Source organism: Oceanisphaera litoralis (assembly GCF_016907015.1).
GTDB classification, from domain to species: Bacteria; Pseudomonadota; Gammaproteobacteria; order Enterobacterales; family Aeromonadaceae; genus Oceanimonas; species Oceanimonas litoralis.
This window is the reverse complement of sequence record NZ_JAFBBE010000026.1, coordinates 1-43,693: the sequence shown is the minus strand read 5'-3', so window position 1 is coordinate 43,693 and position 43,693 is coordinate 1. Positions and strand designations below refer to the sequence as shown.

The window sequence follows — 43,693 nt, the reverse complement described above, 5'->3', positions numbered from 1 at the left end:
CGAACTCAGAAGTGAAACGCAGCCGCGCCGATGATAGTGTGGCAGCTGCCATGTGAAAGTAGGTCACTGCCAGGCACCCAATTAAAAAGCCCGATTCGAAAGAGTCGGGCTTTTTGCTTTTCTGCGTTTCCATTTTTGCTGGGATTCGCTGCGCTCATCGCCAACCTACCGCTCCTCGGAAACGGCATTCTGTAGGCCCCGATTTATCGGGGCAGGGACGTTGTAACCATGCCGGTTTTCCCGGCTGAAGCCGGGACTACAAACTCACACCTCTCGATCCAGCGCCAGCTTGAGCTCGACGATACCATCTTCCAGCTTTACCTTGACCTTGAACCCCAGCTTGCGCGCCAGGTTTATCATGCCCCGGTTCGAGGGCATGGTCATGCCGCTTAGGCTATTCAGGCCCCGAATGCGGGCATAACGGATGATCTTCTCCATTAGCAGCCGGCCCAGGCCGACGCCCTTGAGATCGGATCGCACCAGCACGGCGAACTCGGCATCCTCGTTATCCGGATCCGATATGGCCCGCACTACCCCCAGAATATTGCCGTTCTCTGCCACCGCCACGAAGGCCATTTCCCGGTCGTAATCGATCTGCGTCATGTGAGCCAGCTCTTTATGCCCGATCACCACATCGGCGAAGAAGCGTTTATAGCGGTCTTCATCGGAGACATGACCGACAAAGTCTTTATGGGTCGGCTCATCTTCCGGCAATATCGGGCGGAGCAAGATACTGCTGCCATCCTTGAGCTGTGCTCTTTCTTCCCACTCCTTGGGGTAAGGGCGGATGGCCAGTCGCGCCTGGCCATCGCCTTCGAAGGGCTCGAGTTTCATGCTTACATCCAGGGCGATCAGCTCCTTGCCGGTGGCCAGCAGCGGGTGAATATCGAGCCGGGTGATCTCGGGATGATTGATGATCAGGTGAGACACCTTGGTCAGTACCCGGCAGAGGGCTTCCATATCCAGCGATTGTTGCGAGCGATTGGCCCTGACCTTGCCGCTTTTAAGCGCATGGATCACCAGATAGCGGGCCAATGTCATGTTCAGCGGCAGCAGGGCAACGGCGGCCTGCTCTTCTCCTTCCCAGTCGATGCCGCCATCGCCGAGCAGGATCACCGGGCCAAACACCGGATCCGATCGTACGCCTATGTGCAGCTCCTGAGAGCCGGCCCGGCGGGCCATGCGCTGTACCATGAGGCCGTGAATGCGGGCACCGGGATAAACCTGTCGTACCCGGTCCAGAATGGCATCGGCAGCCTGGGCCGCCTCTGCGGCCGAGCGCAGGTTGAGCACCACACCGGACACCTCGGATTTATGTACTATATCCGGAGATCGCAGCTTGATCGCCACCGGATAGCCGATTTGCTCGGCAATATGGGCCGCTTCGGTGCTGTCCGATGCAATCCAGGTGGGCAGGGTCTGAATACCGTAGGCCGCCATCAGGCGGCTGACTTCATGGGTATCCAGTTGTGTCAGGCCCTGATCAAAGGCCTCTCTGATCAGCAACTTCACCGTCTCGCTGTCGCTGGGCATATCGGAGATGGACTCGGGGGTTTCCATCAGTTGTTTCTGGTTGCGACGGTACTCCACCAGATGCATGAAGGCGCCGGCGGCACTTTCCGGGGTGCGATAGGTGGGAATACCGGCGTCGGTAAAGCAGCGACGCGCCTCGAAAACACTGGTTTCCCCCGACCAGTTGGTAAGGATGTTGAAACGCCGGGCGCGAGGGTGCTCCTTGATGAGCTGGATGATTTCCCTGGCCACCAGGGTACTGTTTACGGCGGCGGAGGGCGCATGCATGATCAGGATGACATCGCAGTCATCGCTGTCGAGCAGCACCTTCAGGCTGTCGATGTAGCGCGCTACCGGCGCATCGCCGATGATATCGATGGGGTTGGTCCGGGACCAGGCCGGCGGCAGCACCTTGTGCAGCGCCGCCCTGGTGTTCTCGCTCAGGCTGGCCAGCTTGCCGCCCCGGGCCAGCAGGGTGTCGATGGCCATGATGGCGGGGCCGCCGCCGTTGGTGAGAATGACCAGCCGCTCGCCGCGCAGGCTCTGGGCATGGTTGAGGGTTTCTACCGCCGCAAACAAATCGTGGGTGTCTCTTACCCTCAGCATACCGGCCCGGCGAATGGCGGCGTCGTAGGCCGCATCCATGCCGACGTTGCCGCCGGTGTGCAGATGACCCAGCTGGGCACCGATGCGGGTCTTGCCGCTTTTGACCACCAGCACCGCCTTGTTGCGGGAGGCCGTTCGTGCCGCCGACATAAAGGCGCGGGCATCCTGCACCGCATCCATATACAGCAGAATGGCACTGGTGTGCCGATCCCGTGCCAGGTAGTCGAGCAGCTGGGCGAAGTCGATATCGCAGGCATCACCCAGCGAAATGAAATGCGAGAAACCGATGTCGTTGTGGCGGGCCCAGTCCAGAATGGTGGAGCACACCGCCGCCGACTGGGAAACAAAGGCAATTCGACCCGGTTTTGCCGGAAAAGGCGCAAAACTCACGTTTAATCCCAGGTGCGGCAGTATCACCCCCATGCTGTTGGGGCCGAGCAGACGCATTTTATGCTCGCGTGCGCCGGTTTTCATCTGCTCCAGTTGGGCAGGAGAGGTACCGGCGGCGAGAATAATGGCAGCTTTACAGCCTTTTCGGCCGAGTTGGTCGATAATGCCCGGATTCTTGTCGGCTGGTGTGCAGATAATGGCCAGATCGGGCACCCGTGGCAGGCTCTGGATATCGGAATAGGCCATGACCCCGGCCACGGCTTCGTATTTGGGATTAACGGGCATGACAGGGCCGCTGAAGTTACCGGCCAGCAGGTTTTTCATCACCCGATTGCCGGCGCCATCATCCCGATGAGAGGCGCCAATCACGGCGATGCTGGCGGGCCGGAACAGAGCATCAAGTCCTTTCAGCGGCATAGGTTCTCCTTTAATACGAGGGTATGGCAGGAATACGAGGGTATGGCAGGATTCGACTGCTTGTAGCATATTATCAGCCTGCGCGCTTTTTTGTGTTGACCACCGCCAACTCCGACTGAGGTATGTGATGGAACTCTGGTTGCTGTTTATTCCCGCCTGTCTGGCCCTGAATCTAACACCGGGGCCGGATATCTTCTTTGTGCTGTCGCAAGCTCTGGGCGAGCGCCGTTTTGCCGGGCTCTGGGCCGCGCTGGGGCTGGGTGTCGCTTATCTTGGGCATACCCTGCTGGCGGTGGTGGGGCTGTCGGCGCTGGTGATGCAGTCGGCCACCGCCTTCATGGTGATCAAATACCTGGGCGCCGCCTATCTGCTGTATCTGGGCTGGAGCAGCCTGCGCAGCGCCGCCGCCATGCCGCTGCCCCGGGCGCAAAACAGCGGCAGTGTTGGCCGTATTTTCTATCGTGGCCTCATGGTGGGCTTGCTCAACCCCAAGGTAGCGCTATTCTTTCTCGCCTTTCTGCCCCAGTTTATCAGCCAGGAGCGGGGCTCGGTGCCGCTGCAGTTGCTGCAGCTGGGGCTGGTGTTCACCCTGACCGCTACCCTCTGCAACGGCGGCTACGGTCTGCTCGGCCAGCGGCTGAAGCGGGGCCTGCAGGGCCGGGAGCGAGTGTCGGTTTATCTTAATCGCCTCTCGGGTGGGCTCATGATGGCACTGGGCGCCCGTTTGGCGCTGGTGCAGCAATAAGCTATCGAGACCATTGGTGGTATCGGGTAAAATGAGCCTAATGCACGACTTTCAGGATTAATGATGGAATTTCCGACCATAGAGGACTTTGTTGGCAACACCCCCCTGGTGCGGCTGCAGCGCCTGGCCAGCCACACCAACAGCCAGGTGCTGGTGAAGCTGGAGGGGAACAACCCGGCCGGATCGGTAAAAGACAGACCGGCGCTGAACATGATCCGTCAGGCCGAGGCCCGGGGGGACATCAAGCCCGGCGACACCCTGATCGAAGCCACCAGCGGTAATACCGGCATCGCCCTGGCGATGGCGGCGGCGATCAAGGGCTATCGCATGGTGCTGATCATGCCCGATAACGCCACCGAAGAGCGCAAGGCCTCCATGCTGGCCTATGGCGCCGAGCTGATTTTGGTGGGCAAGGAAGAAGGGATGGAAGGTGCCCGGGATCTGGCCGACAGAATGGCCGCCGAAGGCCAGGGCGTCATCCTCGATCAGTTCAACAACCCGGACAATCCCGAGGCACATTTTCTGACCACCGGGCCCGAGATCTGGCAGCAGACCCAAGGCCGGGTCACCCATTTCGTGTCCAGCATGGGCACTACCGGCACCATAATGGGGGTATCCCAGTACCTCAAGCAGCAGAATGAAGCGGTGCAAATCGTCGGCCTGCAGCCCTGCGAAGACAGCCATATTCCGGGTATTCGCCGCTGGCCCGAGGCCTATCTGCCGGGCATTTTCGAAAAGAGCCGGGTGGATCAGGTGCTGGATATCAGCGAAGAGGAAGCGGTAGCCACCATGCTGAAGCTGGCGAAAGAAGAAGGCATTTTCTGCGGTGTCAGCTCCGGCGGCGCCGTGGCCGGTGCACTCAGGCTGGCCGAGCAGCTCGACAACGGCATTATCGTCGCCATCATCTGCGACCGGGGCGATCGCTACCTGTCGTCCGGGGTGTTCAACGATCGTGAGGAGTAAAGAGTGAGGCGTGAGGAGAATATATCCCCTCACTTTCTACTCCTCACTCCTCACCTCTCACGTCATTTCAGGCTGTTAACGCCAGGCCTGCGTCGGTGATCTGTTGATCCCCGACGTAGAGGCGGCCGCCCTGGCTGCCGAGGTAAAGCGTCTGTCCACGGCGGGCCTGCTCCAGCTGGAGGCGGGGCAGTTCGGCTTCCAGCAGGGGGCCGGGCCAGTCCTGGGGCTCCAGCTCCAGCCGAACCAGAGCGCTGCGCGGATTGAGATCGGTGACCCGTACCGGCAGCGGGTGTTGGGCATCGGCCTGAGCGCTCAAACTGATTTCGTGCGGGCGCAGATACCAGCTGGCCTTGCCCTGCTTATGGCTAGCCACCGGCAGTTGCAGCGGGTAAGGACCCACCTTGAAGCGGCTACCGCTGATGTCGCCCTCTATCCGGTTGACCTCACCGAGAAACTCCAGCACGAAGCGGCTGGCCGGCTGCTGCCAGATGTCGTCCGGACTGCCTGTCTGTTCGACCTTGCCCTGACTCATTACCACCACCTGATCCGACACATCCAGCGCCTCTTCCTGATCGTGGGTGACGAAGATGCTGGTGAAGTGCAGCTCGTCGTGCAGCCGGCGCAGCCAGCGGCGCAGCTCCTTGCGCACCTGGGCATCGAGGGCGCCGAAGGGTTCGTCCAGCAGCAGCACGCGCGGCTCTACCGCCAGCGCCCGGGCCAGAGCGACGCGCTGACGCTGGCCACCGGACAGCTGGGCCGGAAAACGGTCGGCCAGATGCGAAAGCTGAATCATCTCCAGCAGGCTACCGACCCGTTGCTTGATGTCGGCGGCGGACGGACGCTCCCGCTTCGGCTTGATGGTCAGGCCGAAGGCGATGTTGTCGAACACCGTCATGTGGCGGAACAGGGCATAGTGCTGGAACACGAAGCCGACCTTGCGATCCCGTGCGTGCAGTTCGGTCACATCGGTATCGTTGAAGTGGATGCGGCCGCCGTTGGCGTGCTCCAGACCGGCGATAATGCGCAGCAGCGTGGTCTTGCCCGAGCCGGAAGGGCCCAGCAGCCCCACCAGCTGGCCGCTGGGCAGGTCGAGGTTGATGTCTTGCAGCACCCGGGTTTTGCCGAAGGACTTTTGAATACCCTCAATCTGAATACTCATGCGGTCTTACTCCTGTGCTTCGGCGCTATGCAGACGCCACTCGAGATAGGATTTGAACAATAAGGTAATAACGGCCATCAGGGTGAGCAGGGCGGCGGCGGTAAAGGCACCGACTGCGTTATAGTCCTGATGCAGCAGTTCGACGTGCAGCGACAGGGTGTTGGTTTCGCCACGAATACCGCCGGACACCACGGAAACCGCGCCGAATTCACCCACAGCCCGGGCGTTGGTGAGGATGACGCCGTACAGCAGCGCCCAGCGAATATTGGGCAGGGTGATTTTGCGAAACAGTTGCCAGCCGCTGGCACCCAGCAGCACGGCTGCCTCTTCCGAATCGGTGCCCTGGCTGCTCATCAGCGGCACCAGCTCACGCACCATGAAGGGGCAGGTGACGAATACCGTGACCATGACGATGCCCGGCCAGGAAAACATCAGCTGCATGTCATAACCGTCGAGCCAGCCGCCGACCGGGCCATTGACCCCGTACATCAGCAGATAGAGCAAACCGGCCACCACCGGCGAGACCGCAAAGGGCACATCCATCAGGGTCAGCAGCAGCTGGCGACCGCGAAACTGAAAGCGGGTGACCAGCCAGGCCAGCAGGGTGCCGAACACCAGGTTGATGGGCACGGTCAGCGCCGCCACCAGCAGGGTCAGGCCGATGGCATGCAGCATGTCCGGCTCGTTCAGGTTGTCCAGCACGCCGCCCACACCGGCGGCGAAGGCGCCGGCGATAATGGCCAGTAACGGCACCACCAGCAACAGCAGGGTCAGCACCACGCCGGTGCCAATCAGCAACCAGCGACCCCAGGGGCGGGATGCCTTCAGTGCAAGCGTCTGTTCCATCAGCTGTTTCCTCGTACGCGGCGCATGAAGCGGCTTTGAATGCCGTTGATCAGGAACAAGAGCACGAAGGAGGCGAGCAGTACCACGCTGGCGATGGCGCTGGCGGCGGCATAGTCGAACTCCTGCAGCTTGATGAAGATCATCAGCGAGGTAATTTCGGTCTGCCAGGGCATGTTGCCGGCGATGAAGATAACGGCGCCAAATTCACCCAGGCTGCGGGTGAACGCCAGCGAAGTGCCGGTGATCAGCGCCGGTTTCAGCTCGGGTAACACCACCCGGCTGAAGGCCTGCCAGGGGCTGGCGCCCAGGGTGGCGGCCGCTTCTTCATATTCCGGGCCCAGGTCTTCCAGCACCGGTTGTACGGTGCGCACCACGAAGGGCACGCTGGTAAACACCATGGCCACCACTATGCCCATCCAGGTGTAAGACACCTTGATGCCCAGATCTGCCAGCCATTCACCGTACCAGCCGTTGGTGGCGAACAGCGAGGCCAGGGTCAGGCCGGCCACCGCAGTGGGCAGGGCGAAGGGCAGATCCATCAGGCCGTCGAGCAGGGCCCGGCCGGGAAAGCGATAGCGGGTGAGAATCCAGGCCATCAGCAGGCCAAAGACCATATTGAACAGGCTGGCGGCGGCGGCAGCGCTGACGGTGACCTTGTAGGTGGCCACCACGCGCGGGTCGCTGACCACCTGCCAGTACTGCGCCCAGCCCATCTGACTGGTGTTGATCACCAGGCCGGTGAGCGGTAGCAGTATGATCAGGCTGACAAACAGCAGGCTGGTGCCCAGGCTCAGGGTAAAGCCCGGCAATACCCGTTTGGTCCCTAACAGCGCCGCCATGACTTAGCGTCCTTGTGCCTGCAGCTGATCCAGGCTGCCATCATTGGCGAAGTGGGCGGCCATGGCCTCTTCCCAGCTGCCGAAGATGTCTTCCACCTTGAACAGTTCGGTTTCGGGGAATTTATCTGCCACTTCGGCGGCAACCGTGTCGTTATGCACCCGGTAGTAGTAGCTGGCCAGAATGCGCTGGGCTTCCGGGGTATAGAGAAATTCCAGATAGGCCCTGGCCTGCTCGGCAGTACCGTTGCGCTCCACATTGCGGTCAATCCAGGTCACTGGGAATTCGGCCAGCACGTCTACCGGCGGCACCACCACCTGATAGCCGGCCTCCGGGTTCAGGGCGCTGATGTTGTTTACTTCCGACTCGAAGGTGATCAGCACATCGCCGATGCCCCGCTCAACAAAGGTGGTGGTGGCGCCGCGGCCGCCGGTGTCGAACACAGCTACCTGCCTGATCAGCTTGCCCATGTGCTCACGGATCTTGTCTTCGTCGCCGTTGAACTCTTTATGGGCGGCGCCCCAGGCAGCCAGATAGGTGTAGCGGCCGTTACCGGAGGTCTTGGGGTTGGGGAATACCAGCTGCACATCGTCCCGGGTCAGATCGTTCCAGCCTTGAATATTCTTGGGGTTACCTTCACGCACCAGAAACGCCATGGTAGAGAAATAAGGCGAGCTGTCGTTGGGCAGGCGGGCCTTCCAGTCGGCGGGGATCAGCTTGCCCTTCTGGTGCAGCAGATCCACATCGGTCACCTGGTTGTAGGTCACCACATCGGCACGCAGGCCCTGAAGAATGGCCTGAGCCTGGCGGGAAGAACCGGCGTGAGACTGTTTGATTTCCAGGGTTTCACCGGTTTCCTTTTCCCAGTGTTCGATAAAGACCGGGTTGATCTCGGCAAACAGTTCACGGGCGATGTCGTAGCTGCTGTTGAGCAGTTCCTTGGCCTGAAGGGGGAGTGCGGTGCTTAAGCCCGCAGTTAACAGCAGGGTAGCCAGAAGAGATGTGCGCATGAGGAACTCCAGGACAGGAAATGGATCGATTCTGGCCATGAGTCTAATATGCAATTGGAGTATTTAAACTAAATTTGATAGTCGTTTAAGTAATATGAAAGCAAGAGTGGATCTATCGCGGCGGGCCGATAAAAAGGGCCTGCATGTGCAGGCCCTTTTATTTCGTTTTTTACTTCACCGAGCCGCTTATTGCGGGGCAGCCGGTGAAATCGGCTGTGCCGGCTTGGCGATCAGCGAACGGGTGTCTTCAATCGCTTCGGTGATGATCACCTGTACCGCCTGGCCCAGTTCGTACAGCGGGGCCTTGTCCAGGTAAACCCGGCCGTCGTCCCAGCTGCATTCCAGTCGATCCCGGTTGGCCAGGATAAGGGAGGAAGGCATGAACACCACGGCGCCGTTTTCCTGCAGGCGCAGCTTGACGCCACCGCGACCGATATCGATCACTTCGGCATCGAATACCCTGGCTTCGGCCACGGCCGGCTGCAGATAACGCACGTACAGCCAGTCGGCGATGTCGCGCTCGGCCCGGCGGTGCATGCGGCGCTGCTCGGACAGGTGCACTGCCAGTTCATCGCTGGGCGCATGCACGCCATGTTCCTGCTCGGCGAGAATGGCCTTGATCAGGCGATGGTTGACGATGTCGCCGTATTTGCGAATCGGCGAGGTCCAGGTGGCGTAGGCGGTCAGGCCCAGGCCAAAGTGCTCGCCCGGGGTGGCGCTCATGGCGGCAAACGACTGGTAGCGACGGGTGCGACTGTCCAGATAGGTGGTGTCGCGGGCGTCCAGCCAGCGGCGCAGGGCACAGAAACCCTCCAGGCTCGACAGGGTATCCGGCTCGAAGGGGGCTTCGTGAGTCTGCAGCAGCTCGACCAGGCCTTCCATCTTTTCGCTGTCAAAACCGGCGTGTACGTTGAAAATACCGGTGCCGGCATGTTCGGTCAGCCAGTTGCCGCAAGACAGGTTGGCGGCGATCATCGCCTCTTCCACCATCTGGTTGGCGATGCGACGGTGATCGACCAGAATGGCGGTGACGTTGCTGTCTTCGTCGAGCGCAAAGCGGTAATCGGGTCTGTCCTTGAACACGATGGCGTGCTCGCTGCGCCAGGCGCTGCGGGCATGGGTCAGGGCGGTCAGTTCACGCAGCTGCTCGGCAATGACCTCGCTGGCGGGCTGCCAGTCGCCGATTTGCTCGACCCAGTCGGAGACCTTGTCGTAGCTAAGCTTGGCCTGGGAGCGAATGCGGGCGGCGAAGAATTCGGCCTTGTCGGATACCTTGCCGTCAAAATCGATCAGCAGGCGGGCACACAGGGCCGGACGTTCTACCCCTTCCTGCAGCGAACAGAGTTCGTCGGCCAGGGTACGGGGCAGCATGGGAATGTTGCGGCCGGGCAGATAAACGGTAAAGGCGCGCTCGGCGGCGACGCGGTCCATTTCGCTGTCGTGGGCCACATAAGCGGTGGGATCGGCGATGGCCACGGTCAGTTCCCAGGCGTTATCCAGCTTCTTCACGCTCAGGGCATCATCCATATCCAGGGTGGATTCGCCATCTATGGTGAAGAAGGGCACCTCGGTAAGATCCTGGCGCGGCAGGGTTTCTTCCAGCGTCTGCCATTCGGCCCTGTCTTCCGGTGCCTGATTGGCCAGCTTGTTGCGGGCCAGCACCACCCACCAGGGGGCGATGGGGTCTTCAACGCCGGCAATCACTTCCACTACGTTGGCGAAGAAGCCGTTGTCCTTCAGGGCGTGGCGGGTCAGTTCGCCCAGCACCCAGTCGCCTTCTTTCAGGCTTTTTTCGTCCAACCCCTTGATGGCACGCGCCTTGATGGCATCTTTCATCAACGGATGATCGGGCACTATATTGAGCCGATCACGAAACCACTTCACCCGGGCGACAAAGCGGGTTACACCGGCTTCGATCAGGGTCTCTGGCTCAACCAGATCGCGCTCGTTTTCGGTACGCACCACGGCGGTAATGTGATCGCCATGCATCACTTTTTTCATTTGTGGCGGCGGAATAAAGAAGCTTTCTTTTTCGCTTACTTCAAGAAAACCAAAACCTTTGGAGGTGCCTTTCACGATGCCTTCTTTAATGGGAAGGGTTTCGCGGATCTGTTGCTTGAGCTGGGCCAGCAGGGGGTTGTTTTGAAACATAAGTAAAGACCTGTCGAAATATGCGCCTGACTATACGGATTTACCCCCCCGATGCCAAGGAAACCTTGGTGCTGACCGTGGCCTTGGAGCGGCGTGAGTCTGGACATATCGGGCCGGGCCCACTCGTCTACGGCCCGGTCTCAGGGTTGCGTCTTGCCGCGAAGTGCCGGTATTCGCACTCGGTTAACCCCAGGCCGAAATGCTTCACCGCGGTTCATTTTTTAGCGAGCAGATGTCGAGTAATGGCTTTGCTTTCGTGAGGGGGGTCTGTTTATACTGGCCGCTATCTTGTCGGAGTGCTCTATATGAGCTGAGACCGCGAAAGCGGGATCCGTTGAACCTGATCAGGCTAATACCTGCGTAAGGGAATCAAGTGAGAATTTGGCGCACACCTCTTCTGCCGGATTCTTTCTTAAGACTCCTGACAAGCATTTCACCCACAATGGATTCAAAGTGAGATTGCTATGTCAAAAAATACCACGTCAAAAATAAACCGTCGTGAAGTGCGCAGCCAGGCCCAGGCATTTATCGATAACCTCAAGGGCGAACATTTCCCCAATTCACGCCGACTCTATATCGAAGGCTCGCGCCCGGACATCCAGGTCGGCATGCGCGAAATTCACCTGGCCGACAGCTTCAAGGGCGGCACCGAAGACAACCCCATTCTCGAGCCCAATGCCCCGGTTCCCGTCTACGACACCGCAGGCCTCTACGGTGACCCCCAGGCCGAACTGGATGTACGCCGGGGCCTGCCCCAGCTGCGTCGCCAATGGATTCTGGAGCGGAACGATACCGAGGAGCTGGACGGCGTTACTTCCGAGTTTACCCAGCAGCGCATGGCTGACGACGGCCTGGATCACCTGCGTTTCGAGCACCTGCCCAAGCCGCGCAAGGCCAGGGCGGGCGCCTGTGTCACCCAGCTGCACTATGCCCGTAAAGGCATCATCACCCCCGAGATGGAATATATCGCCATCCGTGAAAACATGGGCCGCGAGCGGGTGCGGGACGAGATGCTGCTGCAGCAGCATCCGGGCCAGAACTTCGGTGCCAACCTGCCGGAGCGCATCACCCCCGAGTTCGTGCGCAAGGAAGTGGCCGAAGGCCGTGCCATTATCCCCGCCAACATCAACCATGCCGAATCCGAGCCGATGATCATCGGCCGCAACTTCCTGGTGAAGATTAACGCCAACATCGGCAACTCGGCGGTGACCTCCAGCATAGAGGAAGAAGTGGAGAAGCTGGTATGGGCCACCCGCTGGGGTGCCGACAACGTGATGGATCTGTCCACCGGTCGTTATATTCACGAAACCCGCGAGTGGATACTGCGCAACAGCCCGGTGCCCATCGGCACAGTGCCCATCTATCAGGCGCTGGAAAAGGTCAACGGCGTGGCCGAAGATCTGAGCTGGGAAGTGTTCCGCGACACCCTGATCGAACAGGCCGAGCAGGGCGTGGACTATTTCACCATTCATGCCGGCGTGCTGCTGCGCTATGTGCCCATGACCGCCAAGCGGGTCACTGGCATCGTGTCGCGTGGGGGCTCCATCATGGCCAAATGGTGCCTGTCGCATCACAAGGAAAGCTTCCTCTACGAGCACTTCCGTGAAATCTGCGAAATCTGTGCTGCCTACGATGTGTCCCTGTCCCTGGGTGACGGTATGCGCCCCGGCTCCATCGCCGACGCCAACGACGAGGCCCAGTTTGCCGAGCTGCACACCCTGGGCGAGCTGACCAGGGTGGCCTGGGAATACGACGTGCAGGTGATGATCGAAGGCCCCGGCCACGTGCCGATGCACATGATCAAGCGCAACATGGAAGAGCAGCTCGAGCATTGCCACGAGGCGCCCTTTTATACCCTGGGCCCGCTGACCACCGATATCGCCCCCGGCTACGACCACTTCACCTCCGGCATCGGCGCCGCCATGATCGGCTGGTTCGGTTGCGCCATGCTGTGCTATGTGACCCCGAAAGAGCACCTGGGGCTGCCCAACAAGGAAGACGTCAAGCAGGGCCTGATCACCTACAAGATTGCCGCCCATGCCGCCGACCTGGCCAAGGGCCATCCGGGCGCGCAAATTCGCGATAACGCCATGTCCAAGGCGCGCTTCGAGTTCCGCTGGGAAGATCAGTTCAACCTGGCGCTGGATCCGCAGACCGCTCGGGCCTACCACGACGAGACCCTGCCCCAGGAGTCCGGCAAGGTGGCGCACTTCTGCTCCATGTGCGGACCCAAATTCTGCTCGATGAAGATCACCCAAGAAGTGCGCGACTATGCCGCCGCCCAGGAAGCCATAGCAGTGCAACTGGTCGACATGGACGGCAACAGCGAAACCGTGGTCGCCGGCATGGCGCAGATGTCACAGGAATTCAAGAAACGCGGCGGTGAGCTCTATCACCAGGCCGACAAGCTGGAGAAAAAATCTACATGACAAGACCCATCGTCTGGACCATCGCCGGCTCCGATTCGGGCGGCGGCGCCGGTATTCAGGCCGATTTGCACACCATTCAGGGACTGGGCGGCCACGGCTGCTCGGTTATTTCCGCCATTACCGCCCAGAACTCGGTGGCGGTATCCATGGTAGAGCCGGTATCGATGCAGGCCTTTGCCAGCCAGCTGGTATCACTGGCCACCGACATGCAGGCCAACGCCATCAAGATTGGCCTGCTGCCCGGCGGCCTGCGGGCCGAGGTGCTGGCGCGTTACCTGCGTGAATACCGTCGCCAGTGGCAGCCCTTCGTGGTGCTGGACCCGGTGGCCATTGCCAGCACCGGCCGGGCCATGGCCGAAGCCAGCCTGTTACCGGCGCTGAAGCAGCATTTGCTGCCCGAGGTCGATTTGATCACCCCTAACGCGCTGGAGCTGGAAGCCCTGACGGGCATAGCGCCCGACTCACCCGCCCGGCTGCGGACCGGCGCCGCCGCCCTGCTGGAAATGGGTGTGCGCGCCGTGCTGGTGAAGGGCGGTCACCTGGACTGGACCGGCGAGCAGGCCATCGACTTCTACACCGACGGCCAGCGTGAAATCTGGCTGGCCAGCCCCAGGGTGCAAACCCCTCATGGCCACGGCACCGGCTGCACCCTGTCGTCCGCCATCGCCACCGCGGTGGCGCAGGACTATCCGATTGAAGATGCCCTGGTGCTGGCCAAGGCCTACGTCAATCAGGGCCTGAAAGGCGCCGGGGCCGTCGGTGCCGGTGCCGGGCCGGTGGCCCATCTGGGCTGGCCGACCAATCTGGATGACTTTCCTGCCGTGGTGATGCCGGGGTCGGCGTTGGCCGCACAGCTGGGCATCACCGGTAGCAGCATCAAGGGTGAGTTCGCCGCCATGGATACCTTCAGGCTGGGGCTGTATCCGGTGGTGACCTCGGTGGCCTGGCTGGAGCGTCTGCTGGAGCAGGGGGTACGCACCCTGCAACTGCGCATCAAGGACAAGGCCGACGCCGAGGTGGAAGAAGACATCAAGGCGGCGGTCGAGCTGGGTCAACGTTACAAGGCCCGCCTGTTCATCAACGACTACTGGCGGCTGGCCATCCGGCACGGCGCCTATGGCGTGCACCTGGGCCAGGAAGACATCGAGGTGGCGGATCTGGAGGCCATTCGTGCCGCCGGCCTCAAGCTGGGCCTGTCTACCCACGGTTATTACGAGATGCTGCGCGCCCGCGAGCTCAAGCCCTCCTACCTGGCGCTGGGCCATATCTTCCCCACCAAAACCAAGGAGATGCCGTCTCGGCCGCAGGGGCTGGAGCGGCTGCACCGCTATGTGGCGCTGATGCAAGGCGAGTTCCCCTTGGTGGCCATTGGTGGCATCAGCCGCGAGCGGGTACCGCTGGTGGCCGAAACCGGGGTGGGCAGCATCGCCCTGGTGACTGCCATTACCGAAGCGGCCGATCCGGATGCGGCCATCCGCGATCTGCTGCACCTGGTGGAGGGATAAGATGCTCAGCGACGGCGAATTCATGCGCTATAGCCGGCACCTGTTGCTGGAAGAAGTGGGCGAAGAAGGCCAGTTGAAGCTGAAACAGGCCTCCGTGCTGGTGGTGGGGCTGGGCGGCCTGGGCTCGCCCGCCGTGCAGTATCTGGCGGCGGCCGGGGTGGGCACCCTGTGGCTGGCCGACTTCGATCATATCGAGGTCAGCAACCTGCAGCGCCAGACCCTGTATGACATGGACAGCCTGCAACACAGCAAGGCGGAAACGGCGCGTGAGAAGTTATTGGCGCTGAACCCCGAGATTGAAGTCATCGCCATCAACCAGAAACTGGACGAGCGGAGTCTGGGCGACTTTGTCGCCGAGGTGGATCTGGTGCTGGACTGCACCGACAACATTACGATCCGTCAGAACATCAACGCCGCCTGCTATGCCGGGGGCACGCCGTTGCTGGTGGGCGCCGCCATTCGGTTTGAAGGCCAGTTGCTGGCATTGGATCCGGCTCGCGACCATGGCTGCTATCGTTGTCTTTATGGTCCGGACATCGGCGAGCGCCTCAACTGCAGCAACTCCGGGGTAATAGGCCCCGTGGTCGGCACCATAGGCCTGCTGCAGGCGCTGGAAGCCATCAAGTTTTTTACCGATACCGGCAGTGTGCCCTGGGGCGAGCTCAAGCTGTTCGATGCCAAGGCGCATCGCTGGCACGGCCTCAAGGTGCCGAAAGATCCGGCCTGTCCGGTATGTGGAACCAAAGGGGAAGAACAACAATGCGAGTAGTACTGAACGACGAAGCCCTGGATCTGGCCGAGGGCACTACCCTTGGCCAGCTGCTGGTGACGCTTGAGCAAGACAAGCCCGGTGTTGCGGTGGCCCTTAATCAACAGGTGGTGGCCCGCAGCCAGTGGGGCGAGCAACAGCTGACCCCCAACGACAACATTACCCTGTTCCACGCCATAGCCGGAGGCTGACATGAGCCTGATCATCGCCGATAAAACCTTTAGTTCCCGCCTGTTTACCGGCACCGGCAAGTTTGCCAGCGGCCGCCAGATGAAGGACGCCTTCGTCGCCAGCGGCACCGATCTGGTGACCATGGCGCTGAAGCGGCTGGATCTGAAAAACCACAGCGACGACATACTGCCGCCGCTGCTGGAACTGGGCGTCAACCTGCTGCCCAATACTTCGGGTGCCAGAAACGCCGAAGAGGCGCTGTTCGCCGCCCGGCTGGCGCGCGAGGCCCTGGGCACCCACTGGCTGAAGCTGGAAATTCACCCGGATCCCAAGTATCTGCTGCCCGATCCCATCGAGACTCTCAAGGCCGCCGAGCTGCTGGTAAAAGACGGTTTTATCGTGTTGCCCTACTGCGGCGCAGATCCCGTGCTGTGCAAGCGGCTGGAAGAAGCGGGCTGTGCCGCCGTGATGCCGCTGGGTGCGCCCATCGGCTCCAACAAGGGCCTGGTGACTCACGACTTTCTCGAGATCATCATAGAGCAGGCCACTGTGCCGGTGGTGGTGGATGCGGGCATCGGTGCCCCCAGCCACGCCGCCTACGCCATGGAGCTGGGTGCCGATGCGGTACTGGTGAACACCGCCATCGCGGTGGCCGGTGATCCTGTGGCCATGGCCGAGGCCTTCAAACTGGCGGTGATATCCGGCCGCATGGCCTATGAAGCCGGGCTGGCCGGCCAGAGCCGGCAGGCCCAGGCATCCAGCCCGCTGACCGCCTTCCTGGAGACCCTATGAGCTTCTTCGACGTCTGGTCGTCCATGGACTGGGATGACATCAAGATGAGCATCTACGGCAAGCAGGCGCGAGACGTGGAGCGCGCCCTGTCCAGGCCGAAACGGGATCTGCAAGACTTCATGGCGCTGATCTCGCCCGCCGCCGAGCCCTACCTGGAGCAGATGGCCCAGCAGTCCTATCAGCTGACCCGCCAGCGCTTCGGCAACACGGTCGGCTTTTACATTCCCCTGTATCTGTCCAACCTCTGTGCCAACGACTGCACCTATTGCGGCTTTTCCATGAGCAATCGCATCAAGCGCAAGACCCTGAGTGCCGAGGAAATCGAGCAGGAATGTCTGGCCATCAAGGCGATGGGCTTCGATAACGTGCTGCTGGTGACCGGCGAGCACGAAGGCAAGGTAGGGCTGGACTACTTCAAGCAGATGCTGCCCATCATCAAGCGTCACTTCAGCTATGTGATGATGGAAGTGCAGCCGCTGTCGGAAGAAGAATACGCCGAGTTGCGCGAATACGGGCTCGACAGCGTCATGGTGTATCAGGAAACCTATCAACACCTGACCTACGACCAGCATCATATTCGCGGCAAGAAGAAGGACTTTCGCTGGCGGCTGGAAACCCCGGATCGGCTGGGCAAGGCCGGCATCGACAAGATTGGCCTGGGCGCCCTGTTCGGGCTGGAAGACTGGCGGGCCGACAGCTTCTATGTGGCGGCGCATCTGCGCTATCTGCAGAAACAGTACTGGCAGACCCGTTATTCGGTGTCCTTCCCGCGGTTGCGCCCCTGCGAAGGCGGTCTGGTGCCCAAGTCGGTGATGACGGATCGCCAGCTGGTGCAATTGATCTGTGCCTATCGGATGTTTGATGGCGAACTGGAACTGAGCCTGTCGACCCGCGAAGCCCGGGAATTTCGCGACAAGGTGATACCGCTCGGTGTCACCAGCATCAGCGCCGGCTCCAAGACCCAGCCCGGCGGCTATGTGGCCGACGACAAGGAAGAACTGGAGCAGTTCGAGATCGACGACGACCGCAGCCCCGCCGAGGTGGCCAGGGCCATCACCGCCACCGGCCTGCAACCGGTCTGGAAAGACTGGGACAACAGCTATTCCGCCAGCCGGTGAAGCTGTCCGGCAGCGCAAATCTTGCCGTAGGTTGGCGATGAGCGCAGCGAATCCCAACAACGGAGCCGACGGCTGAAGTATTGGGATTCGTAAAACTCATCCCAACCTACCGCTTCGTGTGGTAAAGCTCCCGCAGGGTCACGACGGCCCGGGTCACCGTTCTGCCCACAGGCATGGCAGTTGCACACTGCAACGACTAGAATGGTCGTTTTTAACACACACCCGAGGCAGCATGAACAACACACACAGCAAGGTGATCGGCTATATTCTGTGGATCTTCGGGTTCATGGGCGCCCACCGCTTTTACTACGGTCGCCCCGTCAGCGGCGTTCTCTACTTCTTCACCCTGGGCCTGTTTTTCATCGGCTGGATAGTGGACCTGTTCCTCATTCCCTCCATGGATCGGGACGCCGACGAGCGTTACGCCAGCGGCCCCAAGGATTACAGCCTGACCTGGATTCTGATGACCTTTCTCGGCATCTTCGGCATTCATCGCCTGTACATGGGCAAGTGGATCACCGCCATCATCTGGTTCTTCACCGGCGGCCTGTTCCTGATAGGTTTTCTCTACGACTTCTGCACCCTCAACACGCAAATCGACGAAGTTAACCGCCGCTCACGCCGCTTCGGCTGATATTTTTCACCGCTGATTCGTTTGAGACAAAAGGCCCCTTGTTACGGGCCTTTTGTTTGGTCAGGTATCGGTATTGTGTGTCTATGTCTGGTGCTCACGCTGTGAGCTATTTAATCCTGACCTGCGCAACGAAGTAACCTTGTCGGTGCCCATTTATGTGGCGTAAACCCGCAAGCCATCAAAGATCTATAGTCCCAGCACCTATATCTCAAAAACAACAAATATTGAGACAAGACTCTTCCTCTGTAGTACCTTTGTCTCAATTAAGACATTATTTGAGATAAAGAGAGAGGCGACGCATGATAAAGCTACCCCCGAAAAACGCAGCCCTGCTGACTGGCGTTTTTGAAGAAATCAGTCAAAAGCACCCCGACAAGCTGGCCGACTATCTGACCTGCTACAAGCCGGTAGACGACAAGGGCAGGTATCTACCTTATGACGAGTTTCGCCATCGTGTCGCGGCGGGGCTCGACGTTAACCTGGCCTGGGCCATCACCAAACTGTCTCGTTCGGCGCAGTATATGCGCCTGCTTCCCCTCGGGGATAACGGAGAATCTTGTCGTTTCCTGTTGACCCCCACCATGCAAAAGGCCATCTCTCATGCGGATCGCCATGCCTCAACCGGCGCCCTGGAATGGATGAGCAGCAAGATCGGTGAAGAGAACCATTTCGAGTATCTGATCAACGACTTGATCGAAGATGAGGCCATCAGCAGCAGCCAGCTGGAAGGGGCGGCGACCACCACGCTGGTCGCCAAAGACATGCTGAAGCGAAAGAGAAAACCCAGAACGCCGGACGAGAAAATGATCCTGGGTAACTTCAAGATGATGAAGTTTGCCTGGGATCATCGGCACAAGCCGCTCAGCATCGATCTGATGCTGGATATGCATAAAGAGGGCACCGACGATATCGACAACAGCCAGTATACGCCTGGGGCTTTCAGAAAAACCGATGATGTGGCGGTGGTGGATGCGGATGGCAATACGGTGCATACCCCGCCCGCAGCCAAAGAGATAAAAACCCGGTTAAAGCGGTTGGTCGCCTGGGCCAACGTTTGCCACGACGATGCGGACAGCAACGAGTATATCCATCCTATGATCAAGGCGATTTGCCTGCATTTTGCCATTGGTTATGAGCATCCGTTTCGGGATGGTAACGGCCGGGTAGCCCGCTCGCTGTTTTATTGGTACATGTTCAAGAACGACTATGCGGCTTTTCGCTATATCGCCATCAGCACCATGCTGAAAGCCGCCCCGGTCAAGTACGGCAAGTCTTATCTGTATACCGAAACCGATGAGATGGATCTGACCTACTTCGTCGAGTATCAGTGCCATGTGATCCTGAGGGCTATCAACGGTTTCAGAAAAGCCTACACCCGCTCACTGGAAGACATTGAAAGGTTTAACACCTGGATCTGGGACTCCGGCCTTTACCGCAAGCTGTCGGAAAAACAGCGGGTAGTGTTTCAGGTGGCCAAAAGCGGAAAAGCCAAGGTATTTACCGCTGCCAACACCAGGGATAACCTGGGCTGCTCTTACAATACCGCCTCTTCTACCCTCAACGGGCTGGTTGAACTCGGTGTGTTCGGCAAGAAAAAACAGGGCCGGGAATGGCAGTTCTTCATGCTGAACAAGCATGAAATTCAGGATAACTGGCAAAGCTGAGGAGTCGCCGGGCAAAGGGCCCGCACAAGCTGTTGGGCCTGTCGGTCGAAACCGAGTGGCAATTGTTAGAAGCCGAATCATTACCTGGACCTGAGTGCCATCTTTGCCACACCCACTAAAACCAACCCCATCAGGGAGTGGGGCATCGACGGACAGGCCAGCGCCGTGGTTCAGAGTTCGCTGCCGTTGGTGGCCATTGATTTTCAGGCCAGTTATATTCGCGACCTGAACAATGCCACCGACTACCCCGAGTTTGCGGTAAAAAAACAGGCGGAGCTGCTCAAAGAGTGGCTGCTGCACAAGCAGGAAAACATCATGGGCTTCCGGGAAAAGGCCTATCGTTCTACCGTGACCGGCACCATGGCGTCCAGGCTGCCGGCCCGCTGGCTGGACATCAAGGACGACTCGCTGGAAAGCTTCATGTCCCTCGATTTTGTCGAGAACAAGAGTTTCGACAAGGTCGACTGATAGCTTGGTTTAGAGCGTTATTCTGACGAAAATCAGCATCTTTCTGTAGAAAAATACCGGTATGACAGGTGTGTACAAAAAGCCCGCTCCAGTAAGGCAAGCCGTTTGGGTTTCTTGTGCATGAATCAATGGGCCAAAAATGAGAAGATTTTTTCTGCTCATTTTATTTGTCATATAAATCAATGTATTGTGGTTATTTTTATAACTTTGTAGGCACTAAGCATCGTATTTTCAATAAAACTTAATTTACACAATATTAAATTTTACACAACCACCCCTGATGAGGAAGAATCGTTTTCAGCTAACAAATTGAATGGAAATATATTTTTTTATCGAAAATGTGAGCCTGTCAGCTTGTAGTGCGGGTATTTACGACTCTGACTATGGGAAATGTTGATGTTTTGGCAGTTCGGGTTAACACAGACGCTCAAATCGATATTATCTGATGTTTTCTCTGGAGCTCTTGGTTGAGGTGCTTGGCCGGATATCTGTCCCATGAATGCCACCAGAAGCTGCACATGAATACAGCATGGATAGGCATCCATGGGTTATCAACTACTTACTTAAGCACACGAAACCCAAACGGCTTGCCAGTAAGGCGGGCTTTTTGTTGCTTCAAAACTGCGCCCGAAACGCTCTGTATTCCTGCTGGGCTTCGGTGGCGGTGGTGGTGGTCAGCCACAGCCGCTGTCCCGGTCGGCACTGGGCCAGGCGAGCACAGGCCAGCGGGGTCAGGGTGCCCAGGCGCGGATAGCCGCCAATGGTTTGACGGTCGTTCAGCAGCACTATGGGCTGGCCATCGGGCGGCACCTGTACCGCACCCAGCACAATGCCTTCCGAAATCATCGCATCCATACTGCAGTGCAACAGGGATCCTTGCAGCCGGATCCCCATGCGATCCGATCGAGGATCCACTGTCCAGGGGCTGTTAAAGGCATCGATCAGGCTTTGATCGTCGAAAAAACGAAACTGGGCGCCGGGGATCAGTGCCAGTCGCGGTTCGGCGTTGTAATTGGGAATGGTATCGGGAATGGTATCGGCAGGCAGATGCCGGTTGGGGATTGGTCGCGCAGTCGGTGTAAACGCCAGGCGGTCGCCAGCCGCCAGGGCGCTGCCGTCGCCCTTGTGACCACCCAGGCCATCGCGCACCACGCAGGCGGTGCTGCCCAGCACCTTTTCTGCGATAAAGCCGCCCGCCACTGCCAGATAGGCCCGTACTCCCAGGCGCGCCATGTTCAGGGTCAGGGTATCACCGGTATTCAGCTCGAAGGCCTGCCAGTTGGGCTGCGGTTGTTCGTTACGGCGGGCCTGCATGTCGGCGCCGCACAGCGCCAGAGTACAGGGCTGCTCTGCGGTCAGCATGAGTCCGCCCAGGGTGATTTCCAGCGCCGGGCTGCCCCAGGGGTTGCCCAGCAGCCAGTTGGCCCAGGCCCAGGCGTGCAGATCGGTCGGGCCGCCCTGGGTCACCCCCAGCCGACGTACCCCGAAACGACCGCGATCCTGCAGGGTGCTGAGCGGGCCGGGTCTTTGAATGGTCAGATATCCGTGGCGCATTCAAGACTCCCTCATGGGCGAGCTGTCGCCGCCCAGCCGTTCGAATTCGGCCTGGCTGACCGGTACAAAACGCACCCGATCGCCCACCCGCAGCAGGCTGAGATCCCGGCTGCGCGGATCGAACAACGTGGCCGGGGTGCGGCCGAGCAGGTTCCAGCCGCCGGGGGAGGCATTGGGGTAGGCGGCGGTCTGCCGGCCGGCAATGGCCACGCTGCCGGCGGGCACGCGTGGCCGCGGGCTGTCGAGGCGGGGCAGTGCCAATTGTTCCGGCAGGGTGCCCATAAAGGCGAAGCCGGGGGCGAAACCCAGGGCAAACACCCGGTACTCGTGCTCGCTGTGCAGTTCGATGAGCCGGTCGGCATCCAGCCCCGTGCGTTGCTCCAGCCGGGCCATGTCCGGCCCTACGCTGGGGTGGTACCACACCGGCAGCTCTTTCACCGGGGCCGCGTTATCGTCGGCATCGGGTTCGAGCTCGGCAAGCAGCTGTTGCAGCAGGCGGCGGGCCTCGCCGTGATCCAGCCGCAGGGGGTCGAACTGCACCAGTACCGTGGTGTAAGAGGGCACCAGATCGACCAGCTGTTCACCTAAGCTCTGCTCGCAGGCGCGCACCAGGGCGGTAATCCAGGTCATGTTGCGTTCGTCTATGGTGTCGAACAGCCGGATCAGCCAGGCATCCATGCCGGCATTTTCCAGCCGGGGCTGGGGGCTCATGTTCATGCTCATGCTAGTTGGTCCAGCAGTTGGCGAATGGCCTTCACGGCGGCAATGGACTCAGGATTGTCGCCGTGCACGCACAGGGTATCCGCCCGCAGCGTCAGTGGGCTGCCATCACCGGCGCTTAGCGGCTCGCCGGTGGCGATACGCCGGGCCTGCTCCAGTATCTGCGCCGTTTGGTGATGCACGGCGCCGGGCAAGGAACGGGACACCAGAAAGCCCTCGGCGTCGTAGGCGCGATCGGCAAAGGCCTCGAACCACAGGCCAATGCCGTGGCGGGCGGCCAGCGCCTGGGCCGGGGCGGGATTGGCCGTGGCCATCAGCATCAGCGGCAGGCCGGCATCGAAGGCGGCTACCGCCTTCATCACCGCCGCCAGTTTTTGCTCATCCCGCATCATGTCGTTGTAGAGGGCGCCGTGGGGTTTGATGTAATTCACCCGGGTGCCTTCGGCCCGGCACAGGGCGTCGAGCGCGCCCAGCTGATAGAGCACCATGTTTTCTATCTCGGCGGGCGAGCAGGCCAGGGAGCGGCGGCCAAACCCCACCAGATCCGGATAGGCCGGATGCGCTCCGGTTCTTACCCGGTGCCGTTTTGCCAGCTGTATGGTGCGGCGCATGGTGTCCGGATCGGCCGCGTGAAAGCCGCAGGCCACATTGGCCAGGTCTACAAAGGGCATCACGGCTTCGTCCTGGCCCATGGTCCAGGGACCAAAACTCTCCCCCATATCGGCATTCAACAGTAGTCTGGGCATGGTGTCGGCTCCGTCCGTTATCAGTGCTTTTATCTTACCCTTACCGGGCCCGACCCGCTCGAGGATCCGTCCGTCAGGCAAGGCGGTGTCGGCTTCGCAGAGAAATAATCTTGCCAGTCCGCTTTTTGCCATTATGATATGCGTTCATTTTAACCAAGAGGTCCGGTCAATCGCCGGTGTACCATATGGATTGCGCGCGAAGTTGCTTGCAACAACGTTCTGAATTGTCACGTCCCCCCCGTTTTTTGCTGTCCCCGGCGTTCGCCTCCCCACCCGAATCTGTCTGCTGCCCCGGCTATACTGATTTTGCCGGCCTGGCCTGCGCTACTCGCTAATCTGCTCATCGACAATCTCTCAAGAGGTAAATCATGGAATTCCTGATGGATCCGTCTATGTGGGCGGGCTTGCTGACACTGATTATTCTGGAAATCGTGCTGGGTATCGACAACCTGGTCTTTATTGCCATTCTGGTCAAGAAACTACCGCCGCATCAGCGCGACAGGGCGCGGATTATCGGTCTGTCGCTGGCGCTGTTGATGCGTCTGGGGCTGCTGAGCGCGGTGTCCTGGCTGGTTACCCTGACCACACCGCTGATCACCCTGGGCGAACTGAGCTTTTCGGGCCGGGATTTGATCCTGATGGGCGGGGGTCTTTTTCTGCTGTTCAAGGCCACCACCGAGCTGCACGAACGGCTGGAAGGCAAGATGCACGAGCAGGAAACCAGCACCGTTTATGCCGGTTTTGGCGTGGTGATTGCCCAGATCCTGGTGTTGGATGCGGTGTTTTCGCTCGACTCCATTATTACCGCCGTGGGCATGGTGGACAGCCTGCCGGTGATGATGATCGCCGTGGTGCTGGCCATGCTGGTGATGGTCGCCGCCTCCAAGTCCCTGACCGATTTCGTCAACGCCCATCCTACCGTGGTGGTGTTGTGTCTGAGCTTCCTGCTGATGATCGGTTTCAGCCTGGTGGCGGAAGGTTTCGGTTTCCATATTCCCAAGGGCTATTTGTACGCGGCCATCGGTTTCTCGATTATGATCGAATTCCTCAATCAGCTGGCCCAGCGTAATTCCGCCAGGGAAGAGGCTCGTCAGCCGTTGCGCGAGCGGACTACCGCCGCCATTTTTCGCCTGATGGGCGGCAAGGATCGTGCGGATGACGAGCCCGCGCAGACCCAGGAGCAAGCCCGGGAGCAGGGCTTTGCGGAAGAAGAGCGCAACATGATCAGTGGCGTGTTGTCGCTGGCCGAGCGCTCCATTCGCACCGTAATGACGCCCCGTTCCGACATTGTCTGGCTGGATGTGTCCGACAGTCGGGAAGAGGTGATAGCCGAGCTGATGGCGTCTTCGCACAGCCAGTTTCCGGTGTGCGATGGCGAGCTGGACAATCTGCTGGGCGTGGTGCGTGCCAAGGATTTGATGGTGGGCCTGAAAGAAGGCAAAACCCTGGCCGAACTGGCCGAGGGTAACGACCCCATCATAGTACCGGACAGCATCAGCGTGATCCGCCTGCTCAACGTGCTGCGCGATGCCCGTGGCAACATGGTGCTGGTGAATGATGAATTCGGTACCGTACAGGGGCTGGTGACGCCGCACGATTTGCTGGAGGCCATCGTCGGCGAATTTCTGGATGAAGACGAAGCTCCCGAGGTGGTCTGCGAAGAAGGTGGCTGGCTGGTGAAGGGCAGCACCGATCTGCATTATCTGGAACAGGTATTGTCGCGCCGTGGTCTGGTGGATCCGGACGACGAATACGCCACCCTGGCCGGCATGCTGCTGGCCTGGAGTGGTCAGCTACCCGAGCAGGGCGCGGTATTCGAGCGGGAGGATTTACGCTTCGAAGTGATCGAAGTGGAAGACTTCCGCATCGCTCAGGTTCGGATTACGCCGCTGGCGGCCTGAATCTCGGTGATAACGGTATAAAAGGCCGGAGGGGAACACCCTTCCGGCCTTTTTCATGGGTGTGGGTTATCCCATGCCTAAATGTTAATCATCGGCAGCAACAAGAAACATGCATACTTGATTAAACACTGACAGTCATTGATGAGTCAAAATGAGACCTTTGATGCTTTATTTTTATACAAATACGAACTCAACCTTTGAGTTCGTATAGTTTTCACTCTAATGAATGACGCTTTTTTTTTCTTTTTCGGTCGAGCATACAATGAGAAGTGTTAAATATTTGCTTTTATATTGTTGGGTTTTTTGTTCTTTTTCCTCTCGTCAAGAATGCTGAAATTCAGTTGAATCCCTTCATTGTTGTTTATCCCGCTATTCAAGATCTCATTGATAAAACAGGCACTGTAAGGTGATTTATTTTTATTCTTGATGCTGTGTTTGATGAGTGTCGGCTTTCTGTGAAGCCTTGGTATCACTAGGTAACATGAGGATGTTTTTAGGGTCTGGACAGGATTTTATCGAAGGTTTCATGCTCATATAGGCTGTTATATTGAAGATTGTAGAGTGTAGAGCCAGCCTCTAAAACGATAGGCTGGCGATCATGTTGCGCTTGACAAAAAACATATGGAAACAAACATGTTTGTAACATTTGATCGGTTTTTTATCTTGGCTGTTGGAAAAAATGGCAGCTCGAAAAACCTTGGATGCCACAACAATGTCCTTTGTCATTGTTTATTTGATGGTTTTTTTTATATATGATTGCCGGCAATAAACTTACAGTGCTGATAATTTACCTATATGGATATAGATGCCTCTCAACAGGCCACGCGTGAAGGGCTATTAAAAAGAATACAGTCGGGTCTACTTGCGCTTGCCGCACTCATGATTTCACTTGGTCAATGGAGTGACACTAAAGCATTGATAACGGAAACTTATCAGGCGTTTGTTACTCATTTTACCCATCAGGTTCAATATGAGCAGCTGCACAAAGTGCAAGTGGGCAGCAACCTAGCTTTTGTCGAGCAAACCTTTGGCATGGCCAAGTTAATCAAATCATCCAGAAAGCTGGACCATACCGAATACCGGTATTATAGCGATCCAAAGTTTGTTTTAGCCGTTGCGACACAAGGTGATCGGGTAGCGGCATATTCTGTGATGAGCATGGACAATACTTTTTTTCCTGAGCTTCGTTTTTCCCATGATCACCTAGGGAAGGTGAACTTTGCTCAACTTGATGATTTTTCAGGTTACTTTAGCACTGATGCCGGCAACGTCATTTACTATCAGGAAGGGTCAAAGCTCGGGAAAGAAGGGCTGTTTATGAATCGCTATATGGCCTATGTAGACTACGCAGCCCAGTATAGTGAGCACTCTTCAAATGATGTCGACAGCGAGATCACAGAGCTGAACAATCTCCTGGTTCTCGAGGACGACGAGCAGATACTTCAACAGGTTGATACGGTACGACAGTCAGCCTACCCCAATGTCGTTATTTTTGGTGACATAAATGAAGCGGTGGCATCTGACATGCTGCTCACTCGTAATGAATATAAAGCTCATTTCAAGGACTAGTCATGCGCCTCTTAATTGCTATGTTACTGTCGGCAGGTCTGCTGGGCTGTGCGACCACATCATCGAATACGCCTGCTTATTCAGCCCCAGACTGGTGGCTTAATCCGCCTCTTGATAGTCAGGATGCACTTTATGGTTCCGGAGAAGGATTCAGCCTCGAGCAAGCCCGACAAGCGGCGTTGAATAATATTGCGGGCAAGCTCAGCACGCAGATATCCAGTTCGCTTTCTCGTCATTCTCAGCAGGTTAACGCACGCAGCTCGGATACGGTTGATCGCCAGGTACGCAGTTATGTCGCTCAGATTAATCTGAGTAACTTTGAGCGTTTGAAAACCGAGCAGTTGGATAAGCGTGTTTTTGTCCTGATTAAAGTTGATCGTCTCGCGCTGATCCGTCGCTGGCAGGAGGAGCTGCGCCAGCAGCGTATGCAGGTAGAGCAGGTATTGGCTGACTCTCGGAGCCGGAGTCGGTTCACCTGGTGGCTTAAAGCGAATAGTTTGATTGGATTGGCAAAGAAAGCTGATGATACCTCGTTATTATTGCTTGCATTGACACCGGATAAGTCTGAAACAGCGGATCTTCAGGAAAAACTTCATCGAGCGATTCAAGACGGTAGTCAGAAAATTTCTACGCGTATTCGAGGTGATCGTCCTTCATTGACCGATAGCATCAAGGTGCAAGTGACTAACGAGGGCCTGAGTTACGACGATTGCAGAAGGTCTTGCGATCTGGAGTTACGTTATAGAACAGACATCCGCTATCTGAACGTTTTTGATGAAACGGTAGCCAAGCTTCAATTTCATGGGCAAGTCTTCGATACCAAGGGGGAGCTATCGGAAGTTCGCTGGGAGATCAGTGGCGCCTCTATCAGCGGCCCGGAGGGTGCAAAGCGCTCTGTGATCGCTCTAGCAAAAAATAAAATTGAAGAAGAAGGTATTTGGTCTGCTTTTGCAGTCACAGTTCCGTAATAAAAATGCAACAAAAAAGGGATGAAAGCATGAAACGATTTACTACGTTGGCTGCTGTCGGCTGCTTGGCTACGCTTACTGGTTGTATGAGCAATCATGTAAAACTCCATGATTATCAAATAACCCCTATTCCGATGACCGAGTTTCCGCCTTCCAAGCAGGATTTGCTCGGTGAGCAGCAAAAAATAGTACTGCTGGCCACGGAATACGATGAGTCATCAGATGCCCGTTTTGCCAAGGTTGTTACCACTATGCTGAAGCAGGACCTCATGGAGGCGAGGAAAACCGTGGTGGATCGTAAACTGGCTGCCAAGATGAAAAAAGAAATTGTGGCAGCAGAGGCATCAGGCATCTATCGTACATCCGGACCACTGATTGCCGAGATAGCGGTACTGCCCAAAGTCGTTTCTACCTCATGGGGAGCATCCTTCACTGCAGCCGAAAGTCGGCAGGATGATGAGGGTAAAGTACATACTACCCCCGCATATTGTGACTTCACGGGGAATGCCAAAATCTATGTGCGCTCCTATCGTATCCCATCGATGGAGCTCATCTCTACCCATGAATTCCAAGGTAAGCACGAAACAAAATCTGAGACTAATAACTCTTCTTGCCCGACCAGTAATGGTGCAGTAGCAGGTCTTATATCGAATGCCGTAAAAAAATCGATCGATGACAACTCTCATGAATTGCTCAATGATTTTGCACCCAAGGGGTATGTGTTGGAGCGCCGCGACACACCTAAAGGTTCAAAATCACTTATTCGTATTTCAGTTGGCACAGAACATGGAGCTGCCGATGGTGCCAAGGTGGTATTTAAAAGAAAAGAAAAGCGTATAAACCCTCTGACTGATAAAGAAACAATAGAATATGTTCCCCTGGGTGAAGGTTCTATAACCAATCTTCTGGATGTCAATGGTGCCTGGGTCAAGCCGAAGTCAAAGTCAGTCACCGAAACTTTGAGAGTTGGGGATGTTGCAGAGCTTCAGTTTACGAAATGCAAACCTGGCAATGTACTCGTACTGGGTGTTTGTATCCCGAAATATTTAAGTAAAATATAATAGTCAAGGGAATGAAAAAATATGAAGCTTAAATTATGTTCCATTGCCCTGGCTGGGACCTTGTTGTCCGGTTGTGGTACTCAGCAGATAGCCAAGTCACCTCTTGGTTATGACGTCTGCCATTTTCCCGATGTTCCTGGAACTAATGCTCCCAGCTGGATATGCGATCAGCCGGTAGAAGGGCTCGAAGTGCAGGCGACAGGATTTGCCCGAAAAATGTCTGGCGGCGCAGGATTGATGAAAGACGTAGCGGCGAGTGAAGCGCGCGGCCAGCTGGCGATGTCTTTTTCCAGTGACGTTAAAACGAAACTGGATCGCCTGACGACGGACAAGCAGGTTAATGGTGAAACCCAGTCCAGTGATGCAGTTGAACGTATCAGCTCGGCGCTGGCGGCCATGAGCATGAGTGATAGCCGGATTCTTCGCTCGCAAGTCAGTCCAAGTGGTGGCATGTATGTGCTGGTAGGGCTAACCAAAGGTGCCTACGATGCGAACGTTAGAGAGTTGTTCGAAAATGCCATGGATACCGAAACACCTGGGCTGTATCAGCAATTTCTCAAGGAGGAGGGTAATTCCTCTCTCGAGCAAACTCGGCAGCGCTTGACACAATAACATTCGGGGCTTTTTGTCCGCTTCAACAGGGTTAATGATGCATATTTTGTTTATTAGCATGTTCGTCACACTCGGATTGGTTATGAGTAATGTCGTGGCCTCATCCGAAGTTATTACAGACATGAACGCTACTGAGAAGGCGGGCAAAACAGCCTACGAAATATGGCGCGAAAAGCGGCTTGATGCTTATAGCAAGTATCGTTCTGAATACCTTGAGCGATATAATAATTATCGCCTCGATATTGTGCGTCGCTGGGGTATTCCCGAGCTGTCTGATGCCACCAACTATGTTAGTTATTCAGATGATCTGTCGAAAAAAGTCGTCATTGATTATGATAACAACCAAATTCGTGTTTCTGTGCTAGAGAAGCAGGATAGTCCGGCTGAGATAGATATAGAACATGAGTTGGGCAAACTAGCCCGCCGAACAGTAAAAACGGCCTTGGCTGACGATCCTGTCATGGCGCAGTCTGGCAATAATGATACTCGTTCGTTGTTGGGCTCGGTTTTGGGAGAATTGTTGGGCTCGGTTTCGGAAGAAGGCGGAGCTGGCTCGAGCGCTGCCTCTGCTACCTTGGCGAAAAACGCCCGCGTTGAAGTTGTTCCCTTGCCTCTTTCTGCGGCATCCGAAGCTGTCGTGCAGCAGCAGGTGTTGAAGGAAAGTCAGGGTCAAACTACGTCATCGCCACGCTCAGATGAACTCAACAAGAATCAGAAAGCGATTAGTGAAGCCTTTGCCAAGGCGCGCAAGCAGCAGAGCAAGGAAAAGCATCGCATTCGAACGTATGTGGTTGCATTGCCTGAAGATACCATGCTTAAACGGGCAGTTCACTATGTGCAACCCATAGCGGTTTCTGCCAAGAAATATGGCCTGGAGCCTGCATTGGTTTACGCCATAACACAGACCGAATCGGCGTTTAACCCCTTGGCTCGTTCGCATATTCCAGCCTTTGGCCTGATGCAAATAGTACCGAGCAGTGCCGGAGTCGATGTCAATAAGTTGCTGAATAAGAGCGGTCGGGCCCCGGCGGTAGATATTTTGCTGAATGCAGAGGAAAATATTAAATTTGGCACGGCTTATCTTCATATTTTGAATTCACGTTATCTGAGTCAAATTACCAATGAAGAAAGCAGGCTTTACTGCATGATTGCTGCTTACAATACCGGTTCCGGCAATGTTGCCTCGGTATTTCATCCCCAGGGCAAGAAGAGAATCAAGGCCGCAGCTCAGGTGATCAACTCACTGAGTCCGGATGAAGTGTATGCGCGATTACTGAAAGAGCTCCCTTATGAGGAAACCCGCAGATATCTGAAAAAAGTGAATACGGCTATGAAGAAATATCAAAATGCGCTGGATCATGGTCAGGTACTGAGGCAGGGTGCGTAGTCGTCTGAAAATTTAACAAAGAAATTGGTACTGATAAAAAGGCCCTGCTAAATAGCGGGGCCTTTTTTAGGTATCAGGCGTGGGGTTACCACCAGCGGTTTCGTCTCAACCAAAAGCCCAATCCTGTGCCCAGCACCAGCAGCAACAGACAGAAGATCCAGAAGGCGAGCGGATTGTCGGCACCGGGCATGCCGCCCAGGTTGATGCCGAACAGGCCGGTGAGAAAGCTGGCGGGTAGAAACAACAGCGCCATGATCGACATCTGATAGGCGCGGCGGTTGGTGGCTTCGGTCATGATGTTGTTGATTTCGTCTGCCAGCACGGCGGTACGGGCCACGCCTGCGTCCAGATCGTCCAGCCAGCGACGCAGCCGGTCGGCGATATCCAGCAAACGGCGGCGGTCGTCGTCGTCCAGCCAGCCGATTTTCTCGCTGGCCAGCCGGGCCACCAGATCCCGCTGGGGAGACAGATAACGACGGATCATGATCAGCTGCTTGCGGATTCGGCCCAGCCGACCGGTGGCGGGCATTTCGTTTTCCAGCACCGCTTCTTCCAGCTCCAGTATCTGATCGTGCAGTGCCTCCACAAACTCGCCGGCCCTGTCGGTGAGAGCATCGCAGATTTCCACCAGCCAGTCGCCCGGATTGACGGGGCCGCCCTGTTCCACCAATTGCTGGTAGACGTCCTGCTCCGACAAAATCGGGCGGCGTCGGCTGCTGAGGATAAGCTGGGGGCTGATGAAGATACGCAGCGCCACCATTTCTTCCGGCCGGTCGTGCTTGTTGTGGTTGATACCGCGCAGTATCAGCAGCAGGTTGTCGCCGTGGCGCACCAGCTTGGGCCGGCTGCTCTGGCCGAGCAAGGCCTCGCGGGCAGTGTCGTTCAGCAAGGGAGTGTGCGTCAGCCAGCGGGCGGCTTCGGGATCCCCGTAGTCCAGGTGCAGCCAGGCGGGCCGACCGGCGGGCAGCGTGGCTCCCGCCGCCAGCGGCTGCATGCCTCCGGCGCCGTCCAGCACCAGGCGATAAATACTGTTAACCGGTACTTGCTCCATCGTATTCCTCCTCTGCAGCCAGGGTGACCAGCTTACACCAAAGCATTAACAGTCTCAGCCGGAGCTTCACCTTTACCTTTACCTTTACCTTTACCTTTACCTTTACCTTTACCTTTACCTTTACCTTTACCTTGCAAGAGGCACTTTTTGCCGGCCATTGCCGGCCGGGGCAGGAAAGCGCCCGCCCGGAAACGGCCCCGAGCGACTTTGGTAGCGGTGTCACCGCTGGCTGCCGTATGGCGAAGACTGGCCTACATTCAATATTGATAACAACACAAAATGGAGAAAAAGATGGAAACCTTCTTTAATGCATGGCGCCCCCGGGTGCTGAGTGTGGTGCGCATGGTGTCCGCCTTTCTGTTTATGCAGCACGGCGGACAGAAGCTGCTCGGTTTTCCCGCTCCCCAGCGGGGCGAGTTCGATCTGTTCACGCTTGTCGGCGCGGCCGGTGTGCTCGAGCTGTTCGGCGGCGCCCTGCTGCTGCTTGGCCTGTTCACCCGGCCCGTCGCCTTCGTGCTCTCGGGGCAGATGGCCTTCGCCTACTTCATTGCCCATGCCCCGCAGGATTTCTGGCCACTGAACAACGGCGGGGAGCTGGCCATCATGTTCTGTTTCACCTTCTTCTACCTTGTCTTCGCCGGCGGTGGCAGCTGGAGCCTCGACTGTCTGCGCTCGGGCCGGCGCTGAGGGTTTTGACCTTGTAGCAACGGCTCTCAAGGACAAGCCCAGGGTGCGGGAGCCGTGCTTGAAGTTCTGGTTGCTCCTGCTGCTGAGTCTGCTCGGCGCCGGTTGCGGCGGCGGGGAGTGGCGTTACCTGCCCGGCTCTCCGGCGGAGGAGCGAACCCTCTATCTGGTCAACCATGGCTGGCATACCGGGGTGGTGCTGCCTGCGGCCGCGCTGGAGGCTCGGCTGACGGAGATAGGACGAGACTTTGCCGGTGCCCGGTTTTATGAAGTGGGCTGGGGCGACCAGGCTTTCTACCAGGCGGAGGAGATCGACGCCGGTCTGGTGCTCAGGGCCCTGCTCTGGCCTTCCGCGAGCGTGATCCACCTGGTGGCCCTGCCAAGGTCTCCGGCGCACTACTTCCGGCACGACGAGGTGCTGGCAATGACCGTTTCCGAGCGGGGCATGGCGCTGCTGCTGGATCGGGTGTCGGCTTCCTTCCGGCGCCACGATGACGGCGGCCTCGTCTACGCCGGCCGGGGCCGGTACGGTAATAGCGCCTTTTACCGGGCCGAGGGCCGCTATCACCTATTCAACACCTGCAATACCTGGGTGGCCCGGGTGCTGGCCGACGCCGGGGTGCCGATGCGCCCGGTCCTGGCCCTTACCGCCGGCGGCCTGATGCGCCAGGCCCGGACGGCGACGGCTTACCGGTGCCATACCGAATGCTGACCGGGCCGCGGCTGGCGAAATAGCGGGCCTTTGCGGTTATCCACAGGGTGCGGCAGGGGGTATGATGAACCTATTCCCGTTCCCTCTGCACAGGCCGGCTCATGCGACACGGTTCCTATCATCCCGAGGCGGAAGACGCCTCCTTCAACTGGCAGACATTGCGTACCCTGCTGCCCTATCTGCTCGAATATCGCGGCCGTATCATGCTGGCGCTGGGGTGTCTGGTGGCGGCCAAGGTGGCCAGCGTGGGTCTGCCCTTTATTCTCAAACACATCGTCGATGCCATGGACACCGGTGAAAACACGGTACTGGCGTTACCGCTGGGGCTGCTGCTGGCCTACGGGTCCGTGCGTTTTGCCAACGTGCTGTTCGGTGAAATTCGCGACACCCTGTTTGGCCGGGTCACGGAGCGGGCCATGCGCCGCATCGGGCTGGCGGTGTTCAATCACCTGCACCGGCTGGAGCTGGGCTTTCATCTCAATCGCAGCACCGGCGGCCTGTCGCGGGACATAGAGAGAGGCGTGTCGGGGGTCAGCTTTCTGCTGCGCTTCATGGTGTTCAACATAGTGCCGACCCTGTTCGAGATCGCCCTGGTGGTAGGGGTGCTGCTGGTCAACTATTCGATGTGGTTTGCGCTCACCACCCTGGTGGCGGTGGTGTTGTATGTGGCCTGGTCGGTGCTGGCCACCGACTGGCGCACCGGCTATGTGCGGGCCGCCAATCAGGCCGACTCCCAGAGCAATTCCCGGGCGGTGGACAGCCTGCTCAACTTCGAGACGGTGAAGTACTTCACCAACGAGCGCTTTGAAGCCGATCGCTACGACCAGGATCTGGCCCAATGGGAGCAGGCCCGGCGCAAGAACCGGCTGACGCTGTTTGCGCTCAACGGCGGTCAGGCGCTGATCATCGCCCTGGCGATGACGGTGATGATGGTGCTGGCCGGACGCAATGTGGTGGCCGGCACCATGACCCTGGGTGATTTCGTGCTGATAAACGCTTTCATGATGCAGCTGTTCATGCCGTTGAACTTTCTCGGTTTCGTGTATCGGGAAATGAAGGGCTCCATGGCCAATGTGGAGCGCATGTTCGATCTGCTGCGCCGGACGCCGGCCATCAAGGATGCCCCCGATGCCCCGGCGCTCGCCATCAGCCGGGGCGAGATTGAATTTCGCGAGGTCAGCTTCGGTTATGGCCCGGACAGGCCCATTCTGGATCGGGTCAGCTTCAGCGTACGGCCCCGGCAAAAAGTGGCGGTGGTGGGTGCCAGTGGTGCGGGCAAGTCGACCCTGGTCAAGCTGCTGTTCCGCTTTTACGAGGTGGATGCGGGCGCCGTGCTGATCGACGGCCAGGATATTCGTACCGTCAGCCAGGACTCGTTGCGCCGGGCCATCGGCATAGTGCCGCAGGATACGGTGCTGTTTAACGCCTCCATCTACGACAACATCCGTTACGGGCGCATCGATGCCGGCGAAGAGGAGGTGCAGCAAGCCATTCGGCTGGCGCATCTGGACGACTTTATCGCCCGGCTGCCGGACGGGCACAATACCCTGGTGGGCGAGCGTGGCCTCAAGCTCAGCGGCGGCGAAAAGCAGCGGGTGGCCATCGCCCGCACCATTCTAAAGCGGCCGCCGATACTGGTGTTCGACGAGGCGACCTCGTCCCTCGACAGCCGCTCGGAGCAGAGCATACTGCAGGCCATTCGCGAGGTCTCCCGCGGCCAGACCAGCCTGGTGATTGCCCACCGCCTGTCTACTGTGGTAGATGCGGACCATATTCTGGTGATGGACCAGGGCCGCATTGTCGAGCAGGGCAGCCATCATGAACTGTTGGCTGCCCATGGCCGCTATGCCCGGTTGTGGCAGTTGCAGCAGCAACAGCGGGAGCAGGAGCAAAAAACATGATTCGGGTCTACGCCGGGCTGATGTTGTGGTACCTGGTGCTCAGCCTGATCACCTTTGGTGTGTACTGGTGGGACAAGCGCGCCGCCATCAAGGGCAACTGGCGCATTCGCGAGCGTACCCTGCACATGCTGGCCCTGCTGGGCGGCTGGCCGGGCGCCTGGCTGGGGCAACATCTGCTGCGGCACAAGTCGCGCAAGCCCTCGTTCCGGCTGCTGTTCTGGCTGACGGTACTGACCAACCTGATGGTGCCGGTGGCGTTGTGGTGGGGACGCTGGGGTTAATGCCTATACTGGCTGAATACGTTATTACCGGAAACCGCCATGTCGTCTCGTCTGCTCGCTATTGTGTTGCTGGGAGCCTGGCTGGCTACGGCGTCGGCCCGGGCGCTGACGTTTACCCCGGCGCAAATAATGAAATGGAAAGCCAAAAGCTTTGTCGGCCATACCGAGTACCGGCTGGTGTATGACCCCCAGTTGCAACAGCCGGTGCTGCGGGCGCAAAGCCGGGCGGCGGCATCCGGCCTCTTCTACGAACGACGCATCGATCTGGATGCCACGCCCTGGCTCAGCTGGCGCTGGCGGGTGGAGCGGTTTCCGGCGGTGGCCGACGAACGCGCCAAACGCGGAGACGACTTTGCGGTGCGGGTCTATGTGGTGGTGCGCGACGGTTGGACCCGGCTGAGCAGCAAGGCCATCAGTTACGTCTGGTCGCAGCAGAGCGCAGCCGGGCGGCGCTGGCCCAATCCCTTTGCCGGCGACAAGGCGATGATGCTGGCGCTGCGTCACCGGCAGGACGGCGGCGGCTGGGTGAGTGAAAAGCGTAACCTGAAGGCGGATCTGCGGCGACTGTTCGGCAAGGACTTTCGCCATATCGACGCCGTGGCCATCATGACCGACGCCGATAACGGCAAGGGCACCGCCATCGGTTATTATGGGGCTCTGGTATTTAGCGCCGATGAGCCACAGTAGAAGAGAAGTGAGTCATGTCAGAACAGTCGGAACACACGCAATCAGCACAAGAGCAATACATAGCGCACACCGCCAACTGGGTGAAGCAGGTGATCATGAAGTACAACCTCTGCCCCTTCGCCCGACGGGAAGTGGAGCGCGCCAGTATTCGCTATGTGGTGGTGGAAGAGCACAAACCCAAGGCGGTACTGCAGGCGCTGCTGGCCGAGTGTCGGCTACTGGATGAGCAGCCGGAGGTGGAAACCACATTGGTGATCATTCCCCGTGGCTTCGAAGGCTTCTATGCCTATCTGGATCTGGTCGACCTGGCCAACGAGCTGCTGTTCGAGCAGGGCTTCGAGGGTCAATACCAGCTGGCCAGCTTTCATCCCGACTACTGCTTCGATGGCGAACCCCAGGATGACGCCGCCAACTACACCAATCGGTCGCCTTATCCCACCCTGCACCTCATTCGCGAAGCCAGCATGGAACAGGCGCTGGCCAGCTATGACGATCCCGAGTCCATTCCCGAGCGCAATATCCACTTTGCCCGCCGCAAGGGCAGCGACTTCTTCGCCCGGCTGCTGGCGCAGTGCGTCAAGCCCTGAGTCAATCGGGTATTACTCATCGATGACAGGTTACCGGAGGACAGATGCGAATTTTATCATTGCTGCTGATCGGACTGCTGTCCGGCTGCATGGGCATGCCGGACGGAGTGACCCCGGTCGACAACTTCAACACCGAACGCTATCTGGGTACCTGGTATGAAGTGGCCCGGCTGGATCACTCCTTCGAACGGGGACTGGTGCGGGTGAGTGCCGAATATCAGTTGCGCGAAGATGGCGGCATCCGGGTGCTAAACCGGGGTGTCGATGCCAAGAGCGGAGAGGTAAAAGAGGCGGAGGGAAAAGCCTATTTTGTTAACCATGAGCAGGAAGCTTATCTCAAGGTGTCTTTCTTTGGCCCCTTCTACGGCTCCTATGTGGTGTTTGAGCTGGATGACGACTATCAGCATGCCTTTGTGTCCGGCTATAACCATGATTATCTATGGTTGCTGGCGCGGGATCCCGCCGTCAGCCCGGCGCTGAAGGCGCATTTCGTGAGCAGGGCACAAGAGCTGGGCTTTGCTACCGATGGGCTCATCTGGCTGGATCAGAGGTAGCGTTGCAACTTCACTTTTTGATGGTGGCTTTGTCGGATTCTATGGTTTACCGTAAGTCGCTGATTGATGTGATGCTGTATTATGAGCACTGAGAAATAACCAACAAGGAGCAAAAAATGCTGAAAAAAGTCGTGCTGCTGGCTCTCGGTGGCGTTTTCGCCACGGCCGTTGCCGCCCAGTCCGAGATCTTCAAGGCGGATGATCTGGTCAAGTATCGTCAGTCTATCTATCAGGTGGTAGCGGCGCAGACCCAGGTGATGGGCGCCATGGTAAAAGGCGAGATCGAGTTTGATGGCGAAGCGCTGCATCAGCGTGCACTCAACATCGATAACGTCGGCAAGTTGCTGGGCGAAACCTATACGCCGGCCACCAGGGACGTCAAGGAAAGCAATATGCTGCCCGCAGCCTGGGAAGACATGGACGGCTTCAGCGCCAAGGGCAAGGCCTTTGGCAGTGCGCTGCAAGAGCTGATTGCGGTGTCCGGCGAGCCGGGCTTCGATGAAGCCAAGGCGAAACCCGTCGTGGGCAAGCTGATGAAAAGCTGCAAGGCCTGTCATGACGACTATCGCGATTAAGTGGTATCTCTGAACAAAAAAAGGAGCCGAAAGGCTCCTTTTTTGATCGGGGCGGGGTCATAAAACGTTGAATAAGGTCCAGATGATGCCGGCCGCCAGTGCAACAGACAACCCAAAGCGCAGCCAGGGAAAGGCAGGGGTATTCTGCTCCAGTCGATCCACCGTCCGCTCGAGAGGCGCTTCCTTATGGCCGGTCACCATGGCCTTGACCAGGCCTTCACCCCGCAGTCGATGCAACACTATGGCCAGTATGTGCAGCCCTATGATCAGCAGCAGTCCCTGATAAAACCAGGACTTGTGCCAGTCGGTCATCAGGCTGGTGGTGGTGCCCGAGACGTAGCTATAAAGGGGTCCTTCATAGAAAATGTCGTCGGTGGCGAACAGGCCGGTACCGGCCTGAAACAGCAGGGTGCCGAGCATCACCAGCACCATGACGCCGCCGAGCGGGTTATGGCTGAGGTACACCGGCTTGTGCGGCGTCAGGGTGGCGCGCAGATAGGCGATGATGCGGGCCGGGTGGTAGATAAAGTGACTGAAGCGGGCATAGGGAGTGCCGATAAAGCCCCAGATAATGCGATACAGCAGCAGCCCCAGCAGCCACTGGGCGAACAGCATGTGCTGCTCCATATCATCGCCGGCCGACCGCCACAGCAAAAACAGCAGTATCGGCAGGCTCCAGTGAAAAATCCGGATGGACCAGTCCCAGACGTGAACCGGGCGATGGGACGACGTGCTCATGAATGTGTTCTCCTGTGAACGCGATATGCGGCAGATATGCGGTAATGGTAACCCGAGCATTATTTTTATTTAAGTCGATGCTTAGGGTTTGTGTGGGCCCGTGCGGCAGCCAGGCTCTTTTGGGCGAGAAACAGATTATCAGGGTCATAAAATAAAACATCCCGGTAAAGACCGGGATGCGAGTCGGAAGGGAAAGCGGATGCTTTACTTGGCCGGATCCTGGCGTAACCTGGCCAGCGCCTGCTCCAGCCCCTGGCGGAACTGGCTGCGGGTCAGGGCGTCGATTTCCTGCCATCTGTTACTCGGCGCGAAGTCGATTCTGGTTTCGGACACCACATCCTTGCCTTGCAGGGCAATCCAGCGAGGGTCGTAGTTACGGCTCTGTTCGCTGTCCCATTCCAGTACCTGGCTGACGATGCCTTGCAACCGTTCCGGATTGCTCGTGGAATAGGGAGCGATACGAACGCCGAAGCGCTGATTCAGCTGATTGACGGCATTGTGGGCGGTGTCATCGCCGGATTTGTTGGCGTCGCTGCGGGCCCGCAGTTGGGCGGCGTAATACCAGAAGGTGGCCTGATCCTGATAGTCGTTGTCGAACATGACGGCAGACATCAGATACAGCACCGGTGGTGCGTAGTCGTTGGGGCTTTGCAGTATCTCGTTGATGGTGTCGCCCTGGCCACTGGTAATGGCGTCCATTGCCTGCTGGGAGCGGCTGACGTCAATCTGCGCAAACTCTCCCTTGGGGGTGATTGCCTGAGGCGCCTGGCTGCCGCTGGCGGGAGCCGGCTGTTCGGCCTGTTCTGCCGGAGGCTGACTGGAACAGGCGGCCAACAGGCCACAGAGTAACAGCGGATATAATTTCATCTTTCAACCTCATCAAAAGTAATATCTCCAGCAAAGCGGGAAATCGGGCTCAGGTCAAGAGTTCCGAGGCACTTTGAGGTCGATTGTCAGGCCGCCGGTCATTATTGTGGCGCTTTATGACAGTGCAAGACGGTATGACCGTTCAAGACTTACGACCGTTCAAGACTGTACGACCGTTCAAGACTGTTGCTGCCAGAAGAGCTGAATGTCCTGCCGGTAGGAGGCGGGAATGCTGCGCGAGCAGCTGAGGACAACGCCGTTGCCTTTCTTGAGACCACGAACCGTGCCCTTCAGGGTGCGTGCATCCTGCATCAGCTGTCGGCAATGGCAAACCAGTGCCTGCGGTGGCTGTCCACGTTTCACCTTGAGGTGAATACCCTCGATAGTGATCAAAAAGTGCTCCTGGCGGCGGCGCAGCGCATGCAGCAGGCCGAACAGCGTCAGCGAAACCAGACTTATGGTGCCGAACATCATTTCATCCTTGAAAACGGCGATTAATACGCGAATGATGACAGTTTGAACAATAAAGGCAAGCCGGCTGCATGATGTCGCCCTTAACAGTGAGAGTCGCCACCTTCAATGTGGCCCTGGATCGCGACCGGCCGGGACGGTTGGCGGCCGATCTGGCGGCGGGCCACCGCCAGCCCCGGAATATCGCTCGTATTGTGCAGCACATCCGACCCGATGTGCTGCTGCTGAACGAGTTTGATCACGACGGCGAAGGGCTGGACGACCGTCATCTGCGGCGGTTTTGCGAAGATTATCTGGCCGCCGGCGAACGCGGCATCGAGTACCCCTATCATTATCTGGTGCCCACCAATACCGGCCTGCTGGCACCGGTGGCGCTGCACGGGGCGGACCGGCCGGCACTGCCCGCCGACGGCCTGGGCTTTGGCGCCTTTCACGGCCAGTACGGTTTTGCGGTGTTGTCGCGCTTGCCGCTGTTATTCGATCGGATGCGCAGTTTTCGCCGCTTTTTATGGCGAGACATGCCCGGTGCCCGGCTGCCGATGACCGAATCCGGCGACTACTACAGTGCCGAGGCGCTGGCGGTGCTGCCGCTGTCGTCCAAGAATCATCTCGATCTGCCGGTGCGTCTGCCCAACGGCCGGGTGCTGCATCTGCTGGCCTGCCATCCGGCGCCCCCCATCGATGAAGGCCCGGAGCGGCGTAACAGCTGTCGCAATCACGACGAGCTGCGGTTATGGCATGACTATATTCGGCCCGGGCGGGGTGACTACCTGGTGGATGATGCGGGCGGCAGGGGCGGGCTGGTTTCAGGGGCCGACTTTGTTCTTCTGGGGGATCTGAACGCGGATCCCCGGGACGGCGACGGCTTCCGCGAAGGCATTCGGGCCTTGCTGGCCGATGCGGTGCTCAATCACGGCGTGGCACTGGGGCGGCAGCGACCCGCCTCGCGCGGGGGATTTTTTCTGCGTGGAATGTCTGGGCGGCAGGGATCACCGCGATGCTGGACGCACAGTCAGGGACTGCGACTCGATTATGTGCTGCCGAGTGCGAACCTGCGGGCGCTGGCGAGCGGCGTGTACTGGCCGCGGCCCAATCAGGCCGGTGCCGAGCTGTTCTGGAACCAGGGGGGTTGGCCGGAGCGTAATGCCAGCTCGGATCACCGCCTGGTATGGGTGGATATCGCCCTCTAGTGGTGTGAGAATCCTCACGCTTTCACCGAGCCATGACGGAATTACGCGAGCGATATCAAACATTGGTTAATCGATGCTGGGTTTTTAAGGTTTCCGGGGATTTAATATCACTCGAGACCCTAGATTGCTTTCGAAGTTCAGTCATTCGGGTTGGTGACCCGGATAATCAACTGGTATTCTTCATACGGGCAGGCCGATTGGCTTGCCCTTTTTCTTGCCCGTGTTTCCCGCCTTATCCCGTCCTTTTGCTCATGATGACGCCGCCATCGGCGCCGTTTGCGCAGGCAATGCACCGGCCTTTTCCGTTATTGCTGCCGCTGTCGCTGGCGCAGAAAGGCGGGAATATCGAGCCCTTCCGGCGTTGGCTCCGGCTGGTTGACGGGGGCCTGATGCCGGGGTTGAGACGGCGCCAGGGTTTCCTGCTGGGGCTGGATGCCGGTGGCGATCATGGTCACCTGTATGCTGTCGACCAGATTGGGGTCCAGGCTGATGCCGGATACCACGGTGGCGTATTCGCCCACGCATTCGGCGACCTGGTCGCCGATTTTCTGGAAATCGTCGAGGCCGATGTCCATCGAGGCCACCACGTTGAGCAGCACACCCCGGGCACGCTCCAGCTCCACTTTTTCCAGCAGCGGGTTGTTCAGCGCCTGCAGGGTGGCGTCAGTCACCTTGTTTTCGCCCCTGCCCAGGCCGATGCCCATGACCGCCTTGCCCTGCTGGCTCATGATGGTGCGCACATCGGCAAAGTCGATATTGATAAGGCCGGTCTGACCTATGATGTCGGCCAGCCCCTTGACCGCATTCTGGATGACCTTGCTGCTTTCGGTAAAGGCTTGCAGCAGCGGGGTTTTGGCGCCCAGCACCTTGAGCAGGTAGTCGTTGGGCAGCACCAGCAGGGCATCGGTGTGTTCGCCCAGGGTCTTGAGTCCTTCGTCGGCGGCCCTGGCGCGTTGCTTGCCTTCAAAGCCGAACGGACGGGTGACGATGGCGACCGTCATGATTCCCAGCTCACGTGCCACCCTGGCCACAATGGGGGCGGCACCGGTACCGGTGCCACCGCCCATGCCGGCGGTAATAAAGCACAAATCCGCGCCTTGCAACTGGGCGCGGATTTCGTCCAGGCTCTCTTCGGCGGCCTGCCGGCCAATCTCGGCCTGGGCACCGGCGCCCAGGCCCCGGGTCAGTATCTTGCCCAGTTGCAGGGTGTTGACCCGGCTCTGTTGCAGCGCCTTGGCGTCGGTATTCATGGCCACGATATGAACATGCTCGGGCAGGGCACCATCGGCCAGCAGGTTAACGGTGTTGCCACCGCAACCGCCCACGCCGATGACGCCGATATTAATGGCATCACAATCCGGTTCGGCCGGTTCAAAATAGAGATCGCGCATCCGGTACTCCGTGAAAAAACAAAGGGGGCTGAACCCGTCAGCCCCCGGCATAGGTGCCGCTCTTATTAACTTAGCTGTCTTTTAAGGATTCAGGCGCCAGTATTTCGACTTTTCCCGCCATATCGGTCAACCAGCGGCGAAATTCCGGTGAATCCTTGACGTCGGTTTCCACCATCATGCTCTGCTTGTCGTAACGGGTCAACCTGGGGTTATTACCCGGAATGGCACCTTCCATTATGGCCCGATTCGGGTGGGTGATCCGACCGACAAAGTGAATGGTATCGGCTTCTTCATGATAGCCCTTCTCGCGGATCAGCTTGTTGACGCTGAACTCTCGCGGCTGTGTCACCGGACGGCTGGTCAGTTCTACATCCTTGATGTGTTCGAAGGGAATACCGTAAATCTTGGGATCCATGTCCGACACGGTGCACAGCAGCATGGTGCTGTCTTTGCGACTGACGATGCCGAGCGGGTTCACCTGTTCGTAACGCAGCCAGACGGTACGGTCCTTGATAACCCGTTTGATTTCGGCGCTGAACTTGCGGCCGCGCCACAGGGCGTCGCGGATGCTGGTGGAACGGCGAATGTCCGGGCTGCCGGCGAACGGCCTGGGCAGACGCACCACGTTTTCCATCCAGCGACCGGCCAGCTCGCTCTGGCTGTCCTGGATGACCTGGGTGGCCTTGTCGATAATGGGGTTCAATTCGCTCAGCACGCTGGCCGGCAGCAGTTCGGCGGCCTGGTCGTTCCAGGTTTTCAGCGCCATGGCCAGACTGAGCGGCATGAAGTTGGCGAAGTCATTCAAACCATTGCGTTCAAAGCACCAGCCATGAGGTTTGCTACGATCATCGGAGGTGAGATCGAAGAGCCCCATACCTGACATTTCTTCCAGATCCCGCTGCACGGTACGCAGGCTGACCTGAATGCCTTCTTCTTCCAGTTTTTCTTGCAGCTGGCGTGCGGTCAGCTTGTACGGACGGTAGGGAACACAGCGCGCCAGGGTCAATTGTCTTAATAGCTTCTTACTCATGGTGATGCCCTCTTGCTTGGTATGATTCTATCCTAGGCTTGAGGTGTGACAAGTTTTGTCGCAACCTTTTCGGGGCAGACTGTCGCCATTTTTCTACAAATGCTTATTGATGGTCTGATTCTGACGCTGGTCATCGTTGCCTTTTTCCTGTGCTTGCGTGTCTAAGTAATTGAAATAATACCAATCTAAGTAAAAATGTGATCTAATTACTCTCATCCTATCTTGATGATTGATTCTATGGATAACCTTCAACAAACCGACTTCAGTGCA

General features: G+C 58.1%; 42 protein-coding genes and 1 riboswitch. Of the genes, 26 read left to right on the top strand and 16 right to left on the bottom strand.

Going from position 1 to position 43,693, the window contains the following annotated elements:
* Positions 1-264 precede the first annotated feature (264 nt).
* A complete protein-coding gene (locus tag HNR62_RS14395; RefSeq protein WP_204796774.1) occupies positions 265-2,925 on the bottom strand; it encodes a bifunctional acetate--CoA ligase family protein/GNAT family N-acetyltransferase in 2,661 nt (886 codons plus the stop codon).
* A gap of 127 nt (positions 2,926-3,052) precedes the next feature.
* Between HNR62_RS14395 and HNR62_RS14390 the strand changes: the two genes are divergently transcribed.
* Both HNR62_RS14390 and cysM read left to right on the top strand, forming a co-directional pair.
* The gene (locus HNR62_RS14390) at positions 3,053-3,670 is read left to right on the top strand and encodes a LysE family translocator (RefSeq protein WP_204796773.1); all 618 of its coding nucleotides are present in this window, start codon (positions 3,053-3,055) and stop codon (positions 3,668-3,670) included.
* 63 nt (positions 3,671-3,733) lie between these two features.
* On the top strand, positions 3,734-4,633 hold the full coding sequence (cysM, locus tag HNR62_RS14385; RefSeq protein ID WP_204796777.1) for a cysteine synthase CysM: 900 nt from the start codon (positions 3,734-3,736) through the stop codon (positions 4,631-4,633).
* A gap of 67 nt (positions 4,634-4,700) precedes the next feature.
* On the opposite strand, the gene cysA is transcribed toward cysM, so the two are convergent.
* The 5 genes from cysA to HNR62_RS14360 form a co-directional block, all read right to left on the bottom strand.
* Complete coding sequence (cysA, locus tag HNR62_RS14380) at positions 4,701-5,792, bottom strand: sulfate/thiosulfate ABC transporter ATP-binding protein CysA (RefSeq protein ID WP_204796772.1); 1,092 nt, start codon at positions 5,790-5,792, stop codon at positions 4,701-4,703.
* Between the two features lie 6 nt (positions 5,793-5,798).
* Positions 5,799-6,638 (bottom strand): sulfate/thiosulfate ABC transporter permease CysW, encoded by an 840-nt coding sequence (cysW, locus tag HNR62_RS14375; protein WP_204796771.1) that lies wholly within the window; start codon positions 6,636-6,638, stop codon positions 5,799-5,801.
* Positions 6,638-7,477, bottom strand: coding sequence for a sulfate/thiosulfate ABC transporter permease CysT (cysT, locus tag HNR62_RS14370; protein ID WP_204796770.1), 840 nt, complete (start codon positions 7,475-7,477; stop codon positions 6,638-6,640). Before cysT ends, cysW begins: the two co-directional genes overlap by 1 nt.
* A gap of 3 nt (positions 7,478-7,480) precedes the next feature.
* A complete protein-coding gene (gene cysP, locus HNR62_RS14365) occupies positions 7,481-8,485 on the bottom strand; it encodes a thiosulfate ABC transporter substrate-binding protein CysP (protein ID WP_204796769.1) in 1,005 nt (334 codons plus the stop codon).
* A 186-nt stretch (positions 8,486-8,671) separates the two neighbouring features.
* Entirely contained in the window at positions 8,672-10,636 is a 1,965-nt protein-coding gene (locus tag HNR62_RS14360; protein WP_204796768.1) for an exoribonuclease II, read from the bottom strand.
* A 282-nt stretch (positions 10,637-10,918) separates the two neighbouring features.
* Positions 10,919-11,022, top strand: a riboswitch (TPP riboswitch).
* A 78-nt stretch (positions 11,023-11,100) separates the two neighbouring features.
* Here HNR62_RS14360 and thiC point away from each other — a divergent pair.
* The 9 genes from thiC to HNR62_RS14315 all read left to right on the top strand — a co-directional run bounded on the left by thiC (position 11,101) and on the right by HNR62_RS14315 (position 20,186).
* Complete coding sequence (gene thiC, locus HNR62_RS14355) at positions 11,101-13,065, top strand: phosphomethylpyrimidine synthase ThiC (protein ID WP_204796767.1); 1,965 nt, start codon at positions 11,101-11,103, stop codon at positions 13,063-13,065.
* Entirely contained in the window at positions 13,062-14,570 is a 1,509-nt protein-coding gene (gene thiE / locus HNR62_RS14350) for a thiamine phosphate synthase (protein WP_204796766.1), read from the top strand. Before thiC ends, thiE begins: the two co-directional genes overlap by 4 nt.
* A gap of 1 nt (position 14,571) precedes the next feature.
* On the top strand, positions 14,572-15,339 hold the full coding sequence (locus tag HNR62_RS14345; protein ID WP_204796765.1) for a HesA/MoeB/ThiF family protein: 768 nt from the start codon (positions 14,572-14,574) through the stop codon (positions 15,337-15,339).
* On the top strand, positions 15,330-15,530 hold the full coding sequence (thiS, locus tag HNR62_RS14340; RefSeq protein ID WP_204796764.1) for a sulfur carrier protein ThiS: 201 nt from the start codon (positions 15,330-15,332) through the stop codon (positions 15,528-15,530). Before HNR62_RS14345 ends, thiS begins: the two co-directional genes overlap by 10 nt.
* Position 15,531: 1 nt before the next feature.
* A complete protein-coding gene (locus tag HNR62_RS14335) occupies positions 15,532-16,302 on the top strand; it encodes a thiazole synthase (protein ID WP_204796763.1) in 771 nt (256 codons plus the stop codon).
* On the top strand, positions 16,299-17,420 hold the full coding sequence (thiH, locus tag HNR62_RS14330; RefSeq protein WP_204796762.1) for a 2-iminoacetate synthase ThiH: 1,122 nt from the start codon (positions 16,299-16,301) through the stop codon (positions 17,418-17,420). Before HNR62_RS14335 ends, thiH begins: the two co-directional genes overlap by 4 nt.
* Before the next feature lie 232 nt (positions 17,421-17,652).
* Positions 17,653-18,054 (top strand): TM2 domain-containing protein, encoded by a 402-nt coding sequence (locus HNR62_RS14325; protein ID WP_204796761.1) that lies wholly within the window; start codon positions 17,653-17,655, stop codon positions 18,052-18,054.
* A 299-nt stretch (positions 18,055-18,353) separates the two neighbouring features.
* Positions 18,354-19,718, top strand: coding sequence for a Fic family protein (locus HNR62_RS14320; RefSeq protein WP_204796760.1), 1,365 nt, complete (start codon positions 18,354-18,356; stop codon positions 19,716-19,718).
* 165 nt (positions 19,719-19,883) lie between these two features.
* Positions 19,884-20,186 carry a hypothetical protein gene (locus HNR62_RS14315; RefSeq protein ID WP_239552830.1) on the top strand — a complete coding sequence of 101 codons (303 nt, stop codon included), beginning with the start codon at positions 19,884-19,886 and terminating at the stop codon, positions 20,184-20,186.
* 615 nt (positions 20,187-20,801) lie between these two features.
* On the opposite strand, the gene HNR62_RS14310 is transcribed toward HNR62_RS14315, so the two are convergent.
* From HNR62_RS14310 to HNR62_RS14300, 3 genes are read right to left on the bottom strand one after another with little or no spacing between them, the layout of a single operon-like run.
* A complete protein-coding gene (locus HNR62_RS14310; protein WP_204796759.1) occupies positions 20,802-21,740 on the bottom strand; it encodes a 5-oxoprolinase subunit C family protein in 939 nt (312 codons plus the stop codon).
* On the bottom strand, positions 21,741-22,451 hold the full coding sequence (gene pxpB, locus HNR62_RS14305) for a 5-oxoprolinase subunit PxpB (protein ID WP_204796758.1): 711 nt from the start codon (positions 22,449-22,451) through the stop codon (positions 21,741-21,743).
* Between the two features lie 8 nt (positions 22,452-22,459).
* Positions 22,460-23,206, bottom strand: a complete 747-nt coding sequence (locus HNR62_RS14300; protein WP_204796757.1) for a 5-oxoprolinase subunit PxpA — start codon at positions 23,204-23,206, stop codon at positions 22,460-22,462.
* A gap of 368 nt (positions 23,207-23,574) precedes the next feature.
* Between HNR62_RS14300 and HNR62_RS14295 the strand changes: the two genes are divergently transcribed.
* The 6 genes from HNR62_RS14295 to HNR62_RS14270 all read left to right on the top strand — a co-directional run bounded on the left by HNR62_RS14295 (position 23,575) and on the right by HNR62_RS14270 (position 30,704).
* Positions 23,575-25,107 (top strand): TerC family protein, encoded by a 1,533-nt coding sequence (locus tag HNR62_RS14295; protein ID WP_204796756.1) that lies wholly within the window; start codon positions 23,575-23,577, stop codon positions 25,105-25,107.
* Positions 25,108-25,902: 795 nt separating this feature from the next.
* Positions 25,903-26,676 carry an ETEC_3214 domain-containing protein gene (locus tag HNR62_RS14290; protein WP_204796755.1) on the top strand — a complete coding sequence of 258 codons (774 nt, stop codon included), beginning with the start codon at positions 25,903-25,905 and terminating at the stop codon, positions 26,674-26,676.
* Positions 26,677-26,678: 2 nt separating this feature from the next.
* Positions 26,679-27,644, top strand: a complete 966-nt coding sequence (locus HNR62_RS14285; RefSeq protein WP_204796754.1) for an LPP20 family lipoprotein — start codon at positions 26,679-26,681, stop codon at positions 27,642-27,644.
* 29 nt (positions 27,645-27,673) lie between these two features.
* Positions 27,674-28,705, top strand: coding sequence for a hypothetical protein (locus HNR62_RS14280; RefSeq protein WP_204796753.1), 1,032 nt, complete (start codon positions 27,674-27,676; stop codon positions 28,703-28,705).
* A gap of 21 nt (positions 28,706-28,726) precedes the next feature.
* Positions 28,727-29,317, top strand: coding sequence for an LPP20 family lipoprotein (locus HNR62_RS14275; protein WP_204796752.1), 591 nt, complete (start codon positions 28,727-28,729; stop codon positions 29,315-29,317).
* Between the two features lie 34 nt (positions 29,318-29,351).
* The gene (locus tag HNR62_RS14270; RefSeq protein WP_204796751.1) at positions 29,352-30,704 is read left to right on the top strand and encodes a transglycosylase SLT domain-containing protein; all 1,353 of its coding nucleotides are present in this window, start codon (positions 29,352-29,354) and stop codon (positions 30,702-30,704) included.
* Between the two features lie 85 nt (positions 30,705-30,789).
* On the opposite strand, the gene zntB is transcribed toward HNR62_RS14270, so the two are convergent.
* Together zntB and HNR62_RS16350 are read right to left on the bottom strand one after the other, a co-directional pair.
* Positions 30,790-31,755: a zinc transporter ZntB gene (gene zntB, locus HNR62_RS14265; RefSeq protein WP_204796750.1), complete on the bottom strand. Its 966-nt coding sequence runs from the start codon at positions 31,753-31,755 to the stop codon at positions 30,790-30,792.
* Positions 31,756-31,787: 32 nt separating this feature from the next.
* Positions 31,788-31,913, bottom strand: a complete 126-nt coding sequence (locus tag HNR62_RS16350; RefSeq protein WP_275588109.1) for a hypothetical protein — start codon at positions 31,911-31,913, stop codon at positions 31,788-31,790.
* Between the two features lie 133 nt (positions 31,914-32,046).
* On the opposite strand from HNR62_RS16350, the gene HNR62_RS14260 reads away from it, so the two are divergent.
* The 8 genes from HNR62_RS14260 to HNR62_RS14225 all read left to right on the top strand — a co-directional run bounded on the left by HNR62_RS14260 (position 32,047) and on the right by HNR62_RS14225 (position 37,736).
* On the top strand, positions 32,047-32,442 hold the full coding sequence (locus HNR62_RS14260) for a DoxX family protein (protein WP_204796749.1): 396 nt from the start codon (positions 32,047-32,049) through the stop codon (positions 32,440-32,442).
* 58 nt (positions 32,443-32,500) lie between these two features.
* Positions 32,501-33,151 carry a DUF2459 domain-containing protein gene (locus tag HNR62_RS14255; RefSeq protein ID WP_204796748.1) on the top strand — a complete coding sequence of 217 codons (651 nt, stop codon included), beginning with the start codon at positions 32,501-32,503 and terminating at the stop codon, positions 33,149-33,151.
* Between the two features lie 101 nt (positions 33,152-33,252).
* Positions 33,253-35,052: an ABCB family ABC transporter ATP-binding protein/permease gene (locus HNR62_RS14250; protein WP_204796747.1), complete on the top strand. Its 1,800-nt coding sequence runs from the start codon at positions 33,253-33,255 to the stop codon at positions 35,050-35,052.
* Positions 35,049-35,333, top strand: a complete 285-nt coding sequence (locus tag HNR62_RS14245; protein ID WP_204796746.1) for a DUF1294 domain-containing protein — start codon at positions 35,049-35,051, stop codon at positions 35,331-35,333. The genes HNR62_RS14250 and HNR62_RS14245 overlap by 4 nt, the downstream gene beginning before the upstream one ends.
* A gap of 39 nt (positions 35,334-35,372) precedes the next feature.
* Complete coding sequence (locus tag HNR62_RS14240) at positions 35,373-36,020, top strand: DUF3047 domain-containing protein (RefSeq protein WP_204796745.1); 648 nt, start codon at positions 35,373-35,375, stop codon at positions 36,018-36,020.
* Between the two features lie 14 nt (positions 36,021-36,034).
* Positions 36,035-36,607: a DUF1415 domain-containing protein gene (locus HNR62_RS14235; protein WP_204796744.1), complete on the top strand. Its 573-nt coding sequence runs from the start codon at positions 36,035-36,037 to the stop codon at positions 36,605-36,607.
* A gap of 44 nt (positions 36,608-36,651) precedes the next feature.
* Positions 36,652-37,161 carry a lipocalin family protein gene (locus HNR62_RS14230; RefSeq protein ID WP_204796743.1) on the top strand — a complete coding sequence of 170 codons (510 nt, stop codon included), beginning with the start codon at positions 36,652-36,654 and terminating at the stop codon, positions 37,159-37,161.
* 116 nt (positions 37,162-37,277) lie between these two features.
* Positions 37,278-37,736, top strand: coding sequence for a c-type cytochrome (locus HNR62_RS14225; RefSeq protein WP_204796742.1), 459 nt, complete (start codon positions 37,278-37,280; stop codon positions 37,734-37,736).
* 57 nt (positions 37,737-37,793) lie between these two features.
* Here HNR62_RS14225 and HNR62_RS14220 read toward each other — a convergent pair whose 3' ends face one another.
* From HNR62_RS14220 to HNR62_RS14210, 3 genes are all read right to left on the bottom strand, one after another.
* Positions 37,794-38,474 carry a cytochrome b/b6 domain-containing protein gene (locus HNR62_RS14220; RefSeq protein ID WP_204796741.1) on the bottom strand — a complete coding sequence of 227 codons (681 nt, stop codon included), beginning with the start codon at positions 38,472-38,474 and terminating at the stop codon, positions 37,794-37,796.
* Between the two features lie 204 nt (positions 38,475-38,678).
* The gene (locus HNR62_RS14215) at positions 38,679-39,341 is read right to left on the bottom strand and encodes a hypothetical protein (protein ID WP_204796740.1); all 663 of its coding nucleotides are present in this window, start codon (positions 39,339-39,341) and stop codon (positions 38,679-38,681) included.
* Positions 39,342-39,518: 177 nt separating this feature from the next.
* Entirely contained in the window at positions 39,519-39,815 is a 297-nt protein-coding gene (locus HNR62_RS14210) for a DUF3634 family protein (RefSeq protein WP_239552829.1), read from the bottom strand.
* Between the two features lie 68 nt (positions 39,816-39,883).
* Between HNR62_RS14210 and HNR62_RS14205 the strand changes: the two genes are divergently transcribed.
* Positions 39,884-41,002, top strand: a complete 1,119-nt coding sequence (locus tag HNR62_RS14205) for an endonuclease/exonuclease/phosphatase family protein (RefSeq protein WP_239552828.1) — start codon at positions 39,884-39,886, stop codon at positions 41,000-41,002.
* A gap of 305 nt (positions 41,003-41,307) precedes the next feature.
* Here HNR62_RS14205 and ftsZ read toward each other — a convergent pair whose 3' ends face one another.
* A complete protein-coding gene (gene ftsZ, locus HNR62_RS14200; protein WP_204796739.1) occupies positions 41,308-42,393 on the bottom strand; it encodes a cell division protein FtsZ in 1,086 nt (361 codons plus the stop codon).
* A gap of 70 nt (positions 42,394-42,463) precedes the next feature.
* Positions 42,464-43,423 (bottom strand): helix-turn-helix transcriptional regulator, encoded by a 960-nt coding sequence (locus tag HNR62_RS14195; protein WP_204796738.1) that lies wholly within the window; start codon positions 43,421-43,423, stop codon positions 42,464-42,466.
* Positions 43,424-43,693: the final 270 nt, after the last annotated feature.

What these genes read in the sequence shown, in the direction of transcription:
- HNR62_RS14395 (WP_204796774.1), bottom strand. Translation starts at nt 2,925, where the DNA reads ATGCCGCTGAAAGGACTTGATGCTCTGTTCCGGCCCGCCAGCATCGCC.
- HNR62_RS14390 (WP_204796773.1), top strand. Translation starts at nt 3,053, where the DNA reads ATGGAACTCTGGTTGCTGTTTATTCCCGCCTGTCTGGCCCTGAATCTA.
- cysM (WP_204796777.1), top strand. Translation starts at nt 3,734, where the DNA reads ATGGAATTTCCGACCATAGAGGACTTTGTTGGCAACACCCCCCTGGTG.
- cysA (WP_204796772.1), bottom strand. Translation starts at nt 5,792, where the DNA reads ATGAGTATTCAGATTGAGGGTATTCAAAAGTCCTTCGGCAAAACCCGG.
- cysW (WP_204796771.1), bottom strand. Translation starts at nt 6,638, where the DNA reads ATGGAACAGACGCTTGCACTGAAGGCATCCCGCCCCTGGGGTCGCTGG.
- cysT (WP_204796770.1), bottom strand. Translation starts at nt 7,477, where the DNA reads ATGGCGGCGCTGTTAGGGACCAAACGGGTATTGCCGGGCTTTACCCTG.
- cysP (WP_204796769.1), bottom strand. Translation starts at nt 8,485, where the DNA reads ATGCGCACATCTCTTCTGGCTACCCTGCTGTTAACTGCGGGCTTAAGC.
- HNR62_RS14360 (WP_204796768.1), bottom strand. Translation starts at nt 10,636, where the DNA reads ATGTTTCAAAACAACCCCCTGCTGGCCCAGCTCAAGCAACAGATCCGC.
- thiC (WP_204796767.1), top strand. Translation starts at nt 11,101, where the DNA reads ATGTCAAAAAATACCACGTCAAAAATAAACCGTCGTGAAGTGCGCAGC.
- thiE (WP_204796766.1), top strand. Translation starts at nt 13,062, where the DNA reads ATGACAAGACCCATCGTCTGGACCATCGCCGGCTCCGATTCGGGCGGC.
- HNR62_RS14345 (WP_204796765.1), top strand. Translation starts at nt 14,572, where the DNA reads ATGCTCAGCGACGGCGAATTCATGCGCTATAGCCGGCACCTGTTGCTG.
- thiS (WP_204796764.1), top strand. Translation starts at nt 15,330, where the DNA reads ATGCGAGTAGTACTGAACGACGAAGCCCTGGATCTGGCCGAGGGCACT.
- HNR62_RS14335 (WP_204796763.1), top strand. Translation starts at nt 15,532, where the DNA reads ATGAGCCTGATCATCGCCGATAAAACCTTTAGTTCCCGCCTGTTTACC.
- thiH (WP_204796762.1), top strand. Translation starts at nt 16,299, where the DNA reads ATGAGCTTCTTCGACGTCTGGTCGTCCATGGACTGGGATGACATCAAG.
- HNR62_RS14325 (WP_204796761.1), top strand. Translation starts at nt 17,653, where the DNA reads ATGAACAACACACACAGCAAGGTGATCGGCTATATTCTGTGGATCTTC.
- HNR62_RS14320 (WP_204796760.1), top strand. Translation starts at nt 18,354, where the DNA reads ATGATAAAGCTACCCCCGAAAAACGCAGCCCTGCTGACTGGCGTTTTT.
- HNR62_RS14310 (WP_204796759.1), bottom strand. Translation starts at nt 21,740, where the DNA reads ATGCGCCACGGATATCTGACCATTCAAAGACCCGGCCCGCTCAGCACC.
- pxpB (WP_204796758.1), bottom strand. Translation starts at nt 22,451, where the DNA reads ATGAGCCCCCAGCCCCGGCTGGAAAATGCCGGCATGGATGCCTGGCTG.
- HNR62_RS14300 (WP_204796757.1), bottom strand. Translation starts at nt 23,206, where the DNA reads ATGCCCAGACTACTGTTGAATGCCGATATGGGGGAGAGTTTTGGTCCC.
- HNR62_RS14295 (WP_204796756.1), top strand. Translation starts at nt 23,575, where the DNA reads ATGGAATTCCTGATGGATCCGTCTATGTGGGCGGGCTTGCTGACACTG.
- HNR62_RS14290 (WP_204796755.1), top strand. Translation starts at nt 25,903, where the DNA reads ATGGATATAGATGCCTCTCAACAGGCCACGCGTGAAGGGCTATTAAAA.
- HNR62_RS14285 (WP_204796754.1), top strand. Translation starts at nt 26,679, where the DNA reads ATGCGCCTCTTAATTGCTATGTTACTGTCGGCAGGTCTGCTGGGCTGT.
- HNR62_RS14280 (WP_204796753.1), top strand. Translation starts at nt 27,674, where the DNA reads ATGAAACGATTTACTACGTTGGCTGCTGTCGGCTGCTTGGCTACGCTT.
- HNR62_RS14275 (WP_204796752.1), top strand. Translation starts at nt 28,727, where the DNA reads ATGAAGCTTAAATTATGTTCCATTGCCCTGGCTGGGACCTTGTTGTCC.
- HNR62_RS14270 (WP_204796751.1), top strand. Translation starts at nt 29,352, where the DNA reads ATGATGCATATTTTGTTTATTAGCATGTTCGTCACACTCGGATTGGTT.
- zntB (WP_204796750.1), bottom strand. Translation starts at nt 31,755, where the DNA reads ATGGAGCAAGTACCGGTTAACAGTATTTATCGCCTGGTGCTGGACGGC.
- HNR62_RS16350 (WP_275588109.1), bottom strand. Translation starts at nt 31,913, where the DNA reads ATGGCCGGCAAAAAGTGCCTCTTGCAAGGTAAAGGTAAAGGTAAAGGT.
- HNR62_RS14260 (WP_204796749.1), top strand. Translation starts at nt 32,047, where the DNA reads ATGGAAACCTTCTTTAATGCATGGCGCCCCCGGGTGCTGAGTGTGGTG.
- HNR62_RS14250 (WP_204796747.1), top strand. Translation starts at nt 33,253, where the DNA reads ATGCGACACGGTTCCTATCATCCCGAGGCGGAAGACGCCTCCTTCAAC.
- HNR62_RS14245 (WP_204796746.1), top strand. Translation starts at nt 35,049, where the DNA reads ATGATTCGGGTCTACGCCGGGCTGATGTTGTGGTACCTGGTGCTCAGC.
- HNR62_RS14240 (WP_204796745.1), top strand. Translation starts at nt 35,373, where the DNA reads ATGTCGTCTCGTCTGCTCGCTATTGTGTTGCTGGGAGCCTGGCTGGCT.
- HNR62_RS14235 (WP_204796744.1), top strand. Translation starts at nt 36,035, where the DNA reads ATGTCAGAACAGTCGGAACACACGCAATCAGCACAAGAGCAATACATA.
- HNR62_RS14230 (WP_204796743.1), top strand. Translation starts at nt 36,652, where the DNA reads ATGCGAATTTTATCATTGCTGCTGATCGGACTGCTGTCCGGCTGCATG.
- HNR62_RS14225 (WP_204796742.1), top strand. Translation starts at nt 37,278, where the DNA reads ATGCTGAAAAAAGTCGTGCTGCTGGCTCTCGGTGGCGTTTTCGCCACG.
- HNR62_RS14220 (WP_204796741.1), bottom strand. Translation starts at nt 38,474, where the DNA reads ATGAGCACGTCGTCCCATCGCCCGGTTCACGTCTGGGACTGGTCCATC.
- HNR62_RS14215 (WP_204796740.1), bottom strand. Translation starts at nt 39,341, where the DNA reads ATGAAATTATATCCGCTGTTACTCTGTGGCCTGTTGGCCGCCTGTTCC.
- HNR62_RS14210 (WP_239552829.1), bottom strand. Translation starts at nt 39,815, where the DNA reads ATGATGTTCGGCACCATAAGTCTGGTTTCGCTGACGCTGTTCGGCCTG.
- HNR62_RS14205 (WP_239552828.1), top strand. Translation starts at nt 39,884, where the DNA reads ATGATGTCGCCCTTAACAGTGAGAGTCGCCACCTTCAATGTGGCCCTG.
- ftsZ (WP_204796739.1), bottom strand. Translation starts at nt 42,393, where the DNA reads ATGCGCGATCTCTATTTTGAACCGGCCGAACCGGATTGTGATGCCATT.
- HNR62_RS14195 (WP_204796738.1), bottom strand. Translation starts at nt 43,423, where the DNA reads ATGAGTAAGAAGCTATTAAGACAATTGACCCTGGCGCGCTGTGTTCCC.